44 protein-coding genes are annotated in these 52,574 nt (G+C 64.5%); 10 read left to right on the forward strand and 34 right to left on the reverse strand.

The window, feature by feature from the left end; genetic code table 11:
* Window positions 1–316: M35 family metallo-endopeptidase (locus tag VG320_RS06030; RefSeq protein WP_327199225.1), on the forward strand; the 316-nt coding region annotated here is incomplete at its 5' end.
* Window positions 317–784: 468 nt separating this feature from the next.
* Here VG320_RS06030 and VG320_RS06035 read toward each other — a convergent pair.
* The 3 genes from VG320_RS06035 to galU form a co-directional block, all read right to left on the reverse strand.
* A complete protein-coding gene (locus VG320_RS06035; RefSeq protein WP_327199226.1) occupies window positions 785–1,165 on the reverse strand; it encodes a tyrosine-type recombinase/integrase in 381 nt (126 codons plus the stop codon).
* A 106-nt stretch (window positions 1,166–1,271) separates the two neighbouring features.
* Entirely contained in the window at window positions 1,272–1,790 is a 519-nt protein-coding gene (locus VG320_RS06040; protein ID WP_327199227.1) for a GDP-mannose mannosyl hydrolase, read from the reverse strand.
* On the reverse strand, window positions 1,787–2,695 hold the full coding sequence (galU, locus tag VG320_RS06045; RefSeq protein ID WP_327199228.1) for a UTP--glucose-1-phosphate uridylyltransferase GalU: 909 nt from the start codon (window positions 2,693–2,695) through the stop codon (window positions 1,787–1,789). The genes VG320_RS06040 and galU overlap by 4 nt, the downstream gene beginning before the upstream one ends.
* A 181-nt stretch (window positions 2,696–2,876) precedes the next feature.
* Here galU and VG320_RS06050 point away from each other — a divergent pair, with 181 nt between their 5' ends.
* Together VG320_RS06050 and VG320_RS06055 are read left to right on the forward strand one after the other, a co-directional pair.
* Complete coding sequence (locus VG320_RS06050) at window positions 2,877–4,181, forward strand: acyltransferase family protein (RefSeq protein WP_327199229.1); 1,305 nt, start codon at window positions 2,877–2,879, stop codon at window positions 4,179–4,181.
* 41 nt (window positions 4,182–4,222) lie between these two features.
* The gene (locus VG320_RS06055) at window positions 4,223–5,278 is read left to right on the forward strand and encodes an acyltransferase (protein WP_327199230.1); all 1,056 of its coding nucleotides are present in this window, start codon (window positions 4,223–4,225) and stop codon (window positions 5,276–5,278) included.
* A gap of 45 nt (window positions 5,279–5,323) precedes the next feature.
* Here VG320_RS06055 and VG320_RS06060 read toward each other — a convergent pair whose 3' ends face one another.
* Genes VG320_RS06060 through VG320_RS06070 form a run of 3 tightly spaced genes read right to left on the reverse strand, consistent with a single transcriptional unit; the run spans window position 5,324 to window position 10,823 of the window.
* On the reverse strand, window positions 5,324–8,977 hold the full coding sequence (locus VG320_RS06060) for a hypothetical protein (protein ID WP_327199231.1): 3,654 nt from the start codon (window positions 8,975–8,977) through the stop codon (window positions 5,324–5,326).
* Window positions 8,974–9,507, reverse strand: a complete 534-nt coding sequence (locus VG320_RS06065) for an acyltransferase (protein WP_327199232.1) — start codon at window positions 9,505–9,507, stop codon at window positions 8,974–8,976. Before VG320_RS06065 ends, VG320_RS06060 begins: the two co-directional genes overlap by 4 nt.
* On the reverse strand, window positions 9,504–10,823 hold the full coding sequence (locus VG320_RS06070) for a hypothetical protein (protein ID WP_327199233.1): 1,320 nt from the start codon (window positions 10,821–10,823) through the stop codon (window positions 9,504–9,506). Before VG320_RS06070 ends, VG320_RS06065 begins: the two co-directional genes overlap by 4 nt.
* 114 nt (window positions 10,824–10,937) lie before the next feature.
* Here VG320_RS06070 and VG320_RS06075 point away from each other — a divergent pair, with 114 nt between their 5' ends.
* Window positions 10,938–11,336 carry a hypothetical protein gene (locus tag VG320_RS06075; RefSeq protein ID WP_327199234.1) on the forward strand — a complete coding sequence of 133 codons (399 nt, stop codon included), beginning with the start codon at window positions 10,938–10,940 and terminating at the stop codon, window positions 11,334–11,336.
* Window positions 11,337–11,346: 10 nt separating this feature from the next.
* On the opposite strand, the gene VG320_RS06080 is transcribed toward VG320_RS06075, so the two are convergent.
* The 13 genes from VG320_RS06080 to VG320_RS06140 all read right to left on the reverse strand — a co-directional run bounded on the left by VG320_RS06080 (window position 11,347) and on the right by VG320_RS06140 (window position 27,740).
* Entirely contained in the window at window positions 11,347–11,901 is a 555-nt protein-coding gene (locus VG320_RS06080) for a putative colanic acid biosynthesis acetyltransferase (RefSeq protein ID WP_327199235.1), read from the reverse strand.
* Window positions 11,902–11,918: 17 nt separating this feature from the next.
* Window positions 11,919–13,070, reverse strand: a complete 1,152-nt coding sequence (locus VG320_RS06085) for a glycosyltransferase (protein ID WP_327199236.1) — start codon at window positions 13,068–13,070, stop codon at window positions 11,919–11,921.
* Window positions 13,067–14,215, reverse strand: coding sequence for a glycosyltransferase family 1 protein (locus tag VG320_RS06090; RefSeq protein ID WP_327199237.1), 1,149 nt, complete (start codon window positions 14,213–14,215; stop codon window positions 13,067–13,069). The genes VG320_RS06085 and VG320_RS06090 overlap by 4 nt, the downstream gene beginning before the upstream one ends.
* The gene (locus VG320_RS06095) at window positions 14,212–15,567 is read right to left on the reverse strand and encodes a hypothetical protein (protein ID WP_327199238.1); all 1,356 of its coding nucleotides are present in this window, start codon (window positions 15,565–15,567) and stop codon (window positions 14,212–14,214) included. Before VG320_RS06095 ends, VG320_RS06090 begins: the two co-directional genes overlap by 4 nt.
* 3 nt (window positions 15,568–15,570) lie before the next feature.
* Window positions 15,571–16,785 (reverse strand): glycosyltransferase family 4 protein, encoded by a 1,215-nt coding sequence (locus tag VG320_RS06100; protein ID WP_327199239.1) that lies wholly within the window; start codon window positions 16,783–16,785, stop codon window positions 15,571–15,573.
* Entirely contained in the window at window positions 16,782–17,801 is a 1,020-nt protein-coding gene (locus VG320_RS06105; protein WP_327199240.1) for a hypothetical protein, read from the reverse strand. The genes VG320_RS06100 and VG320_RS06105 overlap by 4 nt, the downstream gene beginning before the upstream one ends.
* A gap of 38 nt (window positions 17,802–17,839) precedes the next feature.
* Window positions 17,840–18,844, reverse strand: a complete 1,005-nt coding sequence (locus VG320_RS06110; RefSeq protein WP_327199241.1) for a GDP-L-fucose synthase — start codon at window positions 18,842–18,844, stop codon at window positions 17,840–17,842.
* A 33-nt stretch (window positions 18,845–18,877) separates the two neighbouring features.
* Window positions 18,878–19,993, reverse strand: coding sequence for a GDP-mannose 4,6-dehydratase (gmd, locus tag VG320_RS06115; protein WP_327199242.1), 1,116 nt, complete (start codon window positions 19,991–19,993; stop codon window positions 18,878–18,880).
* 36 nt (window positions 19,994–20,029) lie between these two features.
* Window positions 20,030–22,297 carry a polysaccharide biosynthesis tyrosine autokinase gene (locus VG320_RS06120; protein WP_327199243.1) on the reverse strand — a complete coding sequence of 756 codons (2,268 nt, stop codon included), beginning with the start codon at window positions 22,295–22,297 and terminating at the stop codon, window positions 20,030–20,032.
* Window positions 22,294–23,538, reverse strand: a complete 1,245-nt coding sequence (locus VG320_RS06125) for a polysaccharide biosynthesis/export family protein (protein ID WP_327199244.1) — start codon at window positions 23,536–23,538, stop codon at window positions 22,294–22,296. The genes VG320_RS06120 and VG320_RS06125 overlap by 4 nt, the downstream gene beginning before the upstream one ends.
* Window positions 23,539–23,658: 120 nt before the next feature.
* Entirely contained in the window at window positions 23,659–25,086 is a 1,428-nt protein-coding gene (locus VG320_RS06130) for an undecaprenyl-phosphate glucose phosphotransferase (RefSeq protein ID WP_327199245.1), read from the reverse strand.
* A gap of 56 nt (window positions 25,087–25,142) precedes the next feature.
* Window positions 25,143–26,600 carry a mannose-1-phosphate guanylyltransferase/mannose-6-phosphate isomerase gene (locus VG320_RS06135; RefSeq protein WP_327199266.1) on the reverse strand — a complete coding sequence of 486 codons (1,458 nt, stop codon included), beginning with the start codon at window positions 26,598–26,600 and terminating at the stop codon, window positions 25,143–25,145.
* Window positions 26,601–26,888: 288 nt separating this feature from the next.
* The gene (locus VG320_RS06140) at window positions 26,889–27,740 is read right to left on the reverse strand and encodes a helix-turn-helix domain-containing protein (protein WP_327199246.1); all 852 of its coding nucleotides are present in this window, start codon (window positions 27,738–27,740) and stop codon (window positions 26,889–26,891) included.
* A gap of 972 nt (window positions 27,741–28,712) precedes the next feature.
* Between VG320_RS06140 and VG320_RS06145 the strand changes: the two genes are divergently transcribed.
* Together VG320_RS06145 and VG320_RS06150 are read left to right on the forward strand one after the other, a co-directional pair.
* Window positions 28,713–29,456, forward strand: coding sequence for a hypothetical protein (locus VG320_RS06145; RefSeq protein ID WP_327199247.1), 744 nt, complete (start codon window positions 28,713–28,715; stop codon window positions 29,454–29,456).
* Window positions 29,457–29,589: 133 nt separating this feature from the next.
* Window positions 29,590–30,900, forward strand: a complete 1,311-nt coding sequence (locus tag VG320_RS06150; protein WP_327199248.1) for a glycosyltransferase WbuB — start codon at window positions 29,590–29,592, stop codon at window positions 30,898–30,900.
* 175 nt (window positions 30,901–31,075) lie between these two features.
* Here VG320_RS06150 and VG320_RS06155 read toward each other — a convergent pair whose 3' ends face one another.
* The 3 genes from VG320_RS06155 to VG320_RS06165 all read right to left on the reverse strand — a co-directional run bounded on the left by VG320_RS06155 (window position 31,076) and on the right by VG320_RS06165 (window position 33,390).
* Window positions 31,076–31,231, reverse strand: coding sequence for a hypothetical protein (locus VG320_RS06155; protein ID WP_167336062.1), 156 nt, complete (start codon window positions 31,229–31,231; stop codon window positions 31,076–31,078).
* A gap of 200 nt (window positions 31,232–31,431) precedes the next feature.
* Window positions 31,432–32,511 carry a hypothetical protein gene (locus tag VG320_RS06160; protein WP_327199249.1) on the reverse strand — a complete coding sequence of 360 codons (1,080 nt, stop codon included), beginning with the start codon at window positions 32,509–32,511 and terminating at the stop codon, window positions 31,432–31,434.
* A 192-nt stretch (window positions 32,512–32,703) separates the two neighbouring features.
* Window positions 32,704–33,390 carry an MgtC/SapB family protein gene (locus tag VG320_RS06165; protein WP_327199250.1) on the reverse strand — a complete coding sequence of 229 codons (687 nt, stop codon included), beginning with the start codon at window positions 33,388–33,390 and terminating at the stop codon, window positions 32,704–32,706.
* Between the two features lie 154 nt (window positions 33,391–33,544).
* Between VG320_RS06165 and VG320_RS06170 the strand changes: the two genes are divergently transcribed.
* Window positions 33,545–34,645 carry an AGE family epimerase/isomerase gene (locus VG320_RS06170; RefSeq protein WP_327199251.1) on the forward strand — a complete coding sequence of 367 codons (1,101 nt, stop codon included), beginning with the start codon at window positions 33,545–33,547 and terminating at the stop codon, window positions 34,643–34,645.
* 72 nt (window positions 34,646–34,717) lie between these two features.
* Here the strand turns inward: VG320_RS06170 and VG320_RS06175 are convergent, their stop codons facing one another.
* Window positions 34,718–36,343, reverse strand: a complete 1,626-nt coding sequence (locus VG320_RS06175) for a methyl-accepting chemotaxis protein (protein WP_327199252.1) — start codon at window positions 36,341–36,343, stop codon at window positions 34,718–34,720.
* Window positions 36,344–36,636: 293 nt separating this feature from the next.
* On the opposite strand from VG320_RS06175, the gene VG320_RS06180 reads away from it, so the two are divergent.
* Window positions 36,637–37,077, forward strand: a complete 441-nt coding sequence (locus VG320_RS06180) for a PaaI family thioesterase (protein ID WP_327199253.1) — start codon at window positions 36,637–36,639, stop codon at window positions 37,075–37,077.
* 66 nt (window positions 37,078–37,143) lie between these two features.
* On the opposite strand, the gene VG320_RS06185 is transcribed toward VG320_RS06180, so the two are convergent.
* The 9 genes from VG320_RS06185 to VG320_RS06225 all read right to left on the reverse strand — a co-directional run bounded on the left by VG320_RS06185 (window position 37,144) and on the right by VG320_RS06225 (window position 46,203).
* Entirely contained in the window at window positions 37,144–37,992 is an 849-nt protein-coding gene (locus VG320_RS06185; RefSeq protein WP_327199254.1) for an ureidoglycolate lyase, read from the reverse strand.
* Between the two features lie 42 nt (window positions 37,993–38,034).
* Entirely contained in the window at window positions 38,035–38,796 is a 762-nt protein-coding gene (locus VG320_RS06190) for an SDR family oxidoreductase (RefSeq protein WP_327199255.1), read from the reverse strand.
* Window positions 38,797–38,936: 140 nt separating this feature from the next.
* Entirely contained in the window at window positions 38,937–39,776 is an 840-nt protein-coding gene (locus VG320_RS06195) for an amidohydrolase family protein (RefSeq protein WP_327199256.1), read from the reverse strand.
* Window positions 39,773–40,816, reverse strand: coding sequence for an aldo/keto reductase (locus VG320_RS06200; RefSeq protein ID WP_327199257.1), 1,044 nt, complete (start codon window positions 40,814–40,816; stop codon window positions 39,773–39,775). Before VG320_RS06200 ends, VG320_RS06195 begins: the two co-directional genes overlap by 4 nt.
* Before the next feature lie 15 nt (window positions 40,817–40,831).
* The gene (locus VG320_RS06205) at window positions 40,832–42,139 is read right to left on the reverse strand and encodes a UxaA family hydrolase (RefSeq protein WP_327199258.1); all 1,308 of its coding nucleotides are present in this window, start codon (window positions 42,137–42,139) and stop codon (window positions 40,832–40,834) included.
* 25 nt (window positions 42,140–42,164) lie between these two features.
* Window positions 42,165–42,500, reverse strand: a complete 336-nt coding sequence (locus tag VG320_RS06210) for a UxaA family hydrolase (protein WP_327199259.1) — start codon at window positions 42,498–42,500, stop codon at window positions 42,165–42,167.
* Between the two features lie 16 nt (window positions 42,501–42,516).
* On the reverse strand, window positions 42,517–43,560 hold the full coding sequence (locus VG320_RS06215) for an ABC transporter permease (RefSeq protein ID WP_327199260.1): 1,044 nt from the start codon (window positions 43,558–43,560) through the stop codon (window positions 42,517–42,519).
* The gene (locus tag VG320_RS06220; protein WP_327199267.1) at window positions 43,550–45,079 is read right to left on the reverse strand and encodes a sugar ABC transporter ATP-binding protein; all 1,530 of its coding nucleotides are present in this window, start codon (window positions 45,077–45,079) and stop codon (window positions 43,550–43,552) included. The genes VG320_RS06215 and VG320_RS06220 overlap by 11 nt, the downstream gene beginning before the upstream one ends.
* A 56-nt stretch (window positions 45,080–45,135) precedes the next feature.
* Window positions 45,136–46,203, reverse strand: a complete 1,068-nt coding sequence (locus VG320_RS06225; RefSeq protein ID WP_327199261.1) for a sugar ABC transporter substrate-binding protein — start codon at window positions 46,201–46,203, stop codon at window positions 45,136–45,138.
* Between the two features lie 293 nt (window positions 46,204–46,496).
* Here VG320_RS06225 and VG320_RS06230 point away from each other — a divergent pair, with 293 nt between their 5' ends.
* Complete coding sequence (locus tag VG320_RS06230) at window positions 46,497–47,315, forward strand: IclR family transcriptional regulator (RefSeq protein ID WP_327199262.1); 819 nt, start codon at window positions 46,497–46,499, stop codon at window positions 47,313–47,315.
* A gap of 22 nt (window positions 47,316–47,337) precedes the next feature.
* On the opposite strand, the gene VG320_RS06235 is transcribed toward VG320_RS06230, so the two are convergent.
* The gene (locus tag VG320_RS06235; protein ID WP_327199263.1) at window positions 47,338–49,359 is read right to left on the reverse strand and encodes a tetratricopeptide repeat protein; all 2,022 of its coding nucleotides are present in this window, start codon (window positions 49,357–49,359) and stop codon (window positions 47,338–47,340) included.
* Window positions 49,360–49,529: 170 nt separating this feature from the next.
* On the opposite strand from VG320_RS06235, the gene VG320_RS06240 reads away from it, so the two are divergent.
* Window positions 49,530–50,075: a hypothetical protein gene (locus VG320_RS06240; RefSeq protein ID WP_327199264.1), complete on the forward strand. Its 546-nt coding sequence runs from the start codon at window positions 49,530–49,532 to the stop codon at window positions 50,073–50,075.
* Window positions 50,076–50,096: 21 nt separating this feature from the next.
* On the opposite strand, the gene VG320_RS06245 is transcribed toward VG320_RS06240, so the two are convergent.
* Window positions 50,097–52,457, reverse strand: a complete 2,361-nt coding sequence (locus tag VG320_RS06245) for a GNAT family N-acetyltransferase (protein ID WP_327199265.1) — start codon at window positions 52,455–52,457, stop codon at window positions 50,097–50,099.
* Window positions 52,458–52,574 lie beyond the last annotated feature (117 nt).

Consider the following 52,574-nt stretch of genomic DNA (forward strand, 5'->3'; position numbering starts at 1 on the left):
CCGTGCGACCGGATGCGTCCCAAACAGAAAAAATGTAAGTGGGGAAGCTGCCCACGTGTGCCGCCCCGATACCGCTACTCATACAATCGCAATACGGGATACATTCTGCACGATGCCGGACAAAACGGCCGGAACAATGGATTCGAAGCAGGTCACTCTCGTTCACGAATGCACTCACTTCATCGACACTTTCGGATCAGTTGACTACAACAATACCTATGGACAATTACTCGGAAAGCGCCTTGCTCAAAATGAGCCGATCATGGCAATTCAAAACGCGGACAATATTGCTTGGTATGTCCTTTGTCCTGACTAGCCTATTAATGATCTCCAGATCGGAAACGGCGAATGCATGCAGCTTTGCTTTGCAATACGGCGGAAAAATGGAACGCAACGTTACCGCGTTATCGAATTCAGATCGATTCAAGTTGGCCGATTTGCTTGTTACTGTTCGGAGTAGTGCAGCGAACGGTGGTCCAGTGGTTATCTACGGACTAGCGGACGAACACGAACGCGATGCTGAAACCACAGCGCGCAAACGCGCTCAATCGGTTAGCGACTTTCTCCAGGGCTTGGGCGTAACGGCGAACCGGATCAACATCGATACCAAAATCTGGCGAACCAGCTCACAGGCAACGATAGCGGAACGCAACCAGATCGAAGTCGAATTTGAACCCGCGTGCGGGCCTAACGGTTGCAACAATCCTTGCGGGCTTAGTGAACCGAGTAGATAGCCCCTGCCCCGCTTCGGCGGGGCTTCTTGATCGGCTTTTCACCATGACAATCAAAACACAGTAATTGCATACAGTTCATGTAGCAGCCGTAACGCGAAGCGCGACAGGTGAACGGTGATGGCTTTGCGGTTCTTCGCCTGATCGGACGGGATAAACCACGTTGCGGCCTTGAAGTTGATATGTTCCTTCCAGCGTGCGGCGCGGAGTTCGTTGATACGCACGAGCGTTGCCAGCATGTAAACATCTAACCTGTTGAATTTATACAGAACAGATGATTGTGGGTGTGTTGCGTTGCGGGAAAAACTTTTCCACAGATTTTGTTGGCAGCCTTGTGGGTAACGCCGGGAAATCTGCGCCAACCCACTGACGCGAAAGAGAAAATCTCTAGACACCACCGCGCAGGCGCGCGACGGCGGCAAAAACTTTTCCACAGAAAATGTTCACAGCCCTGTGAATAAGCTCTGGGCGACCCACGCAAGTCCCTGTCTGCAAAGGAAAACCGCGCACTGCATCGGCGCGGCGTCGTTCGGCAAAAAATCAGCGGAAATAAGCCCTGGTGTTCTCATGCACGTCGTCGCGCGCGAGCAACTCGTCGGGCGCGAGCCAGGCGTACTCGCTGTGCTGCTCCGGGCGCCCGACACTGCGCGCATCCGCCACAGCCATGATGTGGGCCAGCACGACATAGTGCGTCGGCACGCCCAGGGAGCCCGCGAAATTATCCGGGTAGTGATGCTCGTAAAGCCCGTAAAACGACGCCTGCCTGCGCTCGACGTCCGGCATGCCCAGTTCGGCCTCGACGATGCGCGTGAACGCCGCGTCGAGCGTCTCGTTCTTGCGAATCCGCCCGCCTGGCACGAACCAGCTGCCGCGCGCGGGCCGGTTGCGGCGATAGCCCACCAGCACGCGGCCTGCTTCGTCGGTGACGATCAGGTCGATCGCCACCAGCGGCGTAAGTCGCACAGCCGACAGGAACTCGCCTTCGTCAAGCGCCGGCGAGCCATCGTTGTCCACCTCGGCACCCGAGGCCCGCACGAGCGAAAGCGGCGCGGTGCTCATGCGACTTTCGCCCGCAGCGCGGCCGCCTCAGCCGTCTCGAACGCCAGTTCTTCGAGGTAGCGCTCAAAGCCCTCGCTCACTTCAGGATGGCGCAACGCGAATTCGACGGTCGCCTTCAGATAGCCGATCTTGCTGCCGCAGTCGTAACGCTTGCCGCGAAAGCGATACGCCAGCACCTGTTCGCGTTCGAGCAGCGACAAGATCCCGTCGGTCAACTGGATTTCACCGCCCGCGCCGGGGCTCAGGCGGCGCAGATGCTCGAAGATGCCGGGCGTGAACACGTAGCGCCCCACCACGCCCAGGCGCGAGGGCGCGTCGGCGGGTTCCGGTTTTTCGACGATGCTGTTCATGCGGAAGATGCGGTCGTCCCACGCGCGCCCGTCGATCACGCCATACGAGCGGCTTTCGTGCGGCTCGATCTGGTCCACGCCCACCACCGAGCACGCGTAATGGCCGAACACATCGAGCATCTGCGCAAGCACCGGGGGCTGGCCATCGAGCAGATCGTCGGCGAGGATCACGGCGAACGGCTCGCCATCGACGATCTTTTCCGCGCACATCACCGCATGCCCAAGGCCGAGCGCTTCGGCCTGGCGCACGAACAGGCAGGTCACGTGACGCGGCTTGATGCTCTGCACGACGCGCAGCAGCTCGGTCTTGCCGCGACTCATGAGTTCGGCTTCGATTTCGTAGGACTTGTCGAAATGGTCTTCGATGGCGCGCTTGCTGCGCCCCGTCACGAAGATCATTTCCGTCACGCCCGCCGCGGCGGCTTCCTCCACTGCGTACTGGATCAGGGGCTTGTCCACGATCGGCAGCATCTCTTTCGGGCTGGCCTTGGTGGCCGGCAGAAAGCGCGTGCCCAGACCCGCGACCGGAAAAACTGCCTTGCGTATTGTGCGCATCGTTATTTCCTCGACGTAGTGATGGGCGCCTCGTGGTTGCCGCCCCGTGATTCGAGCGTATGGGCATGGGTGCAGGCGCGCTCGCCAATGCCTCGCCGGTGACGGCCACGAAGCCAGAATTCGTTTGCCAATGTATGCGGGAGTACGCGCGCCACCCATTCCACCCATCAATCCAGCGCAGATGTCGCACAACGCAGAGACCGTGGCGTACAACACCGCCTTTGCGCCTGTAGCATCGATCGAACCATTCAGCCTTCGCGTACGGCTGTTCGCGTTCGCCTCGACATTCGCCACGATGAAGCCAGGGCTTAGCACATTCCTCGATCTGTCGCGCTGGTTTGCCGCGTTGCTCGTGGTCGTCAATCACGCCCGCGCGCTGGTGCTCGCGGATTTTTCGGCATCGGCGTCGTCCGGCGGTCCGCTGCTGCGCGCGCTGTACTTCTTCACGGGCCTGGGCCACGAAGCCGTGGTGATCTTTTTCGTCATCAGCGGCTTCCTGGTGGGTGGCTCCACGCTGCAACGCTGGCAGCAGCGGGGCCCCGATCTGCGAAGCTACGCGTCCGCTCGCGCGAGCCGCATCTATACGACGCTCGTGCCCGCGTTGATTGTCGGCATTGCGCTCGATAGCGTGGGACTGCGCTGGTTCAACGCCAGCGGCATCTACACGGCGATGCCCGAACCGCCCATCGCAACGATCACCTATGTGATCGCCTCGGCGATGAATCTGCCTACGTTCCTGGGCAATCTCTTCATGATGCAGGGCGTGCTCACGCAGACGCTCGGCAGCAACGGCCCGCTCTGGAGTCTTGCCTGCGAGTGGTGGTACTACTGCGTATTCGCGCTTGCCGCGTACGCGCTCACGAGCGCCAAAGGCCGGCGTCTGGGTTGGGGCGCGGCAGCCTGCGCGCTCGCCGTGCTGCTGCCGTTCTCCGTCATGCTGTGGGGTGCCGTGTGGTTGATCGGAGTCCTGACTTTCAGATGGGTTCGTTCCAGCGCATGGCGGCCCCACCCAATTCTGGGCCTCGCGCTGTTCACGCTCGCGCTGGTCGCATCGCGACTCACGCACGGCATGAGCGTCATCGAAAATCATCTGTTTGCCGCGTTCGCGCGCGATTTCTTGCTCGGACTCGCCTACGCCGCAGCGCTCGCAAGCGCGAGCCGTCTCGCGCGCGGCCTGCCCTTCGCGGCGTGGCACCGGCAACTCGCCGAGTTCTCGTACACCACCTATCTGTGCCACTTCCCGGCACTGCTGCTGATTTGCGCCGCTGCGGCACAAAGCTTCGGCCTGCATTTCACGCAGCGGCCCGACGCTCGCGGCATCGCGCTGTTCGCGCTGGCTGTCGTGCTGGTCTATGCCTACTGCTACGCCGTTTCGCTGCTCACCGAGCGGCACACGCCGCGCGTGCGTCAAGCACTCGACGCGCTGTTGCGCACGCGCCCCGCCTTGCAGGTCGAGCCATCGCGGTCCCCGGCGTCCGAAGCCTGAAATAGCGGACTCACCGCGGTTCGTGCAACAGGAGGGAAAACATGTCGCCAGGCGCTCTGCGGTTTCTGCTCGCGACGCTCGTCGTGGTGTTTCACTACACCAGCTTTGGCATTGGCCACATGCCGGTCTATCTGTTCTTCGCGCTGAGCGGCTATTGGGTCTATACGATGTGGCAGAACAAGTATTCGGCCACGCGTGAGCCTTACGCGACTTTCATCGTTTCGCGCGCCTGGCGGCTTGCGCCGGTCTTTCTCCTGTGCAGCTTCGGCGCGCTTGCGATGTCGTTGGCGCTGCCGCTCGTCGTTGCGCCGGCTGCGCCTTTCGCCTCGCCCGAGCCGCTCGCGCTGATGTCGAGTCTCGTGATCCTCGGCTACAACACGGCGGCCGGTGCGCCGCTCGTGCCCGCCTGGTCGCTCGATATCGAGTTGCAGTTCTATCTGGTCGCGCCGTTCGTAATCGCGCTGCTGCAACGGCGCGCCCTGTTTGCGGTCGTGCTGTGCGCGGGCGTGAGCGTGGCATCGTTCGCGCTCTTCTACGATCGCGCTTTCACGTCGTATCTGCCGTGGTTCCTTGCGGGCATGCTGGCCGCGCGCTATCCCGCGCTGCTGCCGCACCGACGCGTCGCGCTTGCGTCGGGCATGCTGGCGCTCGCCATCGTCGTGCTGTTCGCCATCGTGCCGGCGCTGCGGCCCGTGCTGTTCGGCGGTGCGCATCGCGGCGCGCTTTACCTCGCGTGGAATCCGCTTTTTAACGCGGCGCTTGCGGCAGTAGCGTTACCTTACGCATTGGGCACGCTCGGCGTGCGCAGCGGCAAGTTCGATCGTCTGCTATCCGACGCTTCGTACTCGCTCTATCTCGTGCACTGGCTGCCGCTGCTTTATGTCACGCATTACGTTCCTCAGATCGCGGCGCTGCCGCACTTTTCGCGCGCGCTCGCCACGATGCCGCTCGTGCTGCTTTCCTATGCGGCGGCTTTCGCAATCACGGTTTATGTGGATCGTCCTTGCAGCCACGCACGCGAGCGTTTTGTGAAGGCGCGGCGCGCCACGCACGAACAGCCCGCTGCCGCGACGCTTGCCCCTCGCAGCGTGCGCTGAATTTCCATCCGGCTGGCGCGTCAACTCGATGCGCCAGTGCCTGCCTCATTGGCTCGCGGTATCGACGAATCGAAGCTTGCCCCATAGATTCGGCGTGAGTTCCGCTTCGCCTGGCAAGTCGCTGACCAGCCCGCCCGCTTTGTTCGACCAGTACGCGCGTTGCAGCGTCTGAAAGCCATTACCGCGCAGCACGCCGATATCGCCGGCTAGCGTTCGGCCAGCCGTAGCGTTGAGGCCCAGCACGCTCAATGGCACGGAAATCTTGTAGAGCACGCCCGGCATGGCCTGCTGCCCACCTGCTGCCTGCTGAGGCTCGATCGACACATCGACCTTGTCGCTGACTTCATCGACGCGGTCGAAATGGATCGTACGCAGCGGCGAACTGTACGTGATCGGCGCGAGCCCGTCGGGCGCGGCCACCGGACGAAAGAGCATCGCCTTGGTCATATCGTGCACGCGCGAAACCACCAGCCGTTCATCGCCCTGTACGGCGTTGCTGCGATTCGGGTCGGCATCCGCATTCGCGCCCAGCATGAGGTCGATGCCGCCGCCCGTTGCGAAGAGGTTCTGCAGAGCCTCGCCGCTATTGTCGAGCAGCGTGGGCGTGTCGGTCGACACGGCGATATAGAGCCGGTCAGCGAATATCGCCAGTGCGGCTTTTGTTTCGCTATCCTGATGACCCCAATCGCCCACCTGTACGGATCGCGTGTCGATGCTCGCCCATTGCGTAGCCGAATCGGGCCAGTTCTGCGCGCCCGCCTCGGCGTGAATCGCCACGTTAAGCACCGTGTTGACCGCGCCCGCGCCAGCAATGCGCGCCGCGGAATCGCGTGCTTCGCGCTGCGCGTCCACGAGTTGCTGCGCGCTCAAGCTGATCTGCTGATCCGGCAAACGCCGCACACCTTCCAGCCCGACAATGCGCAGCAGCGGCGCGGTGGAACCCGCCTGCATGTAGACGTTGCCGTCGTCGGCGCGCACGATGGTCGGGTGGAAGCACTCCGGGCCGAGACTCGTCGCAGCGAGGTCGAGGCCGCGCGTGGCTTCCGGCGGCGGCGGCGCGGTGTCCAGGCGCGTGTCCTTGAACAGCGTCGCGACAAATAGTCCATCGGTCGTGAAGAGATAGACGCTGCCTTCGTTGCCGTTGATCGCCCACAATTGCCCCGCGTCCGAAGGCGTGGGGGCATCGAACGGATTGCCGAGCACGCGCGTCGTGCCAATCAGTTCGCCCGGTTTCGCGGGCACGGGCGCCGCGTGCGAGGCGTGCAGCCCCGGCCACAAGCTCGGATACGACCACGCGGCGCCTCCTGCGTGCAGACCGCTTACGCCTTGTGGCGCAAACGGCGCGGGTGGCGTGGTGAAAATGGTCCAGCCATCACGCGCCACCAGCATCTGCGCACCGCCCGTGCTCACCGGCGCCTGCACATTCGTCGCGAGCGTCTTTGCATGCGCGACATCGTAGACGGGCACGCCACGCGCACCGAGCGATGTAGCGGGCACCATCACTGCCGCACTCCCCGCATAAGCAATCGCAAACGAAAGATCGTCCAGCACCGTGACATTGCCGAGCATCGCGGCGTTGCCGCGCGCTTCGCCTTGCGGTTGCCAGAACGTGACTTCATCGGGCGACATGCGGCCATCGCCGTTCGCATCGCGCCACAGGAACAACAGCGCGCGGTGTTGCGGATCGCTGCCGGCAGGCATGCGCGCGCGCATCGCGTCCGTGTTAAAGGCCGGCAGGAGTTTGCCTGCACTGTCGAAGGTGCTGCCCGCCGCCGCTGCCGGATGCGCAACACCATCCGCGCCCAGATGCCAGATGATCGCGCTCGGCCTGCCCGTGACCTGAGCGCTATGCGCGTTCGTCAGATAGCGTTCGGTGCCGCGATAAAGCGGATAGTCGGGCATGCCGCCCGTATCGCTGCCGCTCAGGCCCAGATCGTCGCTATCGGCGCGGTACGTGATTGCAGACGGCACGCCTACGCCGTGCGTCCAGTCGAGCTTGAATGCGAGTCCGCCCGCTTCGTCCGCGTAATAAAAACGCGTGCGATCACGCGGATCGAGCGTGCCGCCACCACCGTAGCGCGGCGGCCCGTAAAACGCATTCACGAGACGGCCGCTTGCTGCGTCCCACACGCTTACGCGCTTGGGCGTCTTGTCGTTTTCCGCGACCCATAGACGCCCGCTGCCGTCGAGCGAAATACCGGCGGGATGGTTCATGTGCTGCGGATCGTAGAGACCCACAGCAGGCGCGCCAGCATGACCGATCGCACGCAAGAGCTTGCCCGCCGCATCGAAGACTTTCACCTGGTGACTCTTGCCCCAATCGCTCACGTAGATCGCGCCGCTCTGATCGACACACAGCGCTTGCGGGTCTTCAAGCCCTGCTGCAATGACGTCTTGCGGCGGCGAAATATGCAATTGCCCATTGCTGTCGAGATTCGCGTCGAGCCGCACCAGACGCGCGCCCGAAAGCGCAAGCAAATGCCCCTGCGCGTCGAACGCGAGGCCCCGCGGGTCTGCAAGCGGCGTGCGCTGCACCACGCGATGCCGCGCGGCATCCACGAAAAGCAGTTGATTCAGCGCCCGCAACGACACGACAACAAGGCCATCGTGCGCCGCGAGTCCCGACACCGCCGCGTGACGCTCGGGATAGGGATCGTCGATGGCGGGCTTCACCGTATCGGCCGGCTCGTCGATGCGATACGCAGGCGTGATGACGGCGATATCCTCGCCGGTCCCCAGGCGCGCATCGGCAGGCGCTTTTTGCTGCGCGCCCGCCGTCATGAGCGCATTCAGGCGCAGCTCGCTGTAGTGATCGCCGGGTTGATCCCCACGCCATGAGGTAGCCGCGTAGGCATACACGCCCGACGCGGCGTGCGGGGCCGTATCGCGCGCAAGCTGTGTCGCGCCGGTCCAGACGCCGCCCATCCATGTCTGGCCCCAACGCTTTTTGCCCTGCATGTCGAGCCATGCCAGGCCGCTGCCGCCTTCGGTGACATAGCTGCCCACGAGCACCGCGCCATCGGGACCGGCGTGTGCAGCGCCTGTCGCGCCGCCCGGCACGAACAGCACAGCCGACGGCGCGGCGTGATTCGCGAGCCAATCGCTGTCGCGCTGCGCGGTCTTCCATGGCGGGCGCCCTGGATCGTAGGGATTGAATTCGTAGAGTGCCTTCAATGCGGGCCTGACCAGCCCGCGCACACGATACGTGCCAGGCGCTACGAGCCGCCCAGGAATGCGATATTGGCCGTGCGCAGCGGCATCGGGGTCTCGCCCCAGATCGTCGAGTCCGTCCCACCAGGCTGTGTTATCGCCCGCAGGAAATGGCGTCTCGCTGATGAGGTTGCGCACGCGACGGCCATCCGTCGTCTCGATCACGAGCGTCACGTAACCCGGCTGCGCCAGCGAAAAATGAATGCCGATAGGCGGATGATCGCCCGCTGCGACCGTTGTGGCCGTCGCTACCGTTGCAGCCTGGACGCTTTGCGAATTCGATGCACTCGCAACGGCTTTCGCCCGGACGTCGCTGGCTGCACTCACAGCATCGGCTGCCTGCACGACTGCCGAAGCGCGCATCATGTCGAGCGCGATCCATGCCGCGTAGGCCAGCGCGACCGCTGCGCAGACAGCGACGCTCCAGCGCGCGATGCGTCTGCGCGCCGCTGTTTGTTCGCCATATCGCGTGCGCCGCCGTTGCATCATTTGAAGAGCCGCTGATAGCGCGTGCTGTAATCGAGTTGATCGTGACGCCGCCCAATCGCACGCGCAGGGACGCCCGCCACGATCGCATACGGTTCGACCGAAGCCGTCACCACCGCACCGGCCGCCACGACCGCACCTTCGCCTATCGTCACGCCCGGCATGATCAGCGCATTCAGGCCGATCCACGCGTAATCGCCAATCACCACGCCGCGCTCGTAGCCTGCAAAACAGTTACTATTCGGATCGTGCGAGGCGGTGAGGATGGTGGCACGCGAACTGATCGACACGTTGCGCCCGAGCACGATACCGCCACGCGTATCCATGCGCGCTTCTTCGTTGACGACGGAGTTCTCGCCCATCGCGAAGCCGCGCCGCGCGTCAAACGTCACGCCCATCAGAATCGCCGAACTGGGCGCGACGCTAAAGCCCATGACGTTGCGATACCAGAAGCACCGCACGATATGCGAAGGAAAGCGGTTCGCGAGAAAGTTATTGACGTAGAGAAGCAGTTCGCTGATGACGGTTCTCATTCTTCCATCCTGCGGAAATGAAGCATGGCCGAGGCCAGATAAACGGCTATCGACACCACCGGACTAATCGACGAAAAAATCACGACACGCGCGATCGAATCGATCGGCATGAACGCGAGCAGCACGGCCTGAAACGCAAGCGTCACGACGACCTGGATCCATGACGGCGTGATCCACGCGCGCGACATATTGAGCGAGAAAAGCAGCGCCTCGATCACATAGAGCGCAGCGGAGCCGAGAATCAGCAGCAGTTCTCCATGCAGTCCCGCATACTGGCCGCCGAGCACGGACAGCACCGTACCCGGAAAAAGCCAGGCCACGCACAGAAATAGCGCAATCAGCCCCAGAAAAGCCGATACGGCCAGCACATATTTGCGCTGCATGTCGGCCTTGTTTTTCAACACGGCGTAACGCGGCATGAGGATGCTGGCGAACACCGACTGCGCCACCATCAACAGCGCGGAAATGCGCCCAAGCGCGCCCAGTTGCGCGACCTGCGTAGCGCTACCGAAATAGCCGAGCAACAGCACATTGAGCTGGCCTTGAATGCAAAAGTAAATCGATGCAGGCGCCTGGCGTCGCGCGACTTTCGAAAACTCCGCACGGGCTTCTTCGAGCGGAAATCGCGTGTCCTGATCCGCGATGTCATAGCGTCGGCGAATCGCCCACGCCTGCCAGGCGATCGCCACCAGCGCTGCGCACAGCGCCGTGAGTGTATTGGCCGACACCAGCAACGCGCCTAGCAAAGCCAGCCGCAATGCCGCGCCGGAAATTGTGATCTGCTGCAGCGACTTGAGATTCTGTTCAAGCTTAGGCAGCACGGAAAGCAGGCTGAAGTTGAGCTGAAAGAACGTCACTGCCACCACGCACGCCATGATCGCAGCGGCCAGCGCCCATGAGGCCTGCGATCTCATCAGCAGGAAAAATCCTGCGGCAAAGACTACCGTGCCAAACAAAGCGAAAAATTTCGCGCGCGCCTCGTAAGCCACGGTAAAAAGCCGGTTGACCTTGGGACGATCAGGCCACAGCCGACCCGCAAGACTCATGAGTGCCGCGCTCACGCCCATGTCGCTCAACACACTGCCCGCGCCAAGCATCGTGATGGCGATCGTGTACCACGCGTATTCGTGCACCGTTAGCGCACGCACGACCCAGATTCCGCCAAGGAAATTGAGGCCCTGCACCACGGCCTCGCGCGAGAGAAACTTCGCGACAAACACAGGCAAGCCACCCGGTTTGCGCTCTGCGCGCGGCGCGACGGCATCGTCGCTCAGGTAGTGCGTGTCGCCTGGGGTCTCGCTGCGTGGAGTGCTCATCGTGACCGTCGTTCCCGGAAAGGGTTTGGTTTGCAGACCGACGATGCCTATAATCGATGCGGTCGGCTTCGGATTCATTCGCTCAACGTCTTGCTTCCATTCATTCGGACTACGATGAAACATTCGATTCCATTGATTGCGTTCTTCCTGGCCTGCTCACAGGCTTATGCTGCGCCTGGCGACAGCGCGGCTCAGGCCGCAACGTCTGGCGTCGCCGCTGCACCTGCGCTAGCAGCGTCGGCATCGATATCGAGCGACGGTGGCCTCGCAACCGAAGACGCCTCGCACGCGAACGAACAATCATTGCTGGGCCTGCCGCGCGTGCCCAAAGACACCAATCTGGGCGCGATGGGCAGCGATGGCACAGCATCCACCACGCACGTTGCACTGCGTCGCCCGGCGCCAACCCACGTCGCTGCTACGACGAAACGCGTCGAAGTCTTCACCAATCCCTATCCCACCGCCATTTACCCTGCCGGCTCGAACCACGCGGTCTACAAGAACCCGTGGTAAACGGCCTGGATTATTCAGGCTTCGGCACACGCCGCCGCACCGGCTGGCAGGGATGGCCGAAGCACACCATCCCCTCCGGCATGTCGGCGAACACGCTACTGCGCGCGCCCACAATCGCACCGCGCCCAATCGTCACGCCTGGCCCGACGAATACATCCGAAGCCACCCAGGCTTGATCGGCCACGCGAATATCGCGCGCGCGAATCGGAAAATTCTCGAGTGTGGCGTCGTGATCGCCCGCGCAGAGATAGCAGCCTTGCGACACCACCGCGTGCTCGCCCACCCGGATTTCGCCCAGGCTATAAAGCACGGCGTGATCGCCAATCCATGCGTAATCGCCGATGCTCACTTTCCACGGATAGGTGATCGTCACCGTTGGACGTATCACCGTATTGCGCCCCACGTTCGCGCCAAAACGGCGCAACAGCCACGCACGAAAGCCATAGGCGAATTGCGGCGAGGGCTTGAACAGCAGCGCCTGGGCGATCCACCAGCACTGTACGAACCATTTCGAGCGGCCGCGAAAACCTGCGGGCACGCTGAATTGCGAAAGATCCTGATACATGGCTCGCTCCATGGGTTTCAGGCGAAGCGCTCGACGGCGTCGATCAGTCCATGCGCCATTGCCTTCACCGTGAAATGCGATTCGTAGAGCGATTGCGCGCGCACCTTCATGCGCTCCTTGTCGCCCAGTTTCAGTCGTAGCCAGCGGTCCAGACTATGTTCGACCCCGTCCACCGTGTCGTCGCTCACGAACCCCGCCTCGTTTTCCAGCACCTCGCGCCAGATATTGACCTTGTTCGTGATGAGCACAGGCAACTGGCAAGCCAGCGCCTCCGCAATCACGATGCCGAAATTCTCCTGATGAGAAGGCAGCACGAACACCTCGCTCGCATAGAAGGCCGCCCATTTGTCGTTGCCTTCGAGCATGCCCGTCCACGTAATGCGCTCGCTCAGGCCCAGTTCGCTCGCGCGTGCGCGCAGACGCTCGCCCAGGTTGCCGCTCTCGGGACCGGCCACGACGAGTTGCCAGTCCGGGTGCTCCCGCGCACGCCTTGCAAAAGCCTCGATCAGCAGATCGCAACCTTTCTTCGGATGCACGCGGCTCAGGAACAGCATGAGGCGCTTGCCGCGCAGTTGCGGATGCCGCTCAAAGAAACCGTCGCGCAGCGCTGCGCCTTGCGCGGGCGGGCTTGCCGTCCCGCACGGCACGATGTGCTCCTTCGCGCGGTACAGCCAGAACGAATCCCGCGAAAGCAGGCGCTCCTCCTCGCTGGTGAATAGCACGGCGCTGGCATCGCGCAGCAAGCGGTACTCGGACCACGGCCAGTACAGCCACTTCTTCAGATGCTTGAGCGGATAGGTGCGCTTGAACCATGGATCGAGCATGCCGTGCGTAAACACGAAATACGGAACGCGCGAGCGCCGCAACGCGCGCCACGCACCAAAGCTGTGGTACTGCCAAAGGCCGTTGACGATGACCGCGTCGTAGCGCTGCGCGTTGGCACGCAGCCACGGCACGAGACGCGAGTTGTAGCGGTAATGTCCCGCCGAAGGGCCGATCGCGTGCACCGGCAGCGAAAACGCGGCAACGTGCGCCTCGCCTGGATCGTCGAGCGACAGCACATCGACGGTATGGCCCGCGGCACAGAGCCACGCGCCCGACTGACGCACCGCTTCCACCGTGCCGCCCAGCTGGGGATTCGTCGAAGGCAGGATATGCAATATTTTCATGCGTGAGTCCCTATGGATTCCTCATGAGTGACGACAGGCCCTGCATCCAGGCCCACCGTGGCAATAAGCTTGCGCGTCATCTCGTCGATACTGAAGCGTGCCGCGTTGTCGAGGCCGGCCAGCGTCATGCGTTCGAAGTTCGCGGCCGCCACCAGTTGCGCCGCGCGCGCGGAGTCGGCGGGATCGAAATAGACCGCCGCCGCGCCGCCCACTTCCGGCAGTGGATCGATGCCGGAAGCGAAGACCGGGCAACCACATGCCTGCGCCTCGATCACGGGCCAGCCAAAGCCTTCGTTCAGCGACGGAAAGATCATTGCCTGCGCACCCGAGTAAAGCGCGACGAGCAGCGCGTGCGAAGCATCCTCGACCGTGTGCACGCGCGCGGCGAATCCGCCTGTCGCGATCACCTCGCGCATCGCCGCGTCGGGAGACGGTCCCACAAAGACCAGTTGCGCGTCGGCAAAACGCGGCATGCGCTGTAAATGCGCAAAGATGCGCGTAACGGCAACGCGATTCTTGCGCGGATGATCGGAGCCAACATGCAGAAAGTAAGGATGCCTTTTCAATTCCCCATAACCATCGGCTTGCAGAACAGCGCGCCAGTCCGGATCGGGATGGAACGCGCTATGCAAGGCATTGCGCACGACAGACGTGCGCCTGGCAAGGTCCTCACGCAGCTCCAGCAGATGCGTGCGCGTCAAATCCGATACGCAGACGATGCGCCTCGCGCGCGCCATGCCGTGAAAATTCAGCGCCTGCAGCACCTTCCCCGTAAAACCGGTATGCCAGCCGTCGACGAGCCCGCGCGCGGCCTGGATCGCGATCACGTCGTGGCAGGTGATGCTGCTGCGCTCGCGCGGCAGCCAGAACAGATACAGACCGTTCGAGTGATCGCAGACGTGCGTGCGCTCGAAGCGGCGCGCGGCGAGCGCGAGCGAGAACGGAAAGATCACGAACTTGTCGATATAGCCGATCCACTTCGCCAGCCCCGACACCGACGCGTTCGCGCGCAGCAACACCTGGCGCGGCGCAATCAGTTCCACCTCAACGCCCGCCGCACGCAATCCGCTCATCAGCATCTGCGCGTAGGCCAGCATGCTCTTCTGGCCATCGGCGGGATAATTGCCTACCAGCAGCACTTTCATGAGCGCGCTCCCCAGTTCAGCATCGGTTCGTCGACGGGCGATATCGAGGGCAAGGCCCGTGTCGAACACAAGGCGAGACCCAGCGCGATATAGCCGAACGCGTTCGCGCTCACCTGCCCGCTCACCGGCCACGACGACATTCCATAGGCGGTCGTCGCCCACATCAAGAGCGGCAGTGTCTCGCTGCAACGCACGAGCCGCACGAGGCTGCGCGATACGCCCACTGCGAATATCAGGCACTTGGCGAGCAGCCACGCGAAACCCACCACGCCCATTTCCAGCAGCACGCGCGCGGGTTCCGACTCCGCCAGTTCGAACGCGTTCTCGCCGGTCAGCAGCACCGATCCCGCATTGGTGCCCGCGCCCAGTCCGTGGCCGACGAAGGTCATTTCCTTGCGCGCGGCCGGTTCGCCGAGCAGTTCGGTTTCGATCCGCCCCATCACGTCTTCGTCGGCGGCAGCGGTCTGAAAGCGTTCCTGTGTAGCAACGAGCGCATCGCTGAACATGCCGAGCGTGAGCGCAAGCGCGACTACGGCCAGCACGGTGCGCGCGATCGACTGCAGCAAGGCCTTGCCCGTCTTCGCCGCGCCAAAACCCGCGAGCGTCTGTACGGCGAGCAGCGCGCCGAAGAACATGATCGAAGCGCGCGATCCGCTCACGAGCGTCGAAATCGCCACGGCGATAAACGCAAGCACCGCGAGCCACCCGCGCCGATATAAACGTATGCCGTTCCATGCGGTGCTGATCGCCAGCGGCGATACCACCGCGATGAAACACGCGAAGCCCATCGTGAACGTGAAGGTGCCGCTCACGCGCACGATGTCGGCGCTCACGCGAAAGATCGCGTCCTCCTCGGTATCGGGCTGCACGTTGAGCGGCGACGACGGCGGCAGAAAATGCTGGAGCATCACGAGCGGCGTCATCACGACCCCGAGCACGATCATCAGACGCATCACACGAACCACCTCAAGCGTGGTGAGCGTGCAGGCCATCGCCAGCGCCATCCAGAAGTACAGCAGCCAGAAGCGCAGGCCCAGCAGAAAAAGCACGATCGGCCCTTGCAGCACGACGATCTGGAACAGCCCCCAGCCCGCCACCACGAAGGTCCACGCCAGCAGGCATTGCGTGGCGAACGGCATCGCTGCGAACCGTCCCTGCAGCGCGGCGCGCATCACCAGCGTGAAGGCAGCGGCGTCGCGACACAGCAGCAGCGGGCTGGTGAGACCGGGCGCAATCCATTTGCGCACCGCGCCTTCAAACACCGTCACCAGAATCACGGTCAGCACGAGCAGGAAATCGAAGCGCAACGGCTCGCGCTCGCCAGGGTTTGCAGAAGACGTGGAAAGTCGCATCGCTTATCCCAGGGTCTCGGCGATCAGATCGGCGACGCGTGCGCGATACGCGCGCCACGTAAAGTAGTGCGAAGCCGCAAGCGCACTCTCCGACGCCGCGCGTATCGAGCGGCGGTCCAGCACCTTTTCGCGCATCGATTGATAGATCGCCTCGCCGGTCGGCTCGATCACCCAGCCGCTATCGGGAAAACGCGTGATGACTTCGCGTGCGCCCGTCATCGTCGAAACAATCGCGGGCGTGCCCGTCGCCATCGCCTCCACCACAACCATGCCAAAGGCGTCGAAGCGCGATGGCAGCAACAGGCAATCGGCCTCGGCAAACAAGGCGTAAAGCTCTTTCTGCGGCACGCCCGCGAGGCATCGCACGTGCGGCACCTGCTTCGCGAGCGTGAGCCATTGCGGCTCTTCGCTGCCGCCCACCAAGGTGAGATCGGCGCAATGCGCTTCAGCATTCAGGCGTGCGAACGCATCGAGAATCAGATCGATCGACTTGCGCGAAGACAGCGTGCCCGCAAAGATAAACTGCACCGGGCGCGCCGTATCGGTGCGCCGCGCCACGCCAGCGGGAAGCTCCGCGCCCAGCAGCACCGATCTCACCTTGCGCTCGTCCACGCCCGCACGCAGATACGATTCGCGCGCCATATCCGAGCAGGTAATGACGAGATCGGCCAGTTGCACTTCCTCGTCCTTGCGGCGATTGATCTCGTCGATATAGCCATTCGAGGGCACGTCGATCAGACGCTTCGCATCTTCGTGATGCAGCGAAGGCGCGTCGAGAATGCAGGTCGCGCCCACTTCGCGCGCGGCCTTGAAGGTATGCCACGCCGAATTTTCGTAGCCCACGACGGCAGCCGGTTTCAATGCGCGCACCTGCTGCGCGACCCACCAGTCGAACCAGTGAAACACGCGATGCGTGTAGTCGTGACGCGTGGGCGCGGTGCGCGCAAGTGAGCGCGCACGCAACAGCATCTGCCACCACACGGGATGGCGGCGCAACGCCTGTGGCACGTCCGTGCCGCGTATTTTCCTGCGCCATTGCGCGGGCATATACGTACTCGCCTTGTCGCCCGCACATTGCACGGGCACGCCTGACCAGAAGGTCTGCAGCATGCCGCGCTCGTAGAGTCCCCACGCAAGCTGATGCGAATGCTGCAAGCCCGGATGAAAGACCGCGACCGTCTTGCCGCGCTGCGCCGCGTGTATGGCTGCACCGTTCATGAGGTAATCTCCACGATCTTTTCGATGAGTTGAGCGCTGCGCGCGTGCTCTGCAAATACGCGTGCGCCGATAAGCGCCGAGGTCGTATCGAGCCCATCGCCCGCATCGCGAAAAGCGTTGCGTGTGAGGAAATGGCGCTCCGGCAGCGGATAGTGCGTGGGCACCGGATAATTGCCCACGCCGTCGAAGATCGATACGGGCGCAACGCCGTGGCAGGCATAGGCCGCGTAGACACCCGACTTCGACGCCTGCCCCCAGGGCGTGTTGAAAAAGCCCCATTTCGCGCGCATCAGGCGTTGCGAGATCGCCTCCGACGGCAATGGCCCGGTCGCCTCAAAAGGCCAGGGCATGAACGCCTGCGCGATGCTGTCGAGCCACGCGCCGCCGCTGCCGATATCGATCACGCGTTCGATATGGCCGCGCCCCAGCTGCTCCAGCAACGCGGGCAACGCTTCGCGATAAATCTCTTCACGCGTGCGCGCGGAGCCGAACACCACCGCCACGTCCTCGCGCTCGCGCCATGCGTTCACCGCCTCGGGCTCGCCCACGTTCGAAAACGTTGGCGCGTAGATCGCGCGCTCGCCCATGCGCTCGACGCCCCATGTATAGGCCCAGTCGGTATTGAAAAACGCGTAATCGGCCAGTTCAGCCACACGCTCGCAGATGCGCCGCTGCATCGGCGCGAGCCAGTACGCGCTCGACAATCCGCGCGCGACCAGCACCCAGAGTTCGTGAAAGTAGACGACCACTTTCACGCCCCGCGCGCGCGCCGCATCGACGAAGGCCGGCAGCCAGAGCGGCACGCCCTTGCGGCTGAAACCGTAGATCGACAGTTGCAGGATCCACACGTCGCCGGGCACCACGGGCACCGTGCGCGCGGCGGCGCGGTTGGGCACCGCATAACGCTGCGCGTCCTGCTGGCGCTCGCGCAGCAGCTTGACGAGCACGCCCGAGTGATCCGAGACGCCGCAACCGTGCTCCTTGATTTCGGGTTGAACGATGCGAAAGCTGGTCATGGGGGCGCGGTCCTCGCGTTCCAGGGGCGTTATCGGGTTCAGGCGCTCGCCAGGCCGCGCACGGGCGTTTCCCCGGCGTGCGCCCCAAGGAACGCGTGGTAGGCGCGCGCGAGCCCATCCACGAGCGCGACGCTCGGCTGCCATCCCAGCGCACGCAGGCGCGCGCTGTTCATCAGCTTGCGCGGCGTGCCGTCGGGCATCGAGGTATCAAACTGCACCTCGCCGTCGTAATCGACCACGCCCGCAATCGTCTGTGCGAGTTCCGCGATCGTCACATCGCTGCCAAAGCCCACGTTGATATGGCTTTGCATCGGCGCCGTGCATTGGCCGTATTGCGTGCGATCCATCTCCATCACGTAGACGCTCGCCGCCGCCATATCGTCGACATAGAGGAATTCGCGGCGCGGGCGGCCCGATCCCCACACCTGCACCGCGCGATCGCCCTTGTCGCGTGCTTCGTGAAAGCGGCGGATCAGCGCGGGCACGACATGGCTCGTCTGCATGCTGTAGTTGTCGCCCGGTCCGTAGAGATTGGTCGGCATCACGCTGCGATAGTCGGTACCGTGCGACTCGCCGAACTGGCGGTTATAGCTCTCGCACAGCTTGATGCCAGCGATCTTCGCGATGGCGTATGGCTCGTTGGTAGGTTCGAGCTTGCCGCCAAGCAGCGCGCCTTCGTCGATCGGCTGCTCCGCGAACTTTGGATAGATGCAACTCGAGCCGAGAAACAGCAGGCGTTGCACGCCGGCGCGCCACGCCTCGTGGATCACGTTGGCCTCGATCATCAGGTTCTGATAGATGAAGTCGGCGGGATAGTGATCGTTGGCGAAGATGCCGCCCACTTTTGCGGCGGCCAGATAGACCTCGTCGATCGCTTCGTCTTGAAAGAACGCACGCACCGCCTGCTGGCTCGTCAGATCGAGTTCGGCATGCGAGCGTGTGACGAGTTCGACGTCCGGGCGCAGCGTCAGGATGCGCGCGATGGCCGCGCCCACCATGCCGCGATGGCCCGCGATATAAACGCGCTTACGTTTGTTCTGCATGATCCGCTCCTTTACTTTCCTTGGTGCCCGCATTCATTCGTGATAGTCGTAGACGACATAGCCGTGCTCTTTCACCAGCTCGTCGCGACTGGCCAGCTCGTAGTCGGACCAGATCATTTCCTTCACCAGTTGCGCGAAGCTCGTGGTGGGTTCCCAGCCCAGTTTCTGTCTGGCCTTGGATGGGTCGCCCAGCAGCGTTTCCACTTCGGTGGGCCGGTAGTAACGCGGATCGACGCGCACGATCACATCGCCTGGCTTCACGTGCTTGCCATCGTGCACAGCCGCCACGGTGCCGGTTTCCTCGACGCCGTCTCCGCTCCACGCGATCTCGATGCCCAGTTCCAGCGCCGCCGCATCGACAAAATCGCGCACGCGGTACTGCACGCCGGTGGCGATCACGAAGTCCTCGGGATGGTCCTGTTGCAGCATCAGCCATTGCATCTGCACGTAGTCGCGCGCATGGCCCCAGTCGCGTTTTGCATCCAGATTGCCCAGATAGAGCGTCTTTTGCAGGCCCAGCTTGATACGCGCGATGGCGCGCGTGATCTTGCGCGTAACGAAGGTCTCGCCGCGATTCGGGCTTTCGTGATTGAAGAGGATGCCGTTGCACGCGTACATGCCATACGCTTCGCGGTAGTTCACCGTGATCCAGTAGGCGTAGAGTTTGGCCACGGCATACGGGCTGCGCGGATAGAACGGCGTGCGCTCGGTTTGCGGCGTCTCCTGCACAAGCCCATAAAGCTCCGATGTCGATGCCTGATAGAAACGCGTTTCCTTAGTCATGCCAAGGATGCGGATCGCTTCCAGAATCCGCAGCGTACCGGTGCCGTCGGCATTGGCCGTGTATTCCGGCTCTTCGAACGACACCGCGACGTGACTCTGCGCTGCGAGGTTGTAGATTTCCGTGGGCCGCACGGACTGGATAATGCGGATGAGATTGGTCGAGTCGGTCAGATCGCCGTGATGCAGCACGAAGTTGCGGCCCTTCTGATGCGGGTCCTGATACAGATGGTCAATACGGTCGGTATTGAACAGCGAAGCGCGGCGCTTCACGCCGTGGACTTCATAACCCTTGTCGAGCAGCAGCTCCGCGAGATACGAGCCGTCTTGCCCCGTGATGCCGGTAACCAGTGCAACCTTGCGTTCCATGATGGCGCTCTCCAGTGTGCGTGTGGTGTGGCTGATTCAGTGCAATTCCACGGCGTCTGCCGCGTAGGTGGGGAAATTCGAGCCGTAGCCAAAGGGGCCGCGCGGCACGTCGGTGAGCACCACGCCCTTCACGGCAATGCCGCCATGACGCAACCGCCGCACGGTCTCGCCGATGCCGGAGAGCGCATCGCGGCCATGGCGGCACACCAGCAGCGTCGCGCCCGCACGGCGCGCGATCAGCGCGGCGTCGGTCACGGCCAGCACCGGCGGCGTATCGATCAGCACGACGTCATAGCGCGCGGATAGCTCGTCGAGCAGCGAGCGAAAGCGCTCGCTCATCAGCAGTTCAGAGGGATTCGGCGGCACCGTGCCTTGCGGCAAGGCGTCCAGGCCCGGCAACACGTTGCGCACCAGCGCGCTGTCGAGATCCGCGCCCGCGATCACGTCTGAAAGCCCAGGCCGGCGGCGGATGTTGAGATACTCGTGAATATCTCCGCGCCGCATATCGCCATCGACGATGATGGTGCGCTTGCCGCCCAGCGCGAGCACGGCGGCGAAGTTCACCGACACGAACGACTTGCCGACCTTGTTGCGCGGCCCCGTGATCGCGACGATGTTGTTGCTGGCCGCAAGGAGTCCGAACTGCATCGCCGTGCGCAGGTTGCGGATACCTTCGATCGCCACATCATGCGCGGCGCAGCCGGCCAGAACATGCTGGGCACGCGTGCCACGCTTCATCGCTTCATAGATCTTCAGTTGCGCGGGGCTGCGCGGTACGACCGCATAGACCGGCACGCCAATCACGTGCTCGATTTCCTTCGAGTTTTCCACGCCGCCGAATACCATCTTGCGGCACAGCGCGATGCCCACGCCCACCAGCACGCCGAGCAGCGCAGAAAACACCAGAATCACCGAGCGGTTCGGACGCACCGGATACTCAGGCGGCGAAGCATGATCGACCACGCGCACGCTGCCCACCTGCCCCGCCTTCACCACGCGCAATTGCTGCGCGCTGTTGAGCAGGTTCGTGTACAGCTGCGTATCAACGCGTACGTCACGCATCAGGCGCAGCGCGTTCTGCTCGGTGTTGGGCATCTTCTCCACGCGTGCGGTGAGATCGGCCATCTGGTCGCGAAGCGTGCCCATCTGCGCGTCGAGCGCAGCCACAGCGGGGTGTTTGGGCGTGAAGCGTTGCAGCATCTCGTCGCGCTGCTGCTGTAGATCGACGAGTTTGGTCTTGTCATCCACCACTTGCTGGAGCAGCAGACGGCTTTCCTCGCTCAGATCGACCGAGCCGTTTTCATTGCGAAAGCGGTTGTACTTTTGCTCGGCGTCGTCGAGTTCGGCGCGCAGTTGCGGCAACTGTTGCTCGAGAAATGCGAGCGTATGCTCAGCTTCGCCGGAGCGGCTGTCGACGTTCTGCTTCACGTACTGCTCGGTGATCGTGTTAAGGATCAGCGCCGTTCGCGCGGCGTCGTTGCCGTGCAGACTCACGCCGATCATGCCCGACTGTTTGGCCTTTTCCGCCACCGTGAGATGACTTTGCAGATCGCCCGTCGCGTGTTCGAGCGACACCTTCGTCACGCCGAACTGCGTGCCTGGCCGCGCCACCAGCGTATCGACGCGCATCGTCACGGTGTCGCTCCCGAACTGCGCCGTTGCCGTCGTGCCCGCGCGGCCGTTCAGCACCAGTTGGCCGCTTTTCGTCACGAGGCTGTACGCATCGCCGCCCTGCGCGACCAGCACCACGCCCTCGCGCGCAAGACGCGGCGGCAGATCGAGCGCGCTGATCGCCACCTGTTCGCCGCCCCACGCGTATTGCGCGAGACCGAAGCGCGGCGGCGCCAACTCGCCGGGCGGAACACGGCGCGCGAGCGCCGCGCCAATCAGCGGAAAATAATGCGGCTGCACGTCGATATCCAGATGCAGCCGCGACACCGCCTGGCCGACCACGAGGTCCGAGCGCAGCAATTCGATTTCGGCGGCTGCGGTACCGCCTTTGTCGAAGATCGAAGCCAGCTCGCCCAGCGAATCACGGTCTTTCGACGACAACTGGTTGTCGAGAATCTGGATCAGCGACTGCGCTTCATATACCGGCGTGGCGACGAAGGCATAAAGGCCGCCAAGCAACAGCGCAAGGACCGTCATCGCGAGAATGAGGCGCCAGCTCTCGGCGATGCGCGAAAACCACATCGACAGCGGCACATCCGTTTGCGCGGCGAGCGGCTGCGTTTCCACCGGCGCCACCGCGCTCAGGTGCTCGGCAGCGGGCTCTCGTACGAGGCGAGGAGTAGGTGCGTTCATTTCGTCAACACCGCTGCGGTAAGGCCCGCGTTAATGGCCGGAAGAAGGAGGTTCAGCACGCGCGAGAGGCGTACGAGCCCATTGCTGTCGACATAGACGACGTCGTTCGACTGGAGCTGGAACTGGTTGGCGAGAATCATCGAGACCGGCGAGCGCGCGTCGAGGTGATAGACCTGCGGCTGGGTACCTTCCGCGCCGCGAATCACGTAGAGCTGCTGCGGATCGGCGGTATTGGCGTTGACGCTGCCAGCCTGCGAGATCGCATCGCTCAACATGAGCTTGCCGTTGCGCATCGGCACGGCTGTCACTGGCTTCGACACTTCGCCCATCACGTAGACGCCGTTTTCTTCGCGCGCCACCACGCGCAGCAGGTCGCCGTTGCGCAGCCGGATGCTTGCGGGGTCTTCGCCGCGCGCGAGCATGGCGGGCAGATCGAGCCGATACGACTTGCCATCGCGCACCAGCACCATCTGGCTCTGGTCCGCGTTCTTCGTGAAGCCGCCGGAGCGCGAGACCGCCTGATAGAGCGTCATCGGCACGTCGTTGATCGCGAGCGAGCCGGGCGTCTGCACTTCGCCGTCTACATAGATCTGCTTGGAGCGGTACGAAACGATCCGCACCGTCACCTGCGGCTTGTTGTAGACCTCGGAAAGCCGTTCATGCACGAGGCGCTGCACATCCTCGATATGCATGCCCGCGACGTGTTCCCGGCCCACATAGGGGAACTGTAGATAGCCATCCTGATCAATCACGAAGCCAGGAGCCGGGTCGGCGGAACGTTGCGCCGACACGCTGTTGGCCTGACCGCTTTGCGCGGCGATCAGTTCGGGATGGTCCCAGACGGTGATGTCGAGCACGTCGCCAGGGCCCAGCGTGTAGTGAGCAGGCTGGTTCGACGCTCCGAGTGTGGCCCAGGTATTGTCGGGCGCTGTGGCCGCACGCAATTGCTGGATCACGCGCAGATTGATTTCGGTGATCGGTATATCGGTTTGCGCCTGCGCTGAATTGCTGTCCGTCCCTTCGCCGGTCGGCAAGGTGGCCGGTTGCGACATGCGCATGCCCGGCGCAGTGGAGCAACCCGTGAGCGCGCTGGCAACCGCGAGTATGGCGATGAGCGCCGCGAGTCCGCCACGGCCCAGGCGGCGAGACTGCGTTGCCCGTGCGCGCAGCGCGCCGCGTGCTCTCTGGCACGCGTGCAGCACGGCGGCAACGATGAATCCTTCCAGCATCTGGATGAACACGATCATTCTTCCCCAACGTAAAGAGGAAATGAAGGACGACGAACGAAGGCCCCGGAACAGGTGCAAGCTGTGAACCGCCACACCCACCACCCTCCGATCGCGTCACCGATGAAAGCGCGATCAATACGCGTTGCTGTGCACGAGCCCCTTGAGAATGGTGGCCGCGACAATGCGCATGTCGAGCGCAAACGACCAGTGGTGGAGATAGTAGAGATCGTGTTCGACGCGGCGCTCCATCTTTTCCACGCGATCCGTCTCGCCGCGATAGCCGTTGACCTGCGCCCAGCCCGTGATACCCGGCTTGATGCGATAACGATGGATATAGCCGTTGACGACCTTGCGATAGAGTTCGTCGTGCTCGATGGCATGCGGACGCGGACCGACCACGGACATTTCACCGCGCAGCACGTTGTAGAACTGCGGCAGCTCATCCAGGCTCGTGCGACGCAGAATCCCGCCCACCCTGGTGATGCGCGAATCGTTGCGCGTGGCCTGCATGACCTGGCCCGCGACTTGCGCATGCTGGCGCATGGTGCGGAACTTATAGATGCGGAACACGCGGCCATCCGCGCCCATGCGCTTTTGCGTGAAGAACACCGGACCGCGCGAAGACAACTTGACGGCAATGCCCACGGCGATGAACACCGGCAACAGCGCCAATAGCGCGGCCGCAGCAAATAGCCGGTCAAAGAGTTCTTTCTTGGCAAGCGCGTGAGCCGGCATGGGCGAGGCAACCAGATTCATCGCAGGCATGCCGATGAGATCGATCATCGCGCTGCCGAACAGCGCCATGCTGCGCACGTCCGGAATGAAGCGCACGTTCACGAGGTCGTCGCGAAACGCATTCACGCATTGCAGGATCGTCTGTTCCTCGCACAACGGCAGCGCGAGCCACACTTCCTGAATGCCATTGCGGCGCACGAAATCGACGAAATTCGTGAAGTGCGCCGGGCCCGCAAAAGCCGGTACGCCGATGATCTGCGCACCGCCCGCCGGCTTCGCATCGAACGCCGCCATGGCACGAAAGCCGGTGGCGGGCGCCTGCTGGATGCGCTCGACGATATGCTGGCAGTGTTCGCCGCAACCCACGATCGCTACGTTGCGCAGGTTCATGCCCGCATGGCGCGCACGCGACAGCGCCGCGCGCACGATCAAACGCACGCCCACCATCGCGCCCGCCGTGTAGGCGATCCACCAGGTGAACCACAGGCGCGAGACGGCATCCGCGCGATGCACCGCGAACATCATGACCAGCGCGCAGGCGGCCACCATCATCCAGGCCAGAAAGACCTGCGAAACAAGGCGCAAGATCGAGCGGCCACGCCACGATTGATAGACGCCGAACACCGGAAACACCGCCAGCGTGAATGCGCAGGCAAACAGGGCGAACGCGCCCTCCACGCCCTGCGAAACGCTATCGGCTGCGTGCAGGCTGGTGGCCAGGCGCGCGCAGACAACAATCAGCGTGACGTCCAGCACGCGTGCAAGCAAGCCTTGCACGCCGCCAAACGATGCCGGGGATTCCGGCACGAACTCGATGGTACTCATGGCCCGGCTCTCCAGTTGTGGGCGCAACGAATGCGCCCAGTGCGGCTTGACTGCGTTCAGGCTCGGCCATAGGTATCGTCGAAGCGCACGATATCGTCTTCGCCCAGATACGCGCCCGACTGCACCTCGATGATTTCGAGCGGCAATTTGCCGGGGTTTTCCAGCCGATGACGCACGCCGATCGGAATGAAGGTCGATTCGTTTTCGCTCAACATGAACTGCTCGTCGCCGCGCGTGACGAGCGCCGTGCCGCTCACCACGACCCAGTGCTCAGCACGGTGGTGATGCAGTTGCAGCGAAAGCTGCGCGCCGGGCTGCACGACAATGCGCTTGACCTGGAAGCGTGCACCTTTGTCGATCGAGTCGTAATAGCCCCAGGGACGGCGCACCTTGCGGTGCGTGTTGGCTTCGGGCGCGTGCAGCGCCTTGATCTTCGCCACCACGCCCTTGACGTCTTTCACGCGCGAGCGGTCGGCCACCAGCACGGCGTCGTCGGTTTCGACCACCACCACGTTGCTCACGCCCAGACAGGCCACCAGTCGGCCTTCCGAATGCGCCAGGCTAGACGTGGAGTTCTCGAACATCACGCGGCCACGTCCCACGTTGCCGTCCACGTCCTTGTCGAGCGCATCCCACACGGCGTCCCACGAGCCCAGGTCGGACCAGCCCGCGTCGAGCGGCACGACCACGCCGGGCGCCAGCGCCGGATCGGTGCCCAGACGCTCCATCACCGCGTAATCGATCGAATCGGACGGCGAGGTCTTGAAGTACTCGCGATGCGGACGGAAGAATGCGCCGTCGTGCTGCCCCGACACGTAGGCCGCCATGCAGGCTTCGTGCATCGCGGGCTGCAGATGCTGGAGCGTGTCGAGCCAGACCGATGCGCGCACAACGAAAATGCCGCTGTTCCACCAGTAGTCGCCGGTATCGACGTAATGCGCCGCCAGTTCCGGCGCGGGCTTTTCGACAAAACCCGCGATATTGCGCGCGCCTTCTTCCAGCGGCGTGCCCAGGCGGATATAGCCGAAGCCGGTATCGGGCCGCGTCGGCGGCACGCCGAGCGTGGCGATGGCGCCTGCCTCCGCGTGGCGCGCGGCGCGACTCACGGCGCGCTGGAAGGCGGCGAGGTCGCCGATCGCGTGATCGGCCGGCATCGCCACGACGATGGCGTCACCGCCCTGCGCACACGCGGCGGCACAGGCCAGCGTGAGCGCGGGTGCGGTGTCGCGCCGCTCGGGCTCGACGATGATCGCGGCCTTCGCGCCGCCGGCGCGGGTCTGCTCGGCGGTCAGGAAGCGATGTTCGTCGCCGCACACAACGATTGGCTCGGGCACGATCTCCCATGGCGTGGGAAAGCCGTCGAGGCGGCGCATCGTCGATTGCAGCAGGGTGTCCTGACCAATCACGCCAATCAGCTGCTTCGGGAACTGCTCGCGTGACATCGGCCATAGCCTCGTACCCGCGCCGCCCGCCAGCACCACGGGCACGATGCGCAGCGTGGGAACATGCGTCATGGGCGCGCCCGGCGTACTCACGTCGAGCACGTCAACGGTCACGAAAACGCCCGAACGAGTGGTCTCCATGGGCTTAGCGATCTTTCCGTAATCGATTTCCATCACTTCGTACTCCTATGATGTATGGCGAGTTAAAACCGCCGGGGCAGCGCCGCGCATGCGCGCGCGCGCCTCGCCCGTCGTCGAAGAGGAATGCGTGTACTGTCTTCGCCTCGCGCGGCGTTGCGCCGCGCGTTACGTACCGTTAGCGCAGGATCGCGCTATGAGGAGGATTCGCCAGAGGGGCGTTTATTGGCCGATGATGTCGTCCACCCGAACGCGATGACGGCTACGATATTCCGTGGGCGAAACACCCAGGCGGCTGCGGAAGACCTTGGAAAGGCGGTCGCCATCGCGCATGCCGCTACGCCGTGCGATCTTGTCCACCGGCAGATCGGTGTTGACGAGCAACTGGCACGTCAGTTCGAGCCGCACCTGCAACAGATAGTCCGAAGGCGTCATGCCGAGCACGTCCTTGAAGCGCCGCAGGAAATTGCGCTCGCTCATCGCGAAGGCCTGCGCCGCGTCCGCCACCGAAATCGCGCGCTCGCAGTTCTCCTGCAGCCAGCGCGCGGACGCCCACACCTTGTCGCCCGAAGTGGGCCGCGAGGCATCGGCAAACAGCGCGGAAAGCCGCGTGGAAAGACTCGGCAGCGCGCGCTCGCCCACCTTGCGCGCGGCGTCGGCGCCCATGTCGCGCCGGATCAGCACGAGCGCTGCACGCAACGCCTCGTGATGATCGTCGGCGTTCGCGTCCTCTTCCGGGCCGGCAAAACGCACGCGCTGACCAAACGGCGCACCGCCCTGCTCCGATTCAAGACCTGCCGCCTTCAATAACTGATGGCCTTCGCCGATCGCGCGCACTTCGTCGCTGGCCGGCACGACGCGATGCAGCCATGCCTTCAGCCGTGCATCGCCCAGAGCGTTGGCCACCGCGCGGCCACCGCCGATAAAAAGCGCGTCGAAACCGCGGATGCACGAATCGCCCACTTCGTCGATCGCGGACGTCGCCAACTGGAGCGACGACGAACAGGCCACCGCTCCCCCCTGCGTCGAGAGCAGCCATACACGATACGGCAGCGTCTTCGCGCCTTCCGACATTGCAATATCATTGGCCAGTTGAAATACCTCAGCCACCATCCCCGCGCCTAGCAGGGAAAAACCTTCGAACAGCACAATCCCGATTTGCCGAGTAACACTTTCCCGGGTGACTCGCGTCGCAGTGTTTCTAGCCGACAGCGACGCGGTCGAACCTCGATCATCTATAACGACGTATGCCATGACTGTTCCCCAATGTGGACGGTCCGCTGGCTCCCTTGTTTCGCATTCCGCGATGCGATTTTATTGTTCCGTGTGCAGTGCATCATAGCTTGCCGAAATGCATTGCGCGTGACGTGACCGATTATGGCGAGGTGTTGGCGGATCAATAAATCGGATAGTTATGTGCGCCTTCGCACATTGATAAGACAAGGCCCGGGCCCAATCATCGGCTAAATCGGTTGAAAGTCACTTGATAAACAAATTGCCGTTTGCGGGATGAGGTCGAAGAATGCACACCACACCCAGACACTTCCATGCTGCAAGGCAACACGACAATAATGCCTGTAAATAGGGCTTACTGGCCGATTTTAACCATTGCCTGGCGCCGCAAATACCGGGCGCATTATTTGTCTGATTAAAACTCTCAATCCTTTCGTATCCCGTCAAACAGGCCTGCTAAAAGCGCCCAAAGCATTAACCGTTCCAGTTGAGGTAATTTTCCCGCTTTTTCATCCGATGAAAAACGTAATCAATCGAATGGCGAAAACGGGTTTTCCCGTACTTTCCCTTTCCGTGTGAATAAAGTGCGAAAAAAACACGGGAAAAATTGCTTTTGTATGGTGCATGGCAAAAAAACGTGCGGACGCATTTACCGCTCGTGAACCCTGGGTGGCCGATCAAGGCGAATGCTTGGCGTCGAAGGGAGTGAGGCGCGTAGTAAGGTGGGCCGAAAGCTTTGAAGCGGGCCGCGTCAGAATAGAGGCGGCGATTCCTGGCGGTACAGCATGCGCGCTCTAAATAAAAGGCCACGCCATGAAGGAAGGGGTAACGACTAAAAGCGGCCTCATCAACGAATTCGTCAGGGAATTCGTCGGGGTTGTGCCTGCCGATCTGCTTGCGAGCATCAATGCCAGCATCGAGGCTGCGCGTCATGAATGGCAACCGCCAGACGGGCGGCGCGCATCGGCGAGCGCAGACCAGTTTGCCGACGCACTGCGCCTGCACGACGCCTTCAGCGCGATGGAAGCGCAGGTCTGCGCGGCGGCGCGCCTCTGGATGGGCCAGACGCTGGCGCGCGAGGCAAACGACGCGCCCATTCATGTGCTGCGTTGTGTCGGCCCCCGCATGTCCGCGCAAAGCTATCTGCGTCATTTCGATTCGCACGTCCTTACCGTGCTGATTCCACTGCAATGCGCGCCCGACGGCGACCAGAACGGCGATTTGATCGTCCACATACGCCGCAGCGAACCGCTTGCGCCGCTCATGCATCTGATTACCAAGGCGTGGCTCTTTTTCGAACACGGCCTGCCGTTCGGGCTGCGCCGCGCGCTTGTCAATAGCGGCTTCGGCATGCGTCATTGCGAGCGCATTCGTTGCGAGCCAGGCAACGCCTACGTGTTCAACGGCTTCGTCACGCTGCATCACAATCTGCATGTGGCAGCCGGCGAGCGCCGCTCCCTCATCATCCATCACTACGATGCGGGTCTTGAGGCCCGATTGCGCACCATGCTGCGCGCTGTGCGCCATATGCGCGACCGCTTTGCTGGGTACTCCTGATCTATCGACGACATCTCTCCAGCGATTGTCCGATCGTCGCGAGATCCTGGCGGGCGCGCACGCATTTTGCCGCCCCATAATCGGCCACGCATGAGGATGTTCCGGTAGTTCCCACAGCGCGCACGGAGGCCCAGTGAAGATCCTGATCTACGGCATCAATTACGCACCGGAAATGACCGGGATCGGCAAATACACTGGCGAAATGGCCGCGTGGCTCGCCGCGCGCGGTCATCAGGTGCGCGTCGTGACGGCGCCGCCCTACTATCCCGAATGGCGCGTCGCGCAACCGTATTCGGCAAACAGCTACGCGCGCGAAACGCGCGATGGCGTGCGCGTCTCGCGCGCACCGCTCTGGGTGCCGTCGAAACCACGCGGCAAAGGGCGTCTTGTCCATCTCGCGAGCTTCGCGCTGTCGACCCTGCCGCTAATGCTGCGTTTCGCTTTCTGGCGCCCCGACGTGGTGTTCTGCGTGGCGCCCAGTCTGCTCAACGCACCCGTCGGCTGGCTCGCGTCAAGGCTGTGCGGCGCGCACGCGTGGCTACATATTCAGGACTTCGAAGTGGATGCCGCATTCAAACTCGACATCCTGCGCGGTTCGTGGCTCAAGCGCACGGCGCTCGCGGTCGAACGCACGCTGCTCACGCGCTTCGACAGCGTATCGACGATCTCCGGCAAGATGCTCGAGCGCGCCGCCAGCAAGGGCGTACGCGCCGCGCAACTCGTGCGCTTTCCCAACTGGGCCAGTACGGACGCCGTGTTTCCACTGGAGCGCACCAGCCGCCTGAAAGAAGCGCTCGGTATCGCGCCCGATGCGGTGGTCGTGCTCTATTCCGGGAATATGGGCATGAAGCAGGGCCTGGACGTGCTGACCGACGCGACGCTCGCGCTCAAAGATCAGCCCGATCTGGCGTTCGTGTTCTGCGGCAGCGGCCCGGCGCGTGCGGCGATCGAAGCGGCGTGCGGCAAGTTGCCCAATTGCCGCGTGATCGACCTGCGTCCCGTCGAGGAACTGAACGAACTGCTCAATCTCGCCGATATCCACGTCTTGCCGCAACGCGCCGATGCCGCCGACCTGGTGATGCCGTCCAAGCTCACCGGCATGTTCGCTAGCGGGCGCGCGGTCGTCGCCATGGCCAGCCCCGGCACCGAACTGCATGACGTGGTCGCGCCGCGCGGTCTGGTCGTGCCGCCCGGTGACGCGCGCAGTCTCGCCCAGGCCATCCGTGCGCTGGCCGACGATCCGGCGCGGCGTGCGGAGTATGGCCGCGCGGGCCGCATGTTCGCGGTGGCGTCGCTTTCACGCGACGCCGTGCTGGAGGAGTTCGAGGCGCGCCTGCGCACAGTGCGGGCCACGCGCAACGATCCGGGACGTGCGCGCGCCGAGGTCGAAAGCGCGCCTACTGCCGCGCTGGAGGCGGTTCGGGAAGGCAAGCGTCCGGGCTGAACGCCGCCCTTTTTGCGTGCTTTTACTGGCTCCAGATGCAACAAAGCCGGCTCTTTTACAAGAACCGGCTTCATTTCAATCAACCAGCAGATGGGCGGCGAATTCCCGAACGGCGTATCAAACGCCTGATCGTTGCGCTCCGATTGCGGTCAAATCGTTTCCAGCAGTGAACAGCTTAGTCGCGCGGCAGACCGAACGGCGCGTAGTGCGAGCGGCGGATGCGTTCGGCTTCGCGGCTACGCGCAGCGTACGAATAATCAGCATCCATCGGCAGGTAGGGCGACGCGAAAAAGTCGTCCACCTTCTGGAGCAGTGCGAGGATAAAGCTCATGATGACTCCTGGTTAGGCGGAAGTTAAGGGTTTTCCCTGACTGAAAGCATTATAGGGTTTTCCCTGAGCCATTACCAGTGCAGTGCAACAAAAAAACCGCGACGCCGCGTCGCATCCTGTAAACAGGAGACCTATGCGTTGCATCAAGGCAACACATAGGCTTCCTGCTATTTAGGGGTCAAAAGAAATGGCGACGGCGATCAGTTTTTCGCCGTCTGACGCGTGCCCGATTGCGCGTGGGCCTTGGCGGCGGCACGCGAAGCGGCCTTTTCCTTTTCAGCTTTTTCGGCGGCCTTTTCGGCGGCTTTTGCTTTCGCCGCGCGTTCGGCGCGACGCGAAGGCGCGGATGCCGATTGCGCGCGCGCTGGCGTCGGCGCAACGGGCGCGGCAACGACGGGCGCAGTTGCCGCCATCGCCACAACAGGCGGCGCATCCAGGCGCGCCGTGAGCTTGTCCAGCGCGGCCTGCTGGTTCTGGAGCAGCAATTCGATGCGCTGCTGCTGCGCCTGCGCGGCGCTGGAGATGTTGGCGAGCACGATAGTCTGCACCGCCGCGGCGACTGCCGTGACCGCGAGCGCGGCCACTGCCGCCGTCAGCATCCACTTCGTTCTGCGCGCCTGCACGGCTAGCGCGGCAGCGATATCGGCGGGCGGGGTCTTGTCCGCGTGCGCATGCACGGGACCATGCACCGCCGCCTCGAAGTCCGCAGCGTGCACCACCGAGGTCAAATGCGCCGGATTTCCGCTTGCACTCGTCGGCGCGTAGGAAAAACTGCTTGCGGGCTGCGCTGCGGCATCGGGCTGTTCGGTGGCTTCGTTGGCCGCATTTTCCGCATCTGCCGTTTTTGCCGATGCGGGCGGCTCCGCGCTTTCAACCTCGCCTTGCCTCGCGGGCGCATCGGTGACGGCCACGGTGTCGATCGGCGCGTCCTCTTGCGCCTTGTCGGCGTGGAAATAGGGCTCGGTGGCATCGGCCGGCGTGTCCGCCACCAGCGGCGCGGTTTTCTGCCGCGCCGCGCGTCGCGCGGCGGGTGAAGCCATCGCGCGGTTCACTTTCGGGCTGACGCCCTGGTTCGTGCCCTGGTTCACGCCGATGAGTTCCGGCGCGGGGCCGTCTCCAAACAGGTCGAGGGTGGGTTCGGCGGGCTGGCCGCCCAGCGTGGTGCTCGTGGCGGTGTCAGTTGGCGCTGCTCGCCGGGAAGAAGTCGTGCCGCGCGCATTGCGCCCGGCCCCCGACGATTCATGTTCTGCGTTGTCTGCGTAATCTTCTTGATCGGCCATGGGTCAACGATGAGGCTCGCTTCGGATGAATTCGCGTCGCGCGGCGGTCTAGCCTGGCCGCAGCGCGACAGCCGCGATCGCTCGTCGGGCGCGCGTCCGTCGATCGGCCATGCGCCCTGGACAGGCATCTTAGCCGCAAACGTTGCCGATGTGCGTCCCTAAAATATGAAGTATCCATGACGCATCGACGTATCAGTTCTGCGGGCCGTCCTCGCGGAACTCCTTGACCACGTCCAGCTTGCGCAGCGCCGTGCAGATGGCCTCGTACTCCATCGACGACACGCGGGCCAGCACGATCATCACCTCGTCCAGTTCCGGCGAATCGTCGCTCTGCTGCACCACGAACTGCTTGACGCGCGGGCTGGAGGTGCCAAGCGCGTCGTGCAGCGAATGGAACGTGAGCGCGCCGCGCTGGACCAGCAGCGAGATCTGCCGCCGCTGCCGGAAGGTGATGAAGCGGCGCTCCAGCGGCTTGATGCCCGCGAGGATGATGAGAATGATCAGGGTCGCCGCAATCGACGCCGTATAGAGGCCGCCGCCCACCGCGAGGCCAATCGCCGCCACGGACCAGAGGCTCGCCGCCGTGGTCAGGCCGCGCACGATCTCGCCGCGCAGCAGGATCGAACCCGCGCCCAGAAAACCGATGCCCGACACGACCTGCGCAGCCATCCGCGACGGGTCGAGCACGACGTGGTCGGCGCTGAGCACATCGGCGAAACCGAACGCCGAAACGATCATGATGAGCGCCGACCCCACGCACACCAGCATATGCGTGCGCAGCCCGGCGGCCCACGAGAGCCGTTCGCGCTCGAAGCCGATGACGCTGCCCAGCGCCGCCGCGATGATGAGCCGCGAGATGAGTTCCCAGTTGTTCAGCATGGTTGTCGTTCTCCTTGTCGTATTTAGAGAGTTGGTCGCTCGCTCGGGCAGGCGCCACGTGCAGGAGCAAGCTTTAGTAAGGCTTCGATTCGAGACGGGCCGCGCCCCGGCGTACAATCGCCGGCACCGTATTCGCTTCGCGCACACGTCTTCCATGAACGCATTCACCAGCGCAGCCGGTCTGCGCGAACACTACGACCACACCATCCTGCCGCTATGGCGCCAGGCCGGCTTCAACGCTACGCTGCGCCTGCCGCACGAGGCGCTCGACGCCACGGGCGCCACGCCCCTGCCCGACACGCGCTACCGCGCGATGGCCTGCGCCCGCCAGCTCTTCGTGTTCTCGCAGGCCGGCGACGCTGCGCATGCGCATACGCTGTTCGAATCGCTGCGCCATACCTTTGAGGACCGCACGCACGGCGGATGGTTCTACAGCGTCGATCCGCAGGGCGCGCCGCTCGACACCACCCAGGACCTCTACACGCATGCGTTCGTGGTGTTCGCGTGCTCGGCCTACGGTCAGCGTTTTGGGGTGAGCGAGGCGCTCGACACGGCGCGCGAGACCTCCGCGCTGATCCTCGACCGCTTCAAGGCGCCCGAAGGCCTCCTGCATGCCGCGCTCGACGCTTCGTTCGCGAACGTCACCAGCGGGCCGCTGCAGAACCCGTTGATGCATCTGACCGAGGCCTGGCTCGTGGCCCGCGACGCCACCGGCGACACCGCCTTCGACACCGCCATCACGCGGCTTTGCGAAGCGCTCGCGCGCGGCTTCCTGCACGCGCCCACGGGCTGCATCGCCGAATTGCCGCTTGGCGCGGCGGGCAACCGGCTGGAGCCGGGGCATCAGTTCGAATGGTTCTGGCTCGCGGCGCAGGCGGGCGAACAGCGGCTGGGCGCATCGGGCCTGCAGGAAGCGCTCGCGCGCGCCTTCGCGTTTGCGGTGAAGCACGGCGTGGACCCGACCACGGGCGCCGTGGCGGCGGCGGTCGATGAAGCCGGACGCGTAACCGACGCCACCCAGCGCATCTGGGCGCAGACGGAGTATCTGCGCGCGATCGCCACGCACGGCGATCCGGTTGTGCGCGCAACGTTGCAAGGCCAGATCGGCAAGTTCGCCGGGCGCTTCCTGACGCCGCAAGGCTGGGTCGAATGCCGCAGCGCGAATGGCGAGGTGTCCCGTGCCGATATGCCCTCGACCACGCCGTATCACCTGCTCACGGCATATAGCGCGCTCGAACAGCCGGCAAACAGGTAAACGAAAAAGGGCGGCACATGTGGGTCATGTGCCGCCCTTTCAACATCCTCGAGCGATGCCGGTCTGCAACGCTCAGGCCGTCGCGAACGCCCCCTCGGGCTCCTTGCGCGACGCGCTCATCTCGGCGAGATGGCGGCCTTCGGCCAGCACAGCCGGCGAAATCTCGAAGGCCGCAACCGCTTCCGCAAGCTGGCGCGTCTGCTGATGCAGCGAGGCCGCCGCGGCCGCCGCTTCCTCGACCAGCGCCGCGTTCTGCTGCGTCATCTGGTCCATCTGCGACACCGCCGTATTCACCTGATCGATGCCCGCGCTCTGTTCGAGCGACGACGCGCTGATGCCCGCCATCATCTGCGTGGCGCGCGAAATCGAGGTCGACACTTCGCGCATCGACTCGCCCGCGCGCTCGACCAGTTCCGAGCCGCCGCGAATCTGCGAAACCGACTCGCTGATCAGCGTCTTGATCTCCTTGGCCGACTGCGCGCTGCGTTGCGCAAGGCCACGCACCTCGCCCGCCACCACCGCGAAGCCGCGTCCCTGCTCGCCTGCGCGCGCCGCTTCCACGGCCGCGTTGAGCGCGAGAATGTTGGTCTGGAAGGCGATGCCGTCGATCACGCCGATGATCTCGGCGATCTTGTCCGAGCTTTGCGCGATCGCGTGCATGCGCTCGACCACCTCGCCCACCACAGCGCCGCCGCGCGAAGTCGCGTCGAGCGCGGCTTCGGCCAGCGCGTTGGCTTCGCGGGCGTTTTCGGCGGTATTGCGCACCGTGCCGGTCAGCTCTTCCATGCTGGCCGCCGTCTCTTCGAGCGAAGCGGCCTGCGATTCCGTACGCGCCGACAGATCGGCATTGCCGGTGGCGATTTCGTCCGCACCCACGTTGATGCCGCCAGCCGTCTCGCGCACCGTGTGAACCGTGCGCGCAAGGCTCGCCTGCATCATCGAAATGCCGCGGAACAGACGTCCGATCTCGTTATCGCCGCGTGCGCTCACGGTTTCGTCCAGTCGCCCGCGGGCGATGCGGTCGAAGTGGCGGCCCGCTTCTTCGAGCGGCGCGACCACGCCCTTGCGCAGCCCGAAGTGCACGCTGGTAGCCAGCGCAATCAGGCCGAGCAGGATCACGATGCCCACGCTCTGGAACACGGCGAGGCGCGAATCGATCGACTCGAGCGAGTTGCGGCTGGCCGCCGAGCTAAAGCGTGCGAACTCCTGCAACTCGGCCAGATAGGCGTCCTGATACGACTGGGTCGGCTGGTCCAGGAAGGCCTGGATATTGTTCGCGTTGAGGTCGTCCACGAGTTCGGCGAGCGCCTTGTGGTAGACCTGATAACGCTGGCCGAGCGCGGCGACGCGCGCGCGGTCCTCGTCGTTGATCGGCTCGACGGCGTTGAGCGCCTGGAACGACTGGTCGGCGGCGCTCAGTTGCTCCTGGGCGTGGCCGATGATGTCGGTCGGCGCCGCGCCGCCGCCACGGATCAGGCGGGTGCCCGCGCGCGACAGGTTAATGCGCGCGTCCATCAAATGCTGGGTGGTTTCGTTGGCGGCGCTCGCCTGACGCAGAGCGACCTTGGAGAGATCCTTGACGTCGTCGTGCGTGCGGGTGAGCGACCAGAAGCCGAGACCTTCGGTCACGAGCTGGAGCACGCAGAATGCGACTAGAACGCATAGAAGGCCGGATGCGACCTTGATCTTGCTGAACATCTTGAACACCTGGGGTGGCAGTGAGTAGGTAGAGCGCACGCATGTGATCGCGCGCGCCTGCACTGCGTTTACGGCATCGGCAAACGTTGTATTGAGGCTAAAAACGTGAAATTTCAGCATCAAAACGGCGACAGATCGTTTCAGGAACGATTGCAGTGCGCCTGCCGTTCATTCTTGTTGTTTTGCGCAACAATCTAAATGGTGGGCTTGCGTCGATTCACCTTGCGCCGCCGCAACTCGCTTCCTAGAGTGGTTAGGGCAACCATGCGGGCGCAGTCCCAGGGAATCCTTCCATGACCGATCTGGTGGACCGCGCGCGCGGCGCGCTGATGGCGCAGCCGTTCAGCATGCTGCTGGGCACCGAGTTGATGCACGTCGGCCCCGACGAGCTGACGCTGCGCCTGCTGGTACGCGACGACCTCAAGCAGCAGCACGGCTTCGTGCACGGCGGCGTCATCTCCTATCTTGCCGATAACGCACTGACTTTCGCAGGCGCGCTGGCGCTCGGCCCGCGCGTCGTCACGGGCGAGTACAAGATCAACTATCTGAGGCCGGCGCTCTCGGGCACGCTGATGGCGCGGGCGCGCGTCGTCCACGCGGGGCGTCAGCAGGCCACCTGCCAATGCAGCGTGTTCGTGATGGAGGACGGCGGCGAGCGGCTGGTGGCGCTGGCGCAGGGAACCGTCAGCAGAATGGTCGACGCGAACGGCGAGACGGTGCACTCGCCCATGTGACATCGCACGTTGAACGAAAAACGGCCGCGGATGGCGAATCCGCGGCCGTCTGCTTTCTGGCGTGGCTTATTCCGCCGCGCGCGTCTTCTGCGTCTGCTCGCCCAGGCCTTCGATACCCAGGCGCACGGTCTGCCCCGCTTTCAGGAAAACGGGATTCGGCTTCACGCCCATGCCGACGCCCGGCGGCGTTCCGGTGGAGATCACATCGCCCGGCTGCAGGCTCATGCACTGCGAGACATAGGACACGATCTTCGCAACCGTGAAAATCATCGTGCGCGTGTTGCCGTTCTGATAGCGATGGCCGTCCACTTCGAGCCACAGCGATAGATTCTGCGGATCGGGCACCTCGTCGCGCGTCACCAGCCACGGGCCAGTCGGGCCGAAGGTGTCGAAACCCTTGCCCTTGTCCCACTGGCCGCCGCGCTCGATCTGCCACGCACGCTCGGACACGTCATTGATGACGCAATAGCCCGCCACATGGTCGAGCGCCTCGGCCTCGCTCACGTTCTTGGTGTGCTTGCCGATCACCACGCCCAGTTCCACTTCCCAGTCGGTTTTGACCGAGCCGCGCGGGATTTCGATGTCGTCGTTCGGGCCGACAATCGCGCTCGTCCATTTGTTGAAGATGACCGGCTCGGCGGGAATCGGCATGTTGGACTCGGCGGCGTGGTCGGCGTAATTCAGGCCGATGCACACCATCTTGCCGATATGGCCCACACACGCGCCAATGCGCGGATTGCCTTCCACGAGCGGCAGCGTTTCCGGATCAATCGTGCGCAGTTGCGCAAGGCCCGCGTCGGAGAGCACGTCGCCCGCAATATCGGCGACATTGCCCGAGAGCGCGCGGATGCGGCCTTCGGCATCGAGCAGGCCCGGCTTTTCGTGGCCCTTCGGGCCATAGCGAAGCAGTTTCATCGTCTATCTTCCCTTTCAACAGTCTTTCTTCAGTGCGCCGGATTAGTTGGACCAGCCGCCGTCGATCACATGCGTCTGGCCGGTCGTAAATGCCGATTCGTCCGACGCCAGATACAGCGCCAGCGCGGCGATTTCCTCGGTCTTGCCCACGCGCCCCATCGGCTGGCGCGCGACGAAGGCGGCGCGGGCGGCGTCCACGCTGGTGCCCTGCGCGGCCGCCTGCGCAACGATGCGCTCCTCCAGCGACGGCGAGGCCACGGTGCCCGGACAGATCGCGTTGCAGCGGATGCCGCGCGTGATGAAATCGGCGGCCACGGCCTTGGTCAACCCTATCACAGCGGCCTTGGACGCGCCGTAGACGAAGCGGTTGGGCACACCCTTCACGCTCGACGCCGCCGACGACATATTGATGATCGAGCCGCCGCCCGCCTCCAGCATCGCCGGCAGGAAGGCGCGGATGGTGCGGTACATGGCCTTGGCGTTGAGATCGAAGGCGAAGTCCCAGTCGGCCTCGGTGGCTTCCAGGATCGAGCCTGCGTGGACGAAGCCCGCGCAGTTGAACAACACGTCGATGGCGCCCAGCTCCTGCGCGAACGCCGCGATGGACGCGCTGTCGCGCACATCGAGCGTGCGCGCTTCGACGGGCAGCTTGCCGAGCGCGTCGATGCGCACGTCGGTCGCGATCACGCGCGCGCCTTCGCGCGCGAACAGTTCTGCGGCGGCGTAGCCGATGCCCTGGCCCGCAGCGGTGATCAAGGCCGTTTTGCCGGCCAGTCTTTGTCCCCTCGGTTCCCGCTGTTCCATCTGCCACTCCGGTAGTTACGGTGATTGCCGTATTGGGTGATGAAGATTCGACGACGCCCGTGAACGGCCATTATGGCGAGCCGCTTTGCGGCACGGGCCTTTCGGCGAGCTTGTCTAACCGGTTGGATACCGTCGAGCGATCAGGCGATGGCTTTCAACCGATAAAACGCCGCCGCGTTGCCGCCAAAGATCGCCGCCCGCTCCGGCGCATCCAGGTGCGCGAACAGGCGCTGCGCGCTCGCGTGCCAGCGCGCGTACTCGCCGTTCAGATTGAGCACCGGCCAGTCGCTGCCCCACATCAGCCGATGCGCGCCAAAGCTCGCCAGCAGATGCGCGACATACGGGAGCAGGGTGTCGTCGTCCCAACCCGGCCCGGCTTCGGTCGCGAGGCCCGAAACCTTGCAGTGAACCTGCCCGAAGCGCGCAAGACGCGTGATGGCGCGCGCCCATGTTTCGAAACCCGCCGCACCCTCCCGAATGGGCGGCTTCGCGCCGTGATCGATCACCACGCGCAGCAGCGGATAGCGCGTCATGAAGGTTTCGAGTGCGCCAGCGTGACGCGTAAAAATCAGCGCATCGAATGCCAGGTCATGCGCGATCAGCGCCTCGACGCCGCGCGCGACATCGGCATTGGCGATCCAGTCGTCGTCGGCGAGGTCTTGCAGCATCGGGCGCACGGCGCGCAGCTTTGGTTCGCGCGCGAGCTTGGCGATCATGTCCGGCGCGCGCGCATCGTCGAGCGGCACCCAGCCCACCACACCCGCAATCGAATCGTCATGTCGCGCGAGGTCGAGCAGCCAGCGCGTTTCTTCAAGCGTCGGCGCGGCCTGCACGAGCACCGTGCGCGACACCCCGCACGACGCGCGCAGCGGCGCGAGATCGGCGGGCACGAAGCGTCGATAAAGCGTCGTGAGTTCCGGCGTGAGCCAGCCATAGTCGCCGCGCGCCGGGTCCCAGTAATGCTGATGCGCGTCGATCATCGTGCGGCGCATCCGGTTGCGGGCAGCGGCGCGCGCGCATCGATCAGCCCTTCGTCGCGCAATGCCAGCCAGAATTCGTGCGGCAACGGCGTATCGAAAGAAGCGGCGTTTTCGCGCACTTCGGCCGCACTGCGCGCGCCGGTGAGCACCGTCGCCACCGCGGGGTGCGCATAGGGGAACTGCAGCGCCGCCGCCGCGAGCGGCACGCCAAAGCGCCGGCACAGCGCATCGAGCTGCGCCACGCGCGCCACGACTTGCGGCGGCGCTTCGCCATAATTGAACTTGCGGTCGCCCTCCAATCCGCGCGCGAGAATGCCCGAATTGAACGCGCCGCCCAGCAGAATGCTCACGCCGCGTTCGACGCAGGCAGGCAGCAAATCGTCCAGCGGCTCTTGCTCAAGCAGCGTGTAGCGGCCCGCAAGCAGCGCACAATCGATATCGAATGCGCGAATCGCATCAAGTATCACCTCGCGCTCGTTCACGCCGAAGCCAATCGCCTTCACCGCGCCCGCCGCGCGTAGTTCGTCGAGGGCACGAAAGCCGCCGCCTTCCGTCAGTTGCCGCCAGTAGTGCGCGTTGCGCTCGCCATGCGTGTACGTGCCAATGTCGTGCACCAGCAGCATGTCGATATCGACCAGACCCAGACGCTGCTGACTGTCCTCATACGAACGCAGAATGCCGTCGCGCGTGTAGTCGTAAATCGCCTCGAAGGGCAGCGGGTTCTGCCAGCCCTCGCTACCGTCGTAGAGGTGCGTGCGCGGCACGAAGCGGCGCCCAACCTTGGTCGACAGCACATATTCGCCGCGCGGATAACGCCGCAACGCAGCGCCCAGCCGATGCTCGGCCTTCGTGTGCCCGTAATGCGGCGCGGTGTCGAAATAGCGTACGCCCGCGGCCCATGCGGCATCGACGCAGGCTTGCGCTTCTTCGTCGGTGAGATCGCGATAGAGGCCGCCCAATGGCGCGGTGCCCAGACTCAACGCGCTCACCTGCAGCGATGTGCGCCCAATCGCGCGTCGCTCTGCCACCTTGCTCGCCATGCGGGAACTCTCCACTCAATGCGACGCCACAACGGGAACCGGCACGCGCACGCTGGCAGGCAGGCATGCGGGACCGACCGGCTCAAAACTCTTGTAGGTAAGGATGAATTCCTGATGCCCGAGCGCTTCGGACTTCGAGCGCGCACCGCGCGCCACATCGAGCGTGACGTCGAACACCTCGCGGCCCACGTCTTCCAGCGTGGCGTGGCCTTCGAGAATGCGGCCCGCGTCGACATCCATGTCGCCCGCGAGATTGCGATAGGTGAGTGGATTCGCGCACACCTTGATCACGGGCGAAAGCGCGGACCCCACCACGGAACCGCGTCCCGTCGTGAAGAGAATTACATGGGCGCCGCACGCGATAAGCTCGGCGATTTCTGCGTTGTCGCTGATATTTGGGAATCCGAAACGTGGTTCGCCATCCGGAACCACGTCGAGCAGATAGAGACCGCCGGTAGGCGGCACGTCGCCCGGCTTCACGATGCCCACAATAGGCGACGCGCCGCTCTTCGCATAGGCGCCCAATGACTTTTCTTCCTGCGTGGTAAGGCCGCCATCGGCATTGCCCACCGCGAACGAGCCATGCCCGAGGATCGAGTAATAGCGTGCCGCTTTCGCCACGCAGGCGACGATTTCATCGCCCAGTTCGGGCCGCGCCGCACGGCTTTTCATGTGATATTCGCAGCCCACCAGTTCGCCCGTTTCCTCGAACAGACACGCCGCGCCCGCATCGATAAGCCGGTCGAACGCGCGCCCCACCGCCGGATTTGCCGTGATGCCGCTAGTGCCGTCCGAGCCGCCGCAGATGGTGCCGACCACCAGTTCGTCCAGCCGCATCGGTACCTTCTCCTGCTGTGCAAGCTGCGCGCGCGCCCCGCGCACCCAGTCCATGCCGTACTGGATCGTGCTGCGCGTGCCGCCCTTTTCCTGGATCGTCAGCACTTCTACAGGTCTCCCGCTCGCGCGCACCTGTTCGACGAGATAGTGTTTGTTCATGCTCTCGCAGCCAAGCGAAACGAACAGCACCGCGCCCACATTCGGATGCGTGGTGAGGCGCGTCATCATCTTTTCCGCGTAGGCGTTCGGGTAGCAGCCCGGAAAGCCGATCAGATGCACGCTCGCCTCGTGCGGCGCATTGGGATCGTCGAACGCATCGAAGGGTTCGCGAAACTGCGCGACGATTTCGCGCGCGACGTGATGCGCGCACTCGACCAGATAGGCCACGGCTACCACGTTGCGGATGCCCTTGCGGCCATCGCTGCGCGGCCAGCCTTCCAGCATCGGTGCGGAGACTTCGGACGGGTTGATTTGCGTGTCGCTCATGGGGTCGTTCCTGCTTGCTTTCGCGCTAGCCGTGCGAGATGAACTCGTGGCCCGCGTCGTGCGTATAGGTCGGCAGATAATCGCTTTCGAGGTTGTGCGTGTGCAGATGCTCGCCGCGTGCGACGTCCATCGTCACATGACCGATGCGCGCGCCGTAGCGCAGCACCTTCTCGTCCTTCGCGAGCGCGCGCCGCGCGACTTTATGGCCCAGTTCAATGGTCCGCGCGAGCGTCACGCGTTCGCCTTCGATATCAAGCGTCTCGCCTGCGGTTAGGCGCGCCGCCGCGATCAGACAGTTGTCGTCGGGTGCGAGCAGGATCAGGCGCGCATCGGTGCCGGTGTTGTTGACGCGATCGTTCAAGACGGGTCTCCGCGCTTCAGTTCTGGGCTTCGCCGCCCGCCAGCCGCGCCACCATCAGCGAGCCGAGGATGATCGCGCCGTAAATTGCCTGCACCCAGAACGACGGCACCTGGGCGAGCGTCAGCAGGTTCTGCACCACGCCCAGCAGCAGCACGCCCAGCAGCGCGCCGAACATCGTGCCCTTGCCACCGTCGAGCGAAATCCCGCCAATCACCGCCGCGGCAAACACAGTAAAGATCATGCCGTTGCCCTGGTTGGCGTTGATCGCACCCACGTAACCCGTCACGATCAGCCCGCCCAGCGCCGCCAGAATGCTGCCGAGCACGAATACGCCCCAGGTGATGCGCTCGACGCGAATCCCCGCTGCGCGCGCCGCATCGGGATTGCCGCCGATTGCATAGAGCGCGCGGCCGATGCGGTGATAGCGCAACATGAAGGCCGCGAACGCAAACGCCGCCGCCGCCAGCCAGACGGAAAGCGGCAAACCCAGCACGATGGTGGTGGCCAGGGCGAAGAACGACGGCGGCATGTCGAACAGCGTGCCGCCCTTGGTCGCGCCGACCAGCATGCCGCGCAGCACGATCAGCATGGCCAGCGTGACGATGAAGGCGTTCAGGCGCAGCCGCACGACCAGAAAACCGTTGACGAAGCCAATCAACGCACCCACGACCACAATCATCAGGAGTCCGACAAATGCAGGCCACTGCGTACCAAAGCCCGCCGACGCCGCCGGCATCACCAGCATCGCGCCAACGGCTGGTGCAATGCCCACCGTCGATTCGAGCGAGAGATCGAACTTGCCGGTCAGCACGATCAGCGACTCGGCCAGCACCACCAGCGCGAGCGCCGCCGAAGCGCCCAGCACGCTGATCAGATTCGCCTTGGTGAGAAAGCTCGGACTCACGAAGCCGCCAATCGCGATCAGCAGCACCAGCGCGGGCAGCAGCGCCAGATCGCGCAGGCGCGCGAATTCGATGCGCGGTCGCGCACGGCGGCCGGCCAGTTGGGCCGCATCCGCCGGGGCTGTTGCGAAAGCGGGCGTTGGAATACTAGGCTTCATGTAGATCGACTCCTTCAACCGATGCAATCAGTTCATGGTCCTGCCAGCCAGCCGCGAACTCCGCCACCACGTTGCCGCGAAACATCACCAGCACGCGGTCGCAGGTGCGCAGATCGTCGAGTTCGCTCGACACCACCAGCACGGCCTTGCCTTCCTCGCGCACGCGGTCTACGACCGAGAGCAGCGCTTCCTTCGACTTCACGTCCACACCCGCCGTGGGATCGATCAGCACCAGCACCTCGGGATTGCTGGCAAGCGCGCGCGCCATCACCACCTTCTGCTGGTTGCCGCCCGAGAGCCCAGACACCACATGGTCGGGCCCCTGCGCGACGATGCCGAGCGCTTCAATCATGCGGCGGCCCACCAGATGCTTCTTCGCGGGCGGAGCGAAACCCAGACGCCCCAGCAAACCGGCAATCGTCATCGAGGCGTTTTCGGCGACCGATTGCGTCAGCACGAGGCCTTCGTGATGGCGGTCCTTCGGCACACAGCCCACGCCATGCGCGAGCGCGTCGGGCACATCGCCAGGCTTGAGCGGCGCGCCGTTCACGCGGATTTCGCCCGCTGTCTGCGCCGCGAGGCCCGCCACCGCCTCGCCCACGCTCGTGCGCCCGCTGCTGGTCGCGCCGGTGAGGCCGACCACCTCGCCGCGCCGCACCGCAAACGACACGCCGCTGTAATCCGCACCGCCGATATCGCGCACGTCGAGCGCAACGCGCGCGTCGGCGGGCAAGGCCGCACGCGCCGCCGCATCGGCGACATTGAGGCCGCCGCGCTCGCCCGTCATCGCCTCGATCAGACGCTCGCGCGGCAATTCGGCCACGCTCGCGCTGACGATATGACGCGCGTCGCGCAGCACGGTCACCGCCTGGCAAATCTCATACACCTCCTGCAAATGGTGCGAGATGAACAGAAAGGTCACACCCTCGCGCTGCAACTCGTCGATACGGCGAAAGAGCCGCTTGATCTCTTCGCCGTCGAGTTGCGCCGTGGGTTCGTCGAGAATGATGAAACGCGCGCCATACGAGAGCGCCCGCGCGATTTCCACAAGCTGGCGCGCTTCCACCGTGAGGTCGCCCGCGCGCGTGTCCTCGCGCACGTCGATGCGCCAGTGATCGAGCAGCGCGCGCGCGTCGCGCCGCATGGTGGTCCAGTCGATCACGCCGCGCTTCGTCGGCTGGCGATTGATGAAGAGATTCTCGGCGACCGTGAGATCGCGAATGATCGTCGAATGCTGATAGACGCAGGCGACGCGCTCGCGCCACGCATCGCGGTCGGCGATCGATGGCGCGGCTTCGCCGTTGAAGCGCACCGAGCCTTCGTCGGGCTTGCGCAGGCCCGTGAGGATCGACACGAGCGTCGATTTGCCCGCGCCGTTGCGCCCCACCAGCGCGTGCGATTCGCCCGCCATCACGCGCAGGCTCACGTTCGAAAGCGCCGCCGTGGAGCCGAAGCGCCGCGTCACGCCACTGGCCTCGACCACGGGCGGCAGCGCCATCGCCGCCCGCTCGCGCGACATCGCGAGCGGCGCAGCGGCGGCGGGTCGATCCACGCTTCGATCGCTCATTGGACCGCTCATTTGATCGTGTTACCCCAGAGGTTCTTGTCGTCGACGTTCTGCTTCGTCACGAGCGGCGCCGGCAACTGGTCTTCGAGCACGCCGGGCTGCAACTGGATAATGTTGCTGTCGTGATCGGTCTTGCCCGGCTTGAAGGTTTTGCCCTCCAGCGCGGCCTTGATGTAATAAAGGCCGTATTTCGCGTAGAGATCGGCAGGCTGCGAAACCGTGGCGTCGATCTCGCCCTTGCGGATTGCTTCGTATTCCTGCGGAATCCCGTCATTCGAGACAATCACGATATGCTTCGCGTCGCCGGCGGGAAATAGCAATTGCTTGCGGCGCAGCGTCTGCAGCGTGGGCGAGAGATAGACGCCGCCCGCCTGCATGTAGATCGCTTTCAAGTCGGGATTCGCGGTAAGCAGGCTGTCCAGCGCACTGGCGGCCACGTCGCCCTTCCAGCCCGCCGGAATCTCCAGCAGCGAGAGATTCGGATAGCGCTTCAAACAGGCGCGAAACGCCTCCGAGCGATCGCGCCCGTTCACGGACGCCAGATCGCCCATGATCTGCACCACCTTGCCTGACTTCACGTGTTCGCCGATGTACTGGCAGGCTTTCTCGCCATAAGCGCGGTTGTCGGCGCGCACCACCATCGCCACGCTGCCCTGCGTGGGGGCGACATCGACGGCCACCACCTTGACGTTCTTCTGCGCCGCGTTATCCAGCGCGCGGCTGATGGCGGCCGAATCGATCGGCCCCACCACGATGCCCTTCGCGCCCAGATTGATCATGTTGTTCATGTCCGTGATCTGCTGCGCGGGATCGTTGTTCGAATTCACGGGCGCGAGAATATCGACGCCCATCTGCTTCGCGTACACGCCCAGGTAGTTGTTGTACGACTGCCAGAACGGCGAGGTAAGCAGCGGCAGGCCGAGGCCAACCTTGCCCGCGTCGGCGGCGCGGGACGCACCGGGCGCGGCGAGCGTCGCGGCGCAGGCCGCAAGGGCGCCAAGCGTCTTCGCGAGAGCGCGCGTGCGGCGCGATGGAGTGGAGCGGCGGGCTTCGTGATGCCCGGATGCGAACGCCATGTCTGTCTCCTGTCGACGCTGATTTCGTCGGTTCTTTCGTTGTGGAACCATCCGTGTGCGCCGCGCCCGCGAGATCAGGCGAATTTTGCGAGCTAACTGCGCCTGCGGCGCTGCGACTGCTCTTTCCTTTTCAGACGATGCTGGTGTATGTTCACCAGTGAACCTATTATTCATATACGCACGACACAAGGTCAAGGAATGTGCGCTGCAGCAACCGTGAGTGATTTCCCTGGGGCCGTCGGGGTCTTCGGGGCACGGAGAGCCGCGCGCCCACCAGGAAGGACAGAACGAAAATGAAGGAAGCGCTGGAACACGACGCAAGGGACGACAAGGACGAGAAAGACGACGCGGACCGCTACCGCGCGCCCGCGCTCGACAAGGGGCTAGACATCCTCGAACTGCTCGCCGAGCAGCGCGGCGGCCTCACGCGCGCCGAGATCACCAAGGCGCTAGGGCGCAATGCAAGCGAGATCTATCGCATGCTGGAGCGGCTCGTGGCGCGTCAGTATGTGATGCGCTCGGAGGCTGGCGACCGTTACGCGCTAAGCCTGAAGCTGTTCGCGCTGGCACACCGCCATCCGCCGATGGAGCGCCTGATCGCCGAGGCGCTGCCGCTCATGCAGCGCTTCGCCAACGACGCGGAGCAATCGTGCCATCTGGCTGTCTATGACCGCGGCAATCTGCTCGTGATCGCTCAGGTGGACGGGCCGGGCACATGGGGGATCGCCGTGCGGCTGGGATCGCGCGTGGGTCTTGTCGATACGAGTTCGGGCCGCACGATCCTCGCGTACCAGAGTCCCGAGCAACGCGCCCACATGCTCGCGGAGCACACGAAGGTCAAAGGCGAAGTCGCCATCGATCACGCTGCGCTGGAAAGCGCCTGCGAGCAGATCCAGGCGACGGGGTTCTCGCGCAAGGACAGCCAGCAGATTTTCGGTGTGACGGACGTGACGTTCCCGGTGCTCGGGCCGTCGGGGCAGGCCATTGCGGCGCTGACCTGCCCGTTTCTCAAGCGCATCGACGATTACGTCGCGCCGTCGCTCGACGAGGCAACGCAAATGCTCGGGCAAACCGTGCAGGCGTTGTCGATGTTTCGGGAGGAAGAGGCGTAAGCGATTACCCGATTCCAACAGTTTATTGCGCGACCACCGGCCCCAAGCCCCCCTCCACTTCGCGCCTCACGATCGCCACGTAGAGTTGCTCCAGATCGCGGGTAAATCGCTGCGTGTCGAACAGCGGCGCCTCGCTTCTTGCCTGCGCGAGGCGCTTGCGAACCTGAGCGTGCCACGCCGGATCGCTCGCCAGCGCCAATGCGATCTGGAAATACCCGTCCAGGTCGCGCGCGACCAGTTCACCCAGCCCGACCGCGTTCAGCAGGCTCGCGCCCACGCGCCCCGCGAACAGCCCACCAACGGCCGACACCATCGGCACGCCAACCCACAGCGCGTCGCTGCCCGTGGTGTGCGAACCGGTCGGCAGGGTATCCAGCGCGAGATCGGCCAGTTGCAGCCGCGCGAGATGCGCGTCCTGTGGCAAACGCGGCGCGAAGATCACACGTTCGCGCGCCACGCCCTTCGTTTCAAAGAACGCATGGAGATTGGCGCGCGCGCGTTCGCTGCCGGGATCGAGCAGCCAGAGCACGCTGGCTAGCGTGGCGCTCAACAGATGCGCCCAGATCGACGCCATCTGCGCATTGAGCTTGAAGGTCTGATTGAAGCTGCAGAACACAAAGCCGCGCTCGGGCAGGCCCGCCGCAGCGCGCGAGGGGCGCTGCGGATCGCGCTCGCGACGATGATCGTTCGGCTGGTAGCAATGCGGCATCAGCGCCAGCGTTTCGCTGTAATGCGGCGCCGTAGCAGGCGGCGTGACCACCGCGTCGCCGATGATGTAGTCCGCCAGGCGCGCCGCGCCCAGCGAGCCGGGATAGCCCAGCCAGCTCACGATCACCGGCGCGGGCCGCAGCGCCGTGATCCCCAGGCGCATATCGGTCGTGTAGCCCTTCAGATCGACGAGCAGATGGATGCCGTCGTGTGCGATCTGCGCGGCGGCCTGCGCATCGGTGAGGCCGCCGATGGCATGGAACGTCGCGGGCATCGCAGCGAGCCGCGTCTGCCAGAACGCGTCCGGCGCGCGGTTTCCATAGGAATACAGATGAATCTCGAAGCGCGCGGCATCGTGCAGTTCCAGCACGCCCGCCAGCAGGCGCAGCGTGGCGTGCTCGTGAAAATCGGCGGAAAGATAGCCGATGCGCAGACGTGCGCCCGCCTTGTACGCCGCCAGCGCTTCGGCCAGCCCCGCGCCGCGCGCGACGAGCGGCTGCGCCGCCAGTTCGCCGCGCCAGCGCGTTTCGGCAAAACGCCGCCCCGCTTCGCGATGCAGCCCCGGCGTGAGCGCCGGAATGCCCAGCAAACCCCACGGCGTGAGATTGTCCGCCGCGCCCGACGCCACCATCTGCAGCGCCGACTGATCGATACGATCGAGTTCGTTCCAGTTCGCGGCGCGACGCCGCACGAATTGCACCGACTCCCACCGCTCGCCGCGGCGATACGCCTCGTCGGCCTCGTCGGGACGGTTCAGGCGCTCCAGCAAGCCGCCATAGCACTGCCACAGGTGCATCGCTTTCGGATCGAGTTCGAGCGCTTTTTTCAGGCTCGCCTCGGCGGCGTCGAGCTGGCCCGCGTCCTGTTGCAGCATGGCCAGGTTGCCGTGCGCGAGCGCGTAGGCAGGATCGGTTTCGATGGCGGCGCGATAGGCGGCTTCGGCGTGCGCGGTGGCGTTGTGTTTCTTGAGCAGGTTGCCGAGGTTGTTGAACAGGCGCGCTTCGCGCACGCCCTGATTGATGGCCGAGTAGTAGGCCGCGATGGCGTCGTCGTCGCGGCCTTGCCAGAGCAGCGCCCACGCGAGATCGCGTTGCAGTTCGCCGCTGTCATGCAGGGACAGCGCGTGGCGCAGCGCCGCTTCGCCCGGCGCGAACTGCTGCTGGCGCGCAAGCGTCACGCCAAGCTGGTGCCAGGCGGCGGCGTGCCGCGGGTCCTGCGCCAGAATCTCGCGAAACAGCGCTTCGGCGACGGCGTATTGGCCGGCGTTCAGGCGATCGATGCCACGCTTGAGCAGATCGGCGGAACGGGAAGATGGGGTCGGGCTGGAGATTTTCATGCCCCGATGATAGGAAGCCGATTGGGGCGCGACCATCAGAGCGTTCCTGGTTTGGCGCGACATATTTCACGTTTGCGCAACTGGGAGCGCAGCGCGCAAACCGGTTAAAATGGCGGCCCTCTCAAATTCCGTCCGGCACGCGACACAGGCCGAACGCGCACAACTACCTCATGGCGAAACTTCTCAGCGATCACGAATTCCAGCGTTTTTCCGAGCTTCAGCAGAAACAGGCGAGCTTCACGATTTCGGCAGAAGAAGCCGACGAGCTGCGCGACATCGTCGCGCGCGCGCAAAAGAAGCGCGACGACCGCGCAGACGCGATGAAGACCGTCGAAAACGCCATCGAGCAATTCGAGATCACGCCGGACGAGCTGTTTTCGGCCGAGCAGATCGCCGAAGCCGCACGCAATTTCGGCCTGATCCCGGCCACGCGCAAGGAGCGCGTGCTGCCGCCGTCGCTGACGTTCAACGGCAAGACGCACCAGTGGACCACGCGCGCGCTGCCGGAAGAAATCCGCACGCCGCTGTTCGAGGCGTTCCAGGGCGGCCAGTCGGTCAAGACCTTCATCGCCACGCCGAAGGACGCCGCGCGCTGCGCCGCGACCATCGCGCGTCTGGAGAAGGAAACCGGCGCGCAGTACGCCGAAGCCTGGCTGGAAGAGCTGTCGGTCACGCGCGCGCAGGTGGACGAAGCGCTGGCGAAGATCGCCGCTTGATCCAGCCTCCCGGCATGCCGCTCAGTCGAGCGGCATCCGGAACCCCACCACGCCCGGATCATCCGTCGGCGTCACGGTGAAGCCCATCGCGCGCGCCAAGCCGATCATCGGCGCATTCTCGCGCAGCGCCTCGCCCACCAGCCAGTGCGTGCCGCGCGAGCGCGCGTAGGCGATGATGCGGTCCATCAGCAGACGGCCGAGTCCGCGCCCCTTCAGCGTCGAGAGAATCGCCACGGCGAATTCGGCGGTCTCGTTGTCCGGGTCGGACACGGCGCGCGCCACACCCAGCGTGCGCGGCTTGCCGTCTTCGCCCACCACGCTCGCGATGAGCGCCATCTCCCGGTCATAGTCGATCTGCGTCATGCGCGCGAGCTGCGAGTGATCGAAGCTGCGCACCGCCGAGAAAAACCGCAAACGCAGATCGTCAGGCGTCATCGATTCGACGAAGGCGCGGTGCATGTCTTCGTCCTCGGGCCGGATCGGCCGGATCGTCAGGCGCTCGCCGTGCCAGTCGAGGGTCTCTTCCAGACGGCGCGGGTACGGCATGATCGCAAAACGGCTGCGCTTTTCGGCCAGGCGGATGCGCGGCGCGGCCAGCGCGACGCCGCCCGGGCGCACGCGCAGCGTCAACTGCATGCCGACGATCTCGCGCACCTCGCATACCGTTTGCGACAGCTCCGTCAGCGCGCGCAGCGCCGGTTCGGGCGCGACGCGCCGCGCATACGGCGACTGCGCGATGATGTCGCGCGAGAGCACCGGATTGAGCGGCGGCAGGCTGTACACGCGCAGCGGCGGCGAATAGCCATCCGGCGACGGCGCCGCAAAGCGAAACACCGGGCCGAAGTTGTCGTCGTCGCGAAACTCCACGCCCACGTCCACGATGGTGTCCGGCGGCGCGGCTTCTTCCACCGTCTCCAGACCGAACGCGGCAAACAGACGCGCCGCCTCCGCGCCCTCCAGCGTGTCGCGCCCGGCCGCCAGCGCCGCATGCGCAATGCCCTGGGCGGCTTCGATCGCAGCCGCCCCTTGAGCGGGCAAGCTTTCAGGCGTCTGCATCAGCAACTGGCGGCCCAGCCGGTAATCGACCAGACGCGCAAACGCGCGCGCGAGCCGCCGCGGCGTTGTATGCACGGGAATGCCGTGCGCGTGCAGCGCGTCGCGCGTGGCCTCGTCCACGCCGCCAAAAAAGCACGCGAGCAGGCCGCGATACGCAAAGCGCTGATGCTCGATCAGCGTGCGCGCCACCTCGTTCACCGGCGCGCTATGCGTAGGCGCATGCACGACGAAGGCCGTGCCGCTCGAACGCTGCGAAGCCAGCGTCTGCAGCGCCTGGCCAAAATGTTCAGGCTTTGCCATGTCGCCGAGTACAAGCGGATTGCCCGCCTGCGCGTGCGGCAACGCCCCCTCCACGGCCGCGCGGGTTTCGTCGCTCCATTGCGCGAGCGTGTCGCCTGCCTTGTTGAAGGCGTCGCGCGCAAGCGTCGCCACGCCCCGGTCGCTGGTGATGAGCGTGGCCGTGTCGCTTGCGGCTACGCGGCCCACACCCAGGGTTTCGATTTCGTCGAGCAGATCGTCGAGCGTATCGACGCGCACGAGGCCCGCGCGCCGGAATGCCGCTGTATAGAGCGCGTCGCCGGGTTCGTCGCGGCCGCTGCGCAGCGCGAGCACAGGCTTGTTGCGCGCCGCCGCCCGCGCCGCCGACATGAACTTGCGCGCCGCGCGGATGCTGTCGACTTCGAGCAGGATCGCGCGCGTCGACGGATCGCTCGCCAGATAGTCGAGCACGTCGCCGACGTCGATATCAGCCTCGTCGCCCAACGCGACCGCGTGCGAAAAGCCCAAACCGCGCGCATCGGCCCAGCGCAGCACGGCATTGGTGAGCGCGTTGGACTGCGAGACCCACGCCACGCCGCCCTTGCGCGCCACCGTGGCGGCTGCGCCGAGTTGCGCGTTGAGCGCGGGCGTGAGCGCGCCAAGGCTGCCCGGCCCGAGTATGCGCAATAGATGCGGGCGCGCCGCCGCCAGTGCGTGGCGCAGATCGGCATGGTCTTGCTCGCTACGCACCTCGCCGACGATGATGGCCGCGCGCGTGCCCATGCCGCCCAGCCGGTGCACGAGCGCGGGCCACGTAGCCGGGCGCGTGCAGATCAGCGCCACGCTGGGCGCTTCGGGCAGATCGCCCGCGTCGGCCACCACAGGGCGGCCGTCGAATTCAGCGGTTTCACCGGCATGACGCGGGTTGACAGCCCACAGCGGCCCGGAAAATCCACCCTGGATCAAGCGCTGCCAGACCATCTGGCCGATACTGCCGTCGCGTTGCGAAGCGCCGATCACGGCCACGGACTTCGGCTGGAATATCGCGTCGAGATTGCGTACGGTCACTGCCCCTCCTCGCTCTTCTCATGGCGCAGGCGCGGCACATGGATGACCGCCGCCCGTCGTGACGATGAGGATAGGCGAATCGGCCTGCTCATGCGTGGATATCGCCGCCAGCCGGGC

The sequence above is a fragment of the Paraburkholderia sp. genome, assembly GCF_035948235.1.
Lineage (GTDB): Bacteria > Pseudomonadota > Gammaproteobacteria > Burkholderiales > Burkholderiaceae > Paraburkholderia.

Coding starts and splice junctions, on each gene's coding strand:
- VG320_RS06145 (WP_327199247.1), top strand. CDS start 28,713: ATGAAGGAAGGGGTAACGACTAAAAGCGGCCTCATCAACGAATTCGTC.
- VG320_RS06170 (WP_327199251.1), top strand. CDS start 33,545: ATGAACGCATTCACCAGCGCAGCCGGTCTGCGCGAACACTACGACCAC.
- VG320_RS06080 (WP_327199235.1), bottom strand. CDS start 11,901: ATGTATCAGGATCTTTCGCAATTCAGCGTGCCCGCAGGTTTTCGCGGC.
- VG320_RS06195 (WP_327199256.1), bottom strand. CDS start 39,776: ATGATCGACGCGCATCAGCATTACTGGGACCCGGCGCGCGGCGACTAT.
- VG320_RS06200 (WP_327199257.1), bottom strand. CDS start 40,816: ATGGCGAGCAAGGTGGCAGAGCGACGCGCGATTGGGCGCACATCGCTG.
- gmd (WP_327199242.1), bottom strand. CDS start 19,993: ATGGAACGCAAGGTTGCACTGGTTACCGGCATCACGGGGCAAGACGGC.
- VG320_RS06180 (WP_327199253.1), top strand. CDS start 36,637: ATGACCGATCTGGTGGACCGCGCGCGCGGCGCGCTGATGGCGCAGCCG.
- VG320_RS06240 (WP_327199264.1), top strand. CDS start 49,530: ATGGCGAAACTTCTCAGCGATCACGAATTCCAGCGTTTTTCCGAGCTT.
- VG320_RS06155 (WP_167336062.1), bottom strand. CDS start 31,231: ATGAGCTTTATCCTCGCACTGCTCCAGAAGGTGGACGACTTTTTCGCG.
- VG320_RS06165 (WP_327199250.1), bottom strand. CDS start 33,390: ATGCTGAACAACTGGGAACTCATCTCGCGGCTCATCATCGCGGCGGCG.
- galU (WP_327199228.1), bottom strand. CDS start 2,695: ATGCGCACAATACGCAAGGCAGTTTTTCCGGTCGCGGGTCTGGGCACG.
- VG320_RS06105 (WP_327199240.1), bottom strand. CDS start 17,801: ATGACCAGCTTTCGCATCGTTCAACCCGAAATCAAGGAGCACGGTTGC.
- VG320_RS06235 (WP_327199263.1), bottom strand. CDS start 49,359: ATGAAAATCTCCAGCCCGACCCCATCTTCCCGTTCCGCCGATCTGCTC.
- VG320_RS06140 (WP_327199246.1), bottom strand. CDS start 27,740: ATGTCGGAAGGCGCGAAGACGCTGCCGTATCGTGTATGGCTGCTCTCG.
- VG320_RS06225 (WP_327199261.1), bottom strand. CDS start 46,203: ATGGCGTTCGCATCCGGGCATCACGAAGCCCGCCGCTCCACTCCATCG.
- VG320_RS06205 (WP_327199258.1), bottom strand. CDS start 42,139: ATGAGCGACACGCAAATCAACCCGTCCGAAGTCTCCGCACCGATGCTG.
- VG320_RS06095 (WP_327199238.1), bottom strand. CDS start 15,567: ATGCGACTTTCCACGTCTTCTGCAAACCCTGGCGAGCGCGAGCCGTTG.
- VG320_RS06085 (WP_327199236.1), bottom strand. CDS start 13,070: ATGAAAATATTGCATATCCTGCCTTCGACGAATCCCCAGCTGGGCGGC.
- VG320_RS06090 (WP_327199237.1), bottom strand. CDS start 14,215: ATGAAAGTGCTGCTGGTAGGCAATTATCCCGCCGATGGCCAGAAGAGC.
- VG320_RS06060 (WP_327199231.1), bottom strand. CDS start 8,977: ATGATGCAACGGCGGCGCACGCGATATGGCGAACAAACAGCGGCGCGC.
- VG320_RS06130 (WP_327199245.1), bottom strand. CDS start 25,086: ATGAGTACCATCGAGTTCGTGCCGGAATCCCCGGCATCGTTTGGCGGC.
- VG320_RS06220 (WP_327199267.1), bottom strand. CDS start 45,079: ATGTCGCGCGAGCGGGCGGCGATGGCGCTGCCGCCCGTGGTCGAGGCC.
- VG320_RS06040 (WP_327199227.1), bottom strand. CDS start 1,790: ATGAGCACCGCGCCGCTTTCGCTCGTGCGGGCCTCGGGTGCCGAGGTG.
- VG320_RS06160 (WP_327199249.1), bottom strand. CDS start 32,511: ATGGCCGATCAAGAAGATTACGCAGACAACGCAGAACATGAATCGTCG.
- VG320_RS06185 (WP_327199254.1), bottom strand. CDS start 37,992: ATGAAACTGCTTCGCTATGGCCCGAAGGGCCACGAAAAGCCGGGCCTG.
- VG320_RS06175 (WP_327199252.1), bottom strand. CDS start 36,343: ATGTTCAGCAAGATCAAGGTCGCATCCGGCCTTCTATGCGTTCTAGTC.
- VG320_RS06075 (WP_327199234.1), top strand. CDS start 10,938: ATGAAACATTCGATTCCATTGATTGCGTTCTTCCTGGCCTGCTCACAG.
- VG320_RS06230 (WP_327199262.1), top strand. CDS start 46,497: ATGAAGGAAGCGCTGGAACACGACGCAAGGGACGACAAGGACGAGAAA.
- VG320_RS06070 (WP_327199233.1), bottom strand. CDS start 10,823: ATGAGCACTCCACGCAGCGAGACCCCAGGCGACACGCACTACCTGAGC.
- VG320_RS06190 (WP_327199255.1), bottom strand. CDS start 38,796: ATGGAACAGCGGGAACCGAGGGGACAAAGACTGGCCGGCAAAACGGCC.
- VG320_RS06100 (WP_327199239.1), bottom strand. CDS start 16,785: ATGAACGGTGCAGCCATACACGCGGCGCAGCGCGGCAAGACGGTCGCG.
- VG320_RS06120 (WP_327199243.1), bottom strand. CDS start 22,297: ATGAACGCACCTACTCCTCGCCTCGTACGAGAGCCCGCTGCCGAGCAC.
- VG320_RS06110 (WP_327199241.1), bottom strand. CDS start 18,844: ATGCAGAACAAACGTAAGCGCGTTTATATCGCGGGCCATCGCGGCATG.
- VG320_RS06065 (WP_327199232.1), bottom strand. CDS start 9,507: ATGAGAACCGTCATCAGCGAACTGCTTCTCTACGTCAATAACTTTCTC.
- VG320_RS06215 (WP_327199260.1), bottom strand. CDS start 43,560: ATGAAGCCTAGTATTCCAACGCCCGCTTTCGCAACAGCCCCGGCGGAT.
- VG320_RS06135 (WP_327199266.1), bottom strand. CDS start 26,600: ATGACGCATGTTCCCACGCTGCGCATCGTGCCCGTGGTGCTGGCGGGC.
- VG320_RS06055 (WP_327199230.1), top strand. CDS start 4,223: ATGTCGCCAGGCGCTCTGCGGTTTCTGCTCGCGACGCTCGTCGTGGTG.
- VG320_RS06050 (WP_327199229.1), top strand. CDS start 2,877: ATGTCGCACAACGCAGAGACCGTGGCGTACAACACCGCCTTTGCGCCT.